This window comes from Variovorax sp. AB1(2024), assembly GCF_037482385.2.
Classification (GTDB): domain Bacteria; phylum Pseudomonadota; class Gammaproteobacteria; order Burkholderiales; family Burkholderiaceae_C; genus Variovorax.
This window is the reverse complement of record NZ_JBBHKP020000001.1, coordinates 1,695,087-1,751,804: the sequence shown is the minus strand read 5'-3', so window position 1 is coordinate 1,751,804 and position 56,718 is coordinate 1,695,087. Positions and strand designations below refer to the sequence as shown.

General features: G+C 65.9%; 51 protein-coding genes (2 of these 51 running past the window's edge). 17 read left to right on the top strand and 34 right to left on the bottom strand.

The window, feature by feature from the left end; translation table 11 throughout:
- From WIX39_RS08210 to WIX39_RS08190, 5 genes are all read left to right on the top strand, one after another.
- A protein-coding gene (locus WIX39_RS08210) for an AAA family ATPase (protein ID WP_409194852.1) crosses the window boundary here: on the top strand, positions 1–265 show its end. 776 nt of this gene lie to the left of the window's left edge; the window shows 265 of its 1,041 coding nt (coding positions 777–1,041); its start codon lies beyond the left edge, outside the window; it ends in the stop codon at positions 263–265.
- On the top strand, positions 243–2,777 hold the full coding sequence (locus tag WIX39_RS08205; RefSeq protein WP_409194851.1) for a S8 family peptidase: 2,535 nt from the start codon (positions 243–245) through the stop codon (positions 2,775–2,777). The genes WIX39_RS08210 and WIX39_RS08205 overlap by 23 nt, the downstream gene beginning before the upstream one ends.
- 446 nt (positions 2,778–3,223) lie before the next feature.
- Positions 3,224–3,787, top strand: coding sequence for a TRAP transporter small permease (locus WIX39_RS08200; protein WP_081268393.1), 564 nt, complete (start codon positions 3,224–3,226; stop codon positions 3,785–3,787).
- Positions 3,784–5,082 carry a TRAP transporter large permease gene (locus WIX39_RS08195; RefSeq protein WP_106935776.1) on the top strand — a complete coding sequence of 433 codons (1,299 nt, stop codon included), beginning with the start codon at positions 3,784–3,786 and terminating at the stop codon, positions 5,080–5,082. Before WIX39_RS08200 ends, WIX39_RS08195 begins: the two co-directional genes overlap by 4 nt.
- Before the next feature lie 332 nt (positions 5,083–5,414).
- Positions 5,415–6,452: a DctP family TRAP transporter solute-binding subunit gene (locus tag WIX39_RS08190; RefSeq protein ID WP_081268391.1), complete on the top strand. Its 1,038-nt coding sequence runs from the start codon at positions 5,415–5,417 to the stop codon at positions 6,450–6,452.
- A 37-nt stretch (positions 6,453–6,489) separates the two neighbouring features.
- On the opposite strand, the gene WIX39_RS08185 is transcribed toward WIX39_RS08190, so the two are convergent.
- Positions 6,490–7,455, bottom strand: coding sequence for a GlxA family transcriptional regulator (locus WIX39_RS08185; protein WP_409194850.1), 966 nt, complete (start codon positions 7,453–7,455; stop codon positions 6,490–6,492).
- Positions 7,456–7,535: 80 nt separating this feature from the next.
- On the opposite strand from WIX39_RS08185, the gene WIX39_RS08180 reads away from it, so the two are divergent.
- From WIX39_RS08180 to WIX39_RS08170, 3 genes are all read left to right on the top strand, one after another.
- On the top strand, positions 7,536–7,997 hold the full coding sequence (locus WIX39_RS08180) for a tautomerase family protein (protein WP_106935779.1): 462 nt from the start codon (positions 7,536–7,538) through the stop codon (positions 7,995–7,997).
- Between the two features lie 17 nt (positions 7,998–8,014).
- Positions 8,015–8,842 (top strand): dienelactone hydrolase family protein, encoded by an 828-nt coding sequence (locus tag WIX39_RS08175; RefSeq protein ID WP_409194849.1) that lies wholly within the window; start codon positions 8,015–8,017, stop codon positions 8,840–8,842.
- A 69-nt stretch (positions 8,843–8,911) separates the two neighbouring features.
- A complete protein-coding gene (locus WIX39_RS08170) occupies positions 8,912–9,889 on the top strand; it encodes a nucleoside hydrolase (protein ID WP_409194848.1) in 978 nt (325 codons plus the stop codon).
- A 6-nt stretch (positions 9,890–9,895) separates the two neighbouring features.
- Here WIX39_RS08170 and WIX39_RS08165 read toward each other — a convergent pair whose 3' ends face one another.
- The 10 genes from WIX39_RS08165 to WIX39_RS08120 form a co-directional block, all read right to left on the bottom strand.
- A complete protein-coding gene (locus WIX39_RS08165; RefSeq protein ID WP_409194847.1) occupies positions 9,896–10,870 on the bottom strand; it encodes a Bug family tripartite tricarboxylate transporter substrate binding protein in 975 nt (324 codons plus the stop codon).
- A 47-nt stretch (positions 10,871–10,917) separates the two neighbouring features.
- The gene (gene tcuB / locus WIX39_RS08160; protein WP_106935782.1) at positions 10,918–12,102 is read right to left on the bottom strand and encodes a tricarballylate utilization 4Fe-4S protein TcuB; all 1,185 of its coding nucleotides are present in this window, start codon (positions 12,100–12,102) and stop codon (positions 10,918–10,920) included.
- Positions 12,089–13,513, bottom strand: coding sequence for an FAD-dependent tricarballylate dehydrogenase TcuA (gene tcuA / locus WIX39_RS08155; protein WP_106935783.1), 1,425 nt, complete (start codon positions 13,511–13,513; stop codon positions 12,089–12,091). Before tcuA ends, tcuB begins: the two co-directional genes overlap by 14 nt.
- Positions 13,514–13,589: 76 nt before the next feature.
- Positions 13,590–14,516, bottom strand: coding sequence for a LysR substrate-binding domain-containing protein (locus tag WIX39_RS08150; RefSeq protein ID WP_285413530.1), 927 nt, complete (start codon positions 14,514–14,516; stop codon positions 13,590–13,592).
- Between the two features lie 102 nt (positions 14,517–14,618).
- Positions 14,619–15,356 (bottom strand): amino acid ABC transporter ATP-binding protein, encoded by a 738-nt coding sequence (locus WIX39_RS08145; RefSeq protein WP_081268420.1) that lies wholly within the window; start codon positions 15,354–15,356, stop codon positions 14,619–14,621.
- Positions 15,357–15,504: 148 nt separating this feature from the next.
- A complete protein-coding gene (locus WIX39_RS08140) occupies positions 15,505–16,173 on the bottom strand; it encodes an amino acid ABC transporter permease (RefSeq protein WP_172839857.1) in 669 nt (222 codons plus the stop codon).
- 1 nt (position 16,174) lies between these two features.
- Entirely contained in the window at positions 16,175–16,933 is a 759-nt protein-coding gene (locus WIX39_RS08135) for an amino acid ABC transporter permease (protein ID WP_409194846.1), read from the bottom strand.
- A gap of 99 nt (positions 16,934–17,032) precedes the next feature.
- Positions 17,033–17,929, bottom strand: a complete 897-nt coding sequence (locus tag WIX39_RS08130) for a transporter substrate-binding domain-containing protein (protein WP_081268383.1) — start codon at positions 17,927–17,929, stop codon at positions 17,033–17,035.
- A 153-nt stretch (positions 17,930–18,082) separates the two neighbouring features.
- Positions 18,083–19,555 carry an aspartate ammonia-lyase gene (locus WIX39_RS08125; protein WP_081268382.1) on the bottom strand — a complete coding sequence of 491 codons (1,473 nt, stop codon included), beginning with the start codon at positions 19,553–19,555 and terminating at the stop codon, positions 18,083–18,085.
- Between the two features lie 175 nt (positions 19,556–19,730).
- A complete protein-coding gene (locus WIX39_RS08120) occupies positions 19,731–20,717 on the bottom strand; it encodes a LysR substrate-binding domain-containing protein (protein WP_081268381.1) in 987 nt (328 codons plus the stop codon).
- A gap of 61 nt (positions 20,718–20,778) precedes the next feature.
- On the opposite strand from WIX39_RS08120, the gene WIX39_RS08115 reads away from it, so the two are divergent.
- A complete protein-coding gene (locus WIX39_RS08115) occupies positions 20,779–22,221 on the top strand; it encodes an amidase (protein WP_409194845.1) in 1,443 nt (480 codons plus the stop codon).
- Positions 22,222–22,330: 109 nt separating this feature from the next.
- Here the strand turns inward: WIX39_RS08115 and WIX39_RS08110 are convergent, their stop codons facing one another.
- Both WIX39_RS08110 and WIX39_RS08105 read right to left on the bottom strand, forming a co-directional pair.
- Positions 22,331–23,269 (bottom strand): 2-hydroxyacid dehydrogenase, encoded by a 939-nt coding sequence (locus tag WIX39_RS08110; RefSeq protein ID WP_409194844.1) that lies wholly within the window; start codon positions 23,267–23,269, stop codon positions 22,331–22,333.
- Between the two features lie 43 nt (positions 23,270–23,312).
- Positions 23,313–25,145 (bottom strand): ABCB family ABC transporter ATP-binding protein/permease, encoded by a 1,833-nt coding sequence (locus tag WIX39_RS08105; RefSeq protein ID WP_409194843.1) that lies wholly within the window; start codon positions 25,143–25,145, stop codon positions 23,313–23,315.
- 41 nt (positions 25,146–25,186) lie between these two features.
- On the opposite strand from WIX39_RS08105, the gene WIX39_RS08100 reads away from it, so the two are divergent.
- Positions 25,187–25,612, top strand: a complete 426-nt coding sequence (locus WIX39_RS08100; protein ID WP_081268377.1) for an acyl-CoA thioesterase — start codon at positions 25,187–25,189, stop codon at positions 25,610–25,612.
- A 10-nt stretch (positions 25,613–25,622) separates the two neighbouring features.
- Here WIX39_RS08100 and WIX39_RS08095 read toward each other — a convergent pair whose 3' ends face one another.
- The 12 genes from WIX39_RS08095 to WIX39_RS08040 form a co-directional block, all read right to left on the bottom strand.
- Positions 25,623–26,780, bottom strand: a complete 1,158-nt coding sequence (locus WIX39_RS08095) for an ABC transporter substrate-binding protein (RefSeq protein WP_409196332.1) — start codon at positions 26,778–26,780, stop codon at positions 25,623–25,625.
- A gap of 132 nt (positions 26,781–26,912) precedes the next feature.
- Entirely contained in the window at positions 26,913–27,677 is a 765-nt protein-coding gene (locus WIX39_RS08090; RefSeq protein WP_081268376.1) for an enoyl-CoA hydratase, read from the bottom strand.
- 34 nt (positions 27,678–27,711) lie between these two features.
- Positions 27,712–28,308, bottom strand: coding sequence for a 2-hydroxychromene-2-carboxylate isomerase (locus tag WIX39_RS08085; protein ID WP_409194842.1), 597 nt, complete (start codon positions 28,306–28,308; stop codon positions 27,712–27,714).
- Positions 28,309–28,334: 26 nt separating this feature from the next.
- A complete protein-coding gene (locus tag WIX39_RS08080; protein WP_409194841.1) occupies positions 28,335–29,084 on the bottom strand; it encodes an SDR family oxidoreductase in 750 nt (249 codons plus the stop codon).
- Positions 29,085–29,090: 6 nt separating this feature from the next.
- Positions 29,091–29,927, bottom strand: coding sequence for an acyl-CoA thioesterase (locus tag WIX39_RS08075; RefSeq protein WP_106935791.1), 837 nt, complete (start codon positions 29,925–29,927; stop codon positions 29,091–29,093).
- An 88-nt stretch (positions 29,928–30,015) separates the two neighbouring features.
- A complete protein-coding gene (locus tag WIX39_RS08070) occupies positions 30,016–31,212 on the bottom strand; it encodes an acetyl-CoA C-acyltransferase (protein ID WP_285413523.1) in 1,197 nt (398 codons plus the stop codon).
- Positions 31,209–31,625, bottom strand: a complete 417-nt coding sequence (locus tag WIX39_RS08065; RefSeq protein WP_285413522.1) for an endonuclease domain-containing protein — start codon at positions 31,623–31,625, stop codon at positions 31,209–31,211. The genes WIX39_RS08070 and WIX39_RS08065 overlap by 4 nt, the downstream gene beginning before the upstream one ends.
- A 62-nt stretch (positions 31,626–31,687) precedes the next feature.
- Positions 31,688–34,087, bottom strand: a complete 2,400-nt coding sequence (locus WIX39_RS08060) for a 3-hydroxyacyl-CoA dehydrogenase/enoyl-CoA hydratase family protein (RefSeq protein ID WP_409194840.1) — start codon at positions 34,085–34,087, stop codon at positions 31,688–31,690.
- A 121-nt stretch (positions 34,088–34,208) separates the two neighbouring features.
- Positions 34,209–34,646, bottom strand: coding sequence for a DUF2147 domain-containing protein (locus tag WIX39_RS08055; protein ID WP_106935793.1), 438 nt, complete (start codon positions 34,644–34,646; stop codon positions 34,209–34,211).
- A gap of 47 nt (positions 34,647–34,693) precedes the next feature.
- Positions 34,694–36,490 (bottom strand): acyl-CoA dehydrogenase C-terminal domain-containing protein, encoded by a 1,797-nt coding sequence (locus tag WIX39_RS08050; RefSeq protein ID WP_409194839.1) that lies wholly within the window; start codon positions 36,488–36,490, stop codon positions 34,694–34,696.
- A gap of 75 nt (positions 36,491–36,565) precedes the next feature.
- A complete protein-coding gene (locus tag WIX39_RS08045) occupies positions 36,566–37,255 on the bottom strand; it encodes a TetR/AcrR family transcriptional regulator (protein WP_081268369.1) in 690 nt (229 codons plus the stop codon).
- A 138-nt stretch (positions 37,256–37,393) separates the two neighbouring features.
- Positions 37,394–38,152 carry an SDR family oxidoreductase gene (locus WIX39_RS08040; protein ID WP_409194838.1) on the bottom strand — a complete coding sequence of 253 codons (759 nt, stop codon included), beginning with the start codon at positions 38,150–38,152 and terminating at the stop codon, positions 37,394–37,396.
- A 118-nt stretch (positions 38,153–38,270) separates the two neighbouring features.
- Here WIX39_RS08040 and WIX39_RS08035 point away from each other — a divergent pair, with 118 nt between their 5' ends.
- Positions 38,271–39,158, top strand: a complete 888-nt coding sequence (locus WIX39_RS08035) for a LysR family transcriptional regulator (RefSeq protein WP_409194837.1) — start codon at positions 38,271–38,273, stop codon at positions 39,156–39,158.
- 4 nt (positions 39,159–39,162) lie between these two features.
- Here WIX39_RS08035 and WIX39_RS08030 read toward each other — a convergent pair whose 3' ends face one another.
- A complete protein-coding gene (locus tag WIX39_RS08030; RefSeq protein ID WP_409194836.1) occupies positions 39,163–40,011 on the bottom strand; it encodes a fumarylacetoacetate hydrolase family protein in 849 nt (282 codons plus the stop codon).
- Positions 40,012–40,037: 26 nt separating this feature from the next.
- Positions 40,038–40,793 (bottom strand): SDR family NAD(P)-dependent oxidoreductase, encoded by a 756-nt coding sequence (locus WIX39_RS08025; protein WP_106935799.1) that lies wholly within the window; start codon positions 40,791–40,793, stop codon positions 40,038–40,040.
- Between the two features lie 129 nt (positions 40,794–40,922).
- Between WIX39_RS08025 and WIX39_RS08020 the strand changes: the two genes are divergently transcribed.
- The 4 genes from WIX39_RS08020 to WIX39_RS08005 are packed head-to-tail and all read left to right on the top strand — an operon-like array spanning position 40,923 to position 45,210.
- On the top strand, positions 40,923–41,630 hold the full coding sequence (locus WIX39_RS08020; RefSeq protein ID WP_409194835.1) for a FadR/GntR family transcriptional regulator: 708 nt from the start codon (positions 40,923–40,925) through the stop codon (positions 41,628–41,630).
- Between the two features lie 30 nt (positions 41,631–41,660).
- The gene (locus WIX39_RS08015; protein ID WP_409194834.1) at positions 41,661–43,187 is read left to right on the top strand and encodes a UxaA family hydrolase; all 1,527 of its coding nucleotides are present in this window, start codon (positions 41,661–41,663) and stop codon (positions 43,185–43,187) included.
- Between the two features lie 25 nt (positions 43,188–43,212).
- Positions 43,213–44,145: an SMP-30/gluconolactonase/LRE family protein gene (locus WIX39_RS08010; protein WP_409194833.1), complete on the top strand. Its 933-nt coding sequence runs from the start codon at positions 43,213–43,215 to the stop codon at positions 44,143–44,145.
- Positions 44,146–44,148: 3 nt separating this feature from the next.
- Positions 44,149–45,210, top strand: a complete 1,062-nt coding sequence (locus WIX39_RS08005; protein WP_106935802.1) for a malate/lactate/ureidoglycolate dehydrogenase — start codon at positions 44,149–44,151, stop codon at positions 45,208–45,210.
- Positions 45,211–45,237: 27 nt separating this feature from the next.
- Here the strand turns inward: WIX39_RS08005 and slmA are convergent, their stop codons facing one another.
- From slmA to WIX39_RS07990, 3 genes are all read right to left on the bottom strand, one after another.
- Complete coding sequence (slmA, locus tag WIX39_RS08000) at positions 45,238–45,888, bottom strand: nucleoid occlusion factor SlmA (RefSeq protein ID WP_081268360.1); 651 nt, start codon at positions 45,886–45,888, stop codon at positions 45,238–45,240.
- A gap of 77 nt (positions 45,889–45,965) precedes the next feature.
- Positions 45,966–46,859 (bottom strand): acetylglutamate kinase, encoded by an 894-nt coding sequence (argB, locus tag WIX39_RS07995; RefSeq protein WP_081268359.1) that lies wholly within the window; start codon positions 46,857–46,859, stop codon positions 45,966–45,968.
- Between the two features lie 107 nt (positions 46,860–46,966).
- Positions 46,967–48,064 (bottom strand): glycosyltransferase family 4 protein, encoded by a 1,098-nt coding sequence (locus tag WIX39_RS07990; protein ID WP_081268358.1) that lies wholly within the window; start codon positions 48,062–48,064, stop codon positions 46,967–46,969.
- 45 nt (positions 48,065–48,109) lie between these two features.
- Here WIX39_RS07990 and WIX39_RS07985 point away from each other — a divergent pair, with 45 nt between their 5' ends.
- A complete protein-coding gene (locus WIX39_RS07985; protein WP_409194832.1) occupies positions 48,110–48,871 on the top strand; it encodes a glycosyltransferase family 2 protein in 762 nt (253 codons plus the stop codon).
- On the opposite strand, the gene WIX39_RS07980 is transcribed toward WIX39_RS07985, so the two are convergent.
- From WIX39_RS07980 to WIX39_RS07965, 4 genes are all read right to left on the bottom strand, one after another.
- On the bottom strand, positions 48,868–50,568 hold the full coding sequence (locus tag WIX39_RS07980; RefSeq protein WP_409194831.1) for a glycosyltransferase: 1,701 nt from the start codon (positions 50,566–50,568) through the stop codon (positions 48,868–48,870). The two genes, WIX39_RS07985 and WIX39_RS07980, sit on opposite strands and share 4 nt — an antisense overlap.
- Before the next feature lie 43 nt (positions 50,569–50,611).
- Complete coding sequence (locus WIX39_RS07975) at positions 50,612–52,672, bottom strand: hypothetical protein (protein WP_409194830.1); 2,061 nt, start codon at positions 52,670–52,672, stop codon at positions 50,612–50,614.
- A gap of 330 nt (positions 52,673–53,002) precedes the next feature.
- Positions 53,003–53,986: a glycosyltransferase family 2 protein gene (locus WIX39_RS07970; RefSeq protein ID WP_409194829.1), complete on the bottom strand. Its 984-nt coding sequence runs from the start codon at positions 53,984–53,986 to the stop codon at positions 53,003–53,005.
- Positions 53,986–55,854: a glycosyltransferase family 2 protein gene (locus WIX39_RS07965; RefSeq protein WP_409194828.1), complete on the bottom strand. Its 1,869-nt coding sequence runs from the start codon at positions 55,852–55,854 to the stop codon at positions 53,986–53,988. The genes WIX39_RS07970 and WIX39_RS07965 overlap by 1 nt, the downstream gene beginning before the upstream one ends.
- 326 nt (positions 55,855–56,180) lie before the next feature.
- On the opposite strand from WIX39_RS07965, the gene WIX39_RS07960 reads away from it, so the two are divergent.
- Positions 56,181–56,718, top strand: partial view of an ABC transporter permease gene (locus tag WIX39_RS07960; RefSeq protein ID WP_106935806.1) — the 5' portion only. 266 nt of this gene lie beyond the right edge of the window; the window shows 538 of its 804 coding nt (coding positions 1–538); its start codon is at positions 56,181–56,183; the stop codon falls past the right edge of the window.

The following is a 56,718-nucleotide window of genomic DNA, read 5'->3' as shown; positions in this document are numbered from 1 at the left end:
ACTGGCACTAATTCGCTCTCGTCTCGGTTACTTCGCTCCCAAGCCCTTCAAGAAGGATGGTCTGGTTGAGCAAACCGAGGGCTTGAGCTACGCAGAGATATGTCGTGCGGTAGACGCTTCCATCAAGGACGCGATCATGCATGATCAGACGAAAGTGCAACGAGCCGAGTTGGGGCGTGCGTTAGAGGAACGCCGCCTCATCAGTACAAAGCTCGCAAAGAACAGTCTGCACGCGTCAAATCATGCCGGACCAAATACCCGATAAGCAACCGCATCTCGTACTGCAGAACACGTCCGAGGCAAAGCCCTTCAAGGCTCATTCTCCGAAGGGCGGCACGAAGGCGACATTGCCGCAGCTCGATCGAGCACAACATGGCGCTGCCCTGCGTGGCCAACTGCAGGCCTTACAGCCGCTGGCCGACACGGCACGGCAACGCCAAGAGGAGCTCGGACTCGAAGCCGGTCTCGGCCTCCAAATCCAATTTGTCTCCAGACCGGACGCCGAATTGGCGTTCGAGCGTCTGGCTGCGGAAGGCAAAGGCAAGGGCATTGAGCTTCTCAGCGTGCAGGAGCGCGAAAACAAGGCCGTACTCGCCAACGTGTTCGTGCCCCACGGCCAGCTTCAGCACTTTGAGCGCCTAGTCACAGAGTACCTCGAAGAAAAGACGGATCGCAACGGCAACCCTAGAGACAACAAAAAGCTGCTGAACACCATCGGCAGTATTCGGGCAGCAGCCATCCAAGGACTGTGGACTGACTCGCCCGACCTGCTGCCCGCCAATCACGAAGAGGCATTCTGGTGGGAAGTTTGGGTGCGGCGCGGCAGGGATGCTGACGTGTCTGCCGTGGATGACTTCCGTCGTTTGGCAGCGATGTCGCAGTGCCAAGTGAGCGATGCTGTGGTTGATTTCCCAGAGCGATCTGTAGTCGTGATGTACGGATCGCAGCAGCAGCTTTCCCAGTCTGTGATGGCGCTCAACTGCGTTGCCGAGCTACGGCGAGCCAAAGACACCGCGGAGTTCTTCGTTGGCATGGGCGGCGCCGAGCAGCAACAGTGGAGTGCCGACTTGATGGTCCGCCTTCAGCCGCCGGGGGCGGGCGACGAGGTCCCGCGCGTCTGCCTACTTGACTCTGGCGTTAATCGCAGCCACCCGCTGTTGGCGCCGTTGATGGACCCCGCCGACCTGCACACCGTCAATGCGGTGTGGGGGACGGACGACATGGCGAACCATGGCACCGGACTGGCCGGCTTAGTTGGCTACGGTGACATGCATGCAGCGCTGGCATCGAACGGTCCGATCGCTGTTTCTCATCGCATCGAGTCCGTTAAGCTGACGCCAAACCAAGGCGCAAATGTAGGTGACGACAAGCACCACGCGCGCCTGTTCCTAGACGGCGTCACCACCCCTGAAGCGCAGTTTGGTCAAAGAAGGCGCGTCTTCTCATCAGCCGTGACGGCGTCCGATTACCGGGATTTCGGCCGCCCATCGGCATGGTCATCGACTGTCGACTCGCTGGCGTCTGACGACATTGGCGAGGGAGCCTTTCCTCGCCTCTTTGTCCTGTCAGCAGGCAACACTAATGACCGAGCACACTGGGCCCAGTACCCCAACAGCCTGTCCCTTAACCTGGTCCACGACCCCGGTCAGTCCTGGAACGCACTGACGGTCGGCGCCTTCACCGAAAAGACTGCCATTACCGAGCCAGGGGCGGCGCATTTCACTCCAGTCGCGGCGAGCGGAGCGTTAAGCCCGTTCACGTCGAGTTCGTCAGGATGGAACGAGCGCGCTTGGCCTCTCAAGCCCGATGTCGTGTTCGAGGGTGGGAACGCTGCCACCGACGGCGTGAACACTGACAACTTCGCCAGCCTCGAACTGCTCACCACGAACAACCGCCCCCTGGCGCGTTTTTTCTGGACCACAAATGCCACCAGCGCCGCGTCGGCACTGTGCTCGCGAATGGCGGCCCAGATCATGGCGGCCTACCCAGCGCTGCGGCCAGAGACCGTGCGTGCCCTGATAGTGAACTCGGCCGATTGGACCGAACCGATGCTGCAGATGTACCCGCCGAGCGGTGCCCGGCGCACGAAGCAGGAGTACGCCACATTAGTTCGCCACTGCGGGTGGGGGGCACCTAGCCTGGAACGGGCACTGTGGAGCGCTGGAAACTCGCTGTCGTTAGTGGTTGAAGACGTGGTGCACCCGTACAAGAAGGAAGGGAGTGTCATCAAGTCCCGAGACATGAACTTTCACTCCTTACCTTGGCCCAAAGAGCAGTTGGAGGCGCTGCAGAACACGCAGGTCGAGATGCGGGTGACGCTGTCATACTTCGTCGAGCCCAATCCCTCTGCCCGTGGCAGCTCGTCCAAATATCATTACCCATCGCATCGCCTGCGCTTTGCTGTACGTCGGCCCCTCGAAACGGTCGAAGACTTTCAGGCGCGCATCAACGCGGCCGCAATGCGTGAGGAAGCCGGACGCGCTGCACCGCCTGCCGATTCCAACTGGGTCCTAGGCGAAAACTTTAGACATCGCGGTTCGCTACACCAGGACATCTGGCGCGGCAACGCTGCCGACCTTGCCAGCCGAGGCTTTATAGCGGTGTATCCGTCCAATGGCTGGTGGCGCACACGTCCCGCGCAAGAGCGGTACGACTTGCCGGCCAAATACAGCCTGATCATCACGATCCGCGCGCCCGAAACGATCGTGGACCTGTACACCCCAATCGCCCAACAGGTGGCGGCACAGGTTGCTGTGCCAGTGGTTGTAAACACCTGAATCACCTGTGCGAGCGCGTGTCACTGCATGGCAGCGCGGCGACACCGCGAAACGGACCTTCTTGATCCTCCGCTTCCAGTCTGACGCGAACATTGAGCGCAGTCATACCAATGTCAACCGCAGACGACGCCAGCCCTCCTGACTTCTGCTTGTCCACCGCAGCGCTCGACCCGCCAACCTCACAACCGCCCTCCCCGTGCGCAGGGCGCCGGGTGCTCCCCGCAGCGAAATAAAGGAGGAGCCCGAAGGGCGGGGGACATTCGCGGAGGGGAGTACCCGGCGGCCTGCGCACACGCCCTGAAAAGGCAAGGCAGCTAAGGAAACCCCCGATACATGAGTGGTCATCGACCACCTAGCATCGACGGCTGTTTCCCTGTCGAGGTGTACGGAACGCGTCCCGGCGTCCGCCCGGTGACATGGCTTTTGGCCTCACTGACCTTCCTGCGATGACAACTCCACCCGAGTCCGGCCCCACGCTGGACGCCGCCAGCCCCATCCCCCCCGACATCGAAGCCGCCGACGAACCCACCAAGGTGCCACTGGCCATCGAAGACTGGCTCACCGTCATCATCATGGGCGCCCTGGCGCTCATCACCTTTGCCAACGTGCTGGTGCGCTACTTCACCGATTCGTCCTTCGCGTGGACCGAAGAGTTCTCGGTGTTCCTCATGATCATGCTGGCGCTGGTGGCCGGCTCGGCCGCCGTGGCGCGCGACCGGCATATTCGCATCGAGTACTTCTCCGAAAGCGGCTCGATGGCGCGGCGCAAGCGGCTCGCGCAGTTTGGCGCGCTGATGATCGCCATTCTGTTCACCCTCATCGGCGCGCTCAGCATCCGCATGGTGTGGGACGACTACCGCTTTGAAGAGACGACGCCCGGCATCGGGCTGCCCGCGTGGTGGTATTCGATCTGGCTGCCTATCGTGTCCTTCGCCATCGCGCTGCGCGCCATCGGCCTCATGGTCCGCCGCGGCCGCAAGAAAAACTACAAGTCAGAAGACACCAAGTGATCGCTACCCTGCTCTTTGTCGCCTTCGTCGTGATGATGCTGGTGGGCGTGCCCATCGGCGCCGCACTGGGCCTGGCGGGCGCCGCCTGCATCGCGCTGGCCAACAGCGACGCCCAGTGGTTCGGCCTGCTCGCCGTGCCGCAGAACTTCTATGCCGGCCTGGGCAAGTATCCGCTGCTGGCCATTCCGATGTTCGTGCTGGTCGGCTCCATCTTCGACCGCTCCGGCGTGGCGCTGCGCCTCGTCAACTTTGCCATTGCCATCGTGGGCCGCGGCCCCGGCATGCTGCCGCTGGTGGCCATTGCCGTGGCGATGTTCCTCGGCGGCATCTCCGGCTCCGGCCCGGCCAATGCGGCGGCCGTGGGCGCGGTGATGATCGCGGCCATGTCGCGCGCCGGCTACCCGGCGGCGTTCTCCGCCAGCGTGGTGGGCGCGGCGGCGGCCACCGACATCCTGATTCCGCCTTCGGTCGCGTTCATCGTGTATTCGGTGCTGGTGCCGGGCGCCTCGGTACCGGCGCTGTTTGCGGCCGGCATGATCCCGGGCGTGATGGCCGGCCTGGCGCTGATGATTCCGGCCGTGCTGCTGGCCCGCAAGCACAAGATGGGCGCGCTCGAATCCACGCTGCCGCGCCCGCCGTTCTGGAAGAGCTTTCGCGAAGCGACCTGGGGGCTGGCGGCGCCGGTGCTCATTCTGGGCGGCATGCGCGCCGGCTGGTTCACGCCGACCGAAGCGGCGGTGGTGGCGGTGTTCTACGGCCTGTTCGTGGGCATGTGCATTCACCGGACCATCAAGGTGCGCGACCTGTTCGTGATCTTGCGCGAGTCGGGCGAACTCTCTGCGGTGATTCTGCTGGTGGTGTCGCTGGCGGGCATCTTCGCGTATTCGCTGTCGACGCTGGGCGTTATCGACCCGGTGACGCGCGCCATCGTGAACTCGGGCCTGGGCGAGTACGGCATCCTGGCGCTGCTGATATTGCTGCTGATCACTGTCGGCATGTTCCTGGACGGCGTGTCGATTTTCCTGATCTTCGTGCCGCTGCTGCTGCCGATCGTGCAGTACTACAAGTGGGACCCGGTGTGGTTCGGCGTGATCCTCACGCTGAAGGTGGCGCTGGGCCAGTTCACGCCGCCGCTCGCGGTCAACCTGATGGTGTCGTGCCGCATCGCGAATGTGCGCATGGAAGAGACGGTGCGATGGGTGGGGTGGATGCTGTTCTCGATGTTCGTGGTGATGGTGCTGGTCATCGTCTTCCCGGAGCTGGCTTTGTGGTTGCCTCGCAAGTTGGGGTACTGATGTTTGTCTTGCGTGGCGGTCGCTGTTCAGGGCGCGCTCACGCCGACGGGGTACCTTGCTCCGCGAATGTCCCCCGCCCTTCGGGCTCCTCCTTTATTTCGCTGCGCAAGGCACCCCGCCGTCGTGAGCGTTGCGAAGAGCAGTCGTTGATCGGCCATGCACAAGCAGCGTGCCCTGTGCACAGGGCGTCGGGTGCTCCCGGCAGCGAAATAAAGGAGGAGGCCGCAGGCCGGGGGACATTCGCGGAGGGGAGTACCCGATGGCCTGTGCACGCGCCCTGAACAAATAGTTTTCGGTCCCAGTAAGTGTTTCGAACAATAAGGAGAGCTCTCATGAAATTCCGCCGCACCCTGCTCGGGCTCGCCGCAGCAGCCACCGCCCTCGGCATGTTCTCGACCGGCGCAATGGCGCAGGCCGCCTACAAGCCCGAGTACAAGATGTCCCTCGTGCTCGGCCCGCCCACCCCCTGGGGCCAGGCCGGGAAAATCTGGGCCGACATGGTCAAGGAGCGCACCCAGGGCCGCATCAACATCAAGCTCTACCCCGGCGTCTCGCTCATCCAGGGCGACCAGACCCGCGAGTTCAGCGCGCTGCGCCAGGGCGTCATCGACATGGCCGTCGGCTCCACCATCAACTGGTCGCCGCAGGTCAAGCAGCTCAACCTGTTCTCCATGCCCTTCCTGATGCCCGACTACGCGGCCATCGATGCGCTCACGCAGGGCGAGGTTGGCAAGGAAATGTTCAAGACCCTCGACAAGGCCGGCGTGGTGCCGCTCGCGTGGGGCGAAAACGGCTTCCGCGAAATCACCAACTCCAAGAAGCCCATCAGGTCGCCCGCCGACATCAAGGGCATGAAGATCCGCGTGGTCGGCTCGCCCATCTACTCCGACATGTTCACCGCGCTCGGCGCCAACCCCACGCAGATGAGCTGGGCCGACGCACAGCCGGCGCTCGCGAGCGGCGCGGTCGACGGCCAGGAGAACCCGCTGTTCCTGTTCACCGTGCTCAAGATGCAGACCGTGGGCCAGAAGTTCGTCACCACCTGGGGCTACGTGGCCGACCCGCTGGTGTTCGTGGTCAACAAGGAAATCTGGGCCTCGTGGACCCCGGCCGACCAGGCCATCGTGCGGCAGGCCGCGATCGACGCCGGCAAGGAAGAGATCGCCATCGCGCGCAAGGGCCTGGTGGAGGCCGACAAGCCGGTGCTGAAAGACATCGCGGGCATGGGCGTGACCGTGACCAGCCTCACGCCGGCGGAGCGCGAAGCCTTCGTGAAGGCGACGCGGCCGGTGTACGACAAGTGGAAGTCGACCGTGGGCACGGACCTGGTGGCGAAGGCCGAGCAGGCGATTGCCGCGCGCAAGAAGTAAGCGTAAAAAAAAACGAGGGGCGGTGGCCGCGGCCGCATCAGCTGCGATAGCGGCTCGGGTTGGCCCCCGCCATCTTCTTCATCAGGCGCCGCAACGCGGTGGCGTCCTGGTAGCCCACCGCGCCGGCCACCTGCTCGACCGTCATGCGGCTGGTTTCGAGCAGCGCACGGGCGCGCCGCAGCCGCACGCTCTGCACCAGCGCCTGCGTGCTCTTGCCGGTGGCCTTGCGGATGTGGCGTGACAGCGTGCGCTCCGACATGCAGAACTCGCGCGCCAGCGCACTGACGGCCGGTGCGTCTGGCAGCGCCGACTCGACGCGCGCGGCCAGCCGCGCCACCAGGTCGTTGCCGTTGGCCAGCACTTCCGGCACCACGAACGGCGCCTGTGCCTGGCGCCCATCGATCAGCAGCATGCGCGAGACCAGGTCGGTGAGCGCGCTGCCGCAGCGCTCGCGCAGCAGGTGCAGCATCAGGTCGGTCTGCGCGAACGCTGCGCCGGCCGTGACCACCGGGCCGTCGGCGCACACCATGCGGTCGGCATCGACGGTGCAGCCGGGCGCCATGCGCGCGAGCAGCGGCGCATACCACCACGAGGTGGTCGCGCGCCGGCCCTGAAGCAGCCCGGCCGCGTTGAGCAAAAACACGGCCGAGCACGAGGCCGCGACCTGCCCGCCGGCCTTTGCGTGCCGCACCAGGCCCGCGACCGCTTTGGCTGCGTCGTCGCTCTCGAGGCAGCGGCGGATGTCGCCCGGCGTGTTGAGGCCGAGCCCCGGCACCACCCATGTCGAGCGGTCGTCGCGCGGCCGTACGGGCAGGCGCGCGGTGTCGATGGTCATGCCGGCCTGCAGCGGCACCGGGCCGCCCTGCACCGAACACAGCCGCCATCGCGGCGGCGCCACGCCGGCACGCGGAGCCAGGGCCTGCGCGGCGCCGAGGATGTCGAGCGTGACCGCGACACTCGAATTGAAGGCGCCGGGCAGCACCAGGATCGTGAAGTCGTGCATTCTTGGGGCTGTCTGATTCAGCCTCTAAACAGTCAAATTGGACACTGCCATTCTGGCGGCGCGAAGGGCCCAATACAACCATGCCCAACATCCTCGTGAAGATTCCCCAAGGCGCCTTTCCCGGCGAGAGCCGCGCCACGCTGGTTCGCAAGATCAATGAAGCGGCCGCGGCCGTCGAGCAGATGCCGGACGAGCCCCGTGCGCGTTTCATGTGCTGGGTGCTGGTGGACGAGGTCGCTGCCGGCGGCTGGACCTGCGGCGGCGCCGACGCCACCGCGCAATACCTGCCGTGCATGGCGCGGGTGCTGCTGCCGGCCGGCGTGCTCGACGACGAATCGCGCAGCCTCTATGCCGCGCGCATGCATGCCGCCTTCGCAGAAGCCATGCCGGCGGACGACCGGCGGCGCCTCATGACCTCCGTGGTGCTCGACGAAGTGCCCGACGGCGCCTGGGGCGTGGGCGGCCAGATATGGACGCTGCCCGACTTCGCTCGCAACGCGGGCTATGCCCATCTGCAGCACCTGGCGCGCAGCCCTGCATGAGCAGCAAGGAGAAGCGCATGACGACGACGACCCGCCCCATGACCGAAGACGACCCGCTCGACGATTTCACCGCGCGCCGGATCACGCTCGACGGCGTCGGGAAGAAGGTCTACGTGCTCGGCGAAGGCCCGGCCGTGATCGTGATGACCGAGATGCCCGGCATCAGTCCGCATGTGGCGCGCTTTGCACGCTGGGTGCGCGACGCGGGCTTCACCGTCTACATGCCGTCGCTGTTCGGCCGCGACGGTGCCGTGCCCGGCGCGGAGGAAGGCGTGGCCGTGTTCAGGCGCGCTTGCGTGAGCGCGGAGTTCCGCGCCTTCGCCGCCAATGAATCGAGCCCGGTCACGCAATGGCTGCGCGCGCTCGCGCGGCTGGCGCATGCAGAGTGCGGCGGCCCCGGCGTGGGCGCCATCGGCATGTGCTTCACCGGCAACTTCGCGCTGTCGATGATGCTGGAGCCCGCGATGCTGGCGCCGGTGATGTGCCAGCCTTCGCTGCCGATGGACGACCCCGCCGCCACGAACATGGCGCCGGAGGAACTGGCCGCCGTGCGCGAGCGGCTGGAGCGCGAAGACCTCACGGTCATGGCCTACCGCTTCGAGGGCGACAAGCATTGCAGGGCGCAGCGCTTCGCGGCCTTTTCCGAAGCGCTGGGCGAGCGCTTCGTGGCCCGTGTGCTGCCGGACAGCGCGGCCAACACCGACACCCCGCCCTTCTTCGCGCAGGTGGTGGCGAGCCCGCACAGCGTGGTGACGGCGCACCTGATCGACGAGGCGGGCCAGCCGACGCTCGCTGCGCGCGACGAGATCCTGGCGTTCTTCGCTGGGCGGCTGCGGCAGGGCTGAGCGGCGCCCGCGCTCTGGCAGACTGGCGCCGCAGGGGCGCGCCGTTCGCGCCCGCCAGGAGCCCTTTTCATGCCGCCGCCGAATCCAGCAGACACCGCACACACCGAGCCTCACACGCTCATCATCGACACGGACCCTGGCGCCGACGACGTGATCGCGCTGCTCTTCGCAATGGCCGCGCCCGAGCGGCTGAACATCCAGGCGCTGACCACCGTGGCCGGCAACGTGCCGCTGGCCAAGACTTCGCGCAATGCGCGCCTGGCGTGCGAATGGGCCGGGCGGCCGGACATTGCGGTCTACGCGGGCGCGCAGCAGCCGCTGAAGCGCACGCCGATCTACGCAGCCAACATCCACGGGCGCGAAGGCCTCACCGGCGTCGACGTGTACGAGCCCGCGGCGCCGCTCGCGGAAGGCGGCGCGGTCGACTACCTCGTTCGCACCTTGCGCGCCGCGCCGGAGAAAAGCGTGACGCTGGCCATGCTCGGCCCGCAGACCAACCTCGCGCTGGCGCTGGAACAGGCACCCGACATCGTGCGCGGCCTGCGCGAACTGGTGCTGATGGCGGGCGCGCATTTCAACGGCGGCAACATCACGCCCGTGGCCGAGTTCAACGTGTTCGCCGACCCGCACGCGGCCGAGGCGGTGCTCCAAAGCGGCGTGCCCATCACCATGCTGCCGCTGGACGTGACGCACAAGATCCTCACGAGCGACGAGCGCATCGCGCGGCTGCGCAAGCTGGGCAACCGCGCCGGCGCGATCGTCGCGGACATCCTCGACGCCTACGCGCCGCAGGAAATGAAGCACTACGACATGCCCGGCGGACCGGTGCACGATGCCACGGTCACGGCCTACCTGCTGCAGCCTTCGCTGTTCAGGGGCCGGCGCATCCACGTGGAGATCGACAGCCGCGAGGGCATGGGCTTCGGGCAAACGGTGGCCGACTGGCATGGCAGCCTGCGCCGGCCGGCCAACGTGAACTGGATCATCGACGGCGATGCGCAGGGCTTCTTCGACCTGCTGACGGAACACATCGCGCGGCTGCCTTGAGTCCGGTCAGTTCGCGGTGATCTTGCGGTCGCGCACGATCGCGCTCCACTTGGAATCCTCTTTCCTCATGAAGTCGGTGAGCTCGGCGCGGGTGGTCGGCTGCGGCGTCAGGCCGTGCTTGTTCAGCGCTTCCTTCACGCCAGGATCGGCCAGCACCTTGACGATGGCATGGTTCCAGCGATCCAGCAGGGCCGCGGGCGTCTTGCCGGGTGCCATGAAGGCATACCAGTTGAGGGCTTCGAAGCCGGGGTAGCCCGACTCCGCCACCGTCGGGATGTTGGGCATGTAGGCCGGGCGGGTCAGGCCCGTGCTGGCCAGCGGAACCAGATTGCCGGCCTCGATCTGCGGCAATGCAGTCGGCGGCGCCGAAAAATACGAGGCGATGCGCTGGCCCAGCAAATCTTGCAGGGCCGGGGCGCCGCCTTTGTAAGGCACATGCACCATGTCGATGCCGGCTCGCTGGTTGAACAGTTCTCCGGCCAGGTGGGATGCGGAGCCGGCACCGGTCGAGGCGAAGTCGACGCTGCCGGGTTTCTTCTTCGACAGGGCCACGAACTCGGCCAGGGTCTTCACGCCCAGGCCCTTGTGCACCACCAGCACGTTGGGAAAGTTGACGCCGCCGGAAACCGCGGCCAGGTCCTTGAACGGGTCGTAGCTCACCTTCATGACATGCGGGGCGATGGTCAGCGGCCCGACGGAGCCGAGCAGCAGCATCGACCCGTCGGCGGGCCCCGTGGCCACGTACTGGTGGGCGATGTTGCCGCCGGCGCCCGCCTTGTTGTCGACGATCACCGTCTGGCCGATGTCTTCGCCGAGCTTCCTGGCGATCAGGCGTGCGGCGGCGTCCGCCGCGCCGCCCGGTGCGAAGCCGACCACCAGGGTGACTGGCTTCTTCGGCGGAAAGTCTTGTGCCTGCGCATGCCCTGCCAGGAAGAAGGTGGCGGCCAGGGCCGCGAGGTGCAGAAGTTGTCGCTTTTTCATCGGAGTCTCCTTGGGGTTGTCGTGTTGTCGTTTTGTCGTGTTGCCCGTCAGTCCGAGCCGAGGCCGACGGGGTTTGGCAGGCGCTTCTCGACGGCATGGCGCAGCAAGGCGGCGCTGCGGAAGATGCCGTGGCCGAACTTGCCGTAGGGCATGGTGGCGAACAGCGCCATCACGGCACCCAGATGCACGCACAGCAGCAGGGCCAGGGCGGGGGTGCCGCGGCCGAGCCACAGGGCCAGGCCACTGGCGCTGGTGAGGAACAACAGCGCAATGAAGCCCAGGTCCATGGGCTTTTGAGCCGGGTCGCCGTGCAGCGGATGCCGCTTGCGGTTCAGGTGCCACAAGCCGGCGGTGCCGAGCATCAGGCTGATGCCGCCGGCAACGCCCAGCAGCTTCGGCGGGCTGGGCAAGGCGTAGGGGGCGGCCCAGCCGAAGGCGTAGTGATACAGCGTGGCCACGCCGGTGGCCGCGAAGCACAGCATGAAGCCGTAGAAGGTGAGATGGTGAAAGCGCCTGCGTGCCAGCGTGTAGGCGTCGTCTTCGTTGTGGCAACCGTCGCCGTGGCCGCCGTCCAGATACCTGAGGCGCAGTGCCGCGTCGGCGGCTTCCGCCGCGGCGGGCCCGTTCAGCGGCGCGCCGCTGGTGGCGGGCGTGATGTCGCGCCAGAAGCGCCGCACGCCCATGGCCAGCGCCAGGGTTGCGAACAGGAACACCGGGGCGAACAGGGCGACCAGCAGGTTGTGCGGAAACACGCTGTAGAAGTTTTCGCCCGGCGCCGTTCCCCACAGCCCGCCCTTCATTGCCACGGCGAGCGCCAGGAACAGCGCCAGCGCGCCGGCCAGGGCCAGCGAAAGCGTGAGCCCGTTGCGTTGGTAGAGCGCGCCGAGCGCGGGCGGCCAGGCGTAGTCCATGTAGGTCTGGCCGCGGACCTCGGCCATGGCCCTTGGCACGTTGACGGCAAACTCGTGCGGCGGCGCGTACTGGCAGGCATGCAGGCAGGCGCCGCAGTTGTGGCAGAGGTTGGCCAGGAAGTGGATGTCGGCCTTGCCGAATTCGAGCCGGCGCGTCATGGCCGGGAACACGGCACAGAAGCCCTCGCAGTAGCGGCAGGCATTGCAGATCTGCATCTGCCGGCCGACCTCGCTCTCAGCGCCCGAAAGAATGGGAATGACACGGCGCGGACCTTCCGCGAGCGACCCCGCCTCGCGTGCCAGGGCTTCAAGCGTTTGCATGGTGGATTTCTTTCTGCTTCAGGACCGCGGCCGCGGCCTGCGTGCCGGCAATGCGGCCGAAGGCGGTGCCGATGCTCATGCCGACGCCGGCGGTGTAGCCCTTGCCGAGCACGTTGCCGGCCATCATTTCGCCGGCCACGAAGAGGTTGGGGCTGGGCCGGTCGCCGAAGCGCACGGCGGCGGTGTCATCCACCTTCAGGCCCAGGTAGGTGAAGGTGATGCCCGGGCGCAGCGGGTAGGCGTGGAAGGGCGCGGTGTCGATGGGCCGCGCCCAGTGGGTCTTGGCGGGCGACAGCCCTTCGGTATGGCAGTCATCGAGGGCCGTGTGGTCGAAGCGGCCGACGCGGCAGGCGGCGTTGTAGTCGGCAATGGTGCGCAGGAAGGTCGCCTCGTCCAGGCCGAGCAGGCGTGCCAGCTCGGGCAGCGTGTCGGCGACCGCGCCCGGAAACACGGGAGGCATGAAGCGGCCCACCGCTTTCTGGTCGATGATGGAATAGCCCATCTGTCCCGGCTGCTGGGCTACCAGCCGCCCCCAGATGGCATAGCGCTTGGGCCAGAAGTCTTCGCCTTCGTCGTAGAAGCGGCGGGCCTCGCGGTTGACGACCACGCCCAGCGACACGCAATCGATGCGGGTGCAGATGCCGCCGTCGTAGAGGGGCGCGCGGGCGTCGATGGCCACCATGTGGCCCTGCGAGGGATCACCGACGGAGTCCGCGCCGGCATCGATCAACTGCCTGAGCAGCACGCCCTGGTTGAAACGGGTTCCGCGGATCAGGAAGTTGTCCGCCGGCCATTCGCCGCGTTCGTTGCGGCCCCAGGCCTCGCGCAGCCATTCACGGTTCGACTCGAACCCGCCGGCCGCGAGCACGCAGCTTCTCGCGGCGATCCGTTCACCGCCCTCGGTGCGCACCGCGGTGAAGCGCAGGCCGTCGAGCTCCACGGAAGCCACGGGCGTCTCGTAGCGGATCCGCACCCCGAGGCGCTCGGCGCTGCGGTAATAGGCATTCACCAGCGCCTTGCCGCCACCCATGAAGAAGGCGTTGGTGCGCGCCACGTGCAATGCGCCGGAGAGCGGCGGCTGGAAGTGCACGCCGTGGCTGCGCATCCAGTCGCGGCAATTCGACGAAGCACGGATGACCAGCCGGGCCAGGTGTTCGTCGGTCAGGCCGCCGGTCACCTTGAGCAGGTCCTGCCAGTATTCTTCCTCGGGGTAGGCCTCCACGAGCACGTCCTGGGGACCGTCGTGCATGCAGCGCAGGTTGCGCGTGTGCTGCGAATTGCCGCCGCGCCACGCCTTGGGCGCGGCTTCGAGCAGCAGGACGCTGGCGCCCGCCTCGCGTGCCATCAGCGCGGCGCAAAGCGCGGCATTGCCGCCGCCTACGACCAGCACATCGACCTGTTCATCGCTCACTTCTCGTCTCCTTGTGGGTCGGGAGACTGTAGGCAGGCCACCCTTCAGGCGACAGGCCGGATCGGGCAACAGGTGTTCAGTTTTCGAGAAGACTCGCGCCAGCCCAGCGGCCTTCGCGCACCAGCATGCGCGCGGTGTCGGCCATCACCACCCGGGTGGCCAGCGCGGCCGGCGACAGTTCGTCGTCCGACAGGCTGACCAGCAGGCTGCGCCGGCCCACGTGGTTGTCGGTGATCTGGCTGCTGAGCACATCGTCCGCCGGCTGCCGCGCGAGGGCGGCACCGGGCTGGATGGTGGCGCCCAGGCCGGCGCGCACGGCATCCATCAGCAGCGCCAGGCCGTCGATCTCGGCCACCACCAAGGGCTCGATGCGGGCACGGGCGAAAGCGGAAGTGAGGCTGGCGCGCAGGCCGTGGCCGGCGCTGGGCATGATGAGCGGGACGCCGGCAAGCTGGGCCAGCCGCACCTTCGGACCCGGCGGGCGCTGCGCCAGGCCGACGGCCGCGAGGACGAAGAGCTTTTCATCGAGCAGCGGCTCGATGCTCCAGCGGCGCGGCGTGGCGGTCTCGAACAGCACCGCCAGGTCGAGCTGGCGAGACTGCAGCATGCTGGCCAGGTTGCCCGACAGCGACTCCACCAGATGCAGCCGCACGTCGGGGTAGCGCGCACGCATTTCCCGGATCAGCGGCAACCCGAGCACGGAGGCGGTGGTTGGCGCCAGGCCCACGCTCACATGGCCGGAAAGGCGTGCCTGCTGCGCCGCGCGCACGGCCTCGTCGGCATGGCGGAGCGTGAGCTGGGCCTGCTGCAGGAAGGCCACGCCGGCGTCGGTGGGAATGACGCCGGTGCTGCTGCGTTGGAGCAGCCGGGTGCTGAGCTCGCCCTCCAGGCGGCTGATCTGCTGACTCAGCGCCGATGTCACCACGCCGAGCTCGATGGCCGCGCGGCCCATGCTGCGCAGTTCGCAGACTTTCACGAAATAGCGGAGTTGGCGGAGTTCCATCGCAAGGGGCCGGCAGTCGAGGGCCGGGCATCGAAGAAGTCATCGCGCAATGAAAAAAGCCACGCTGCGGAACAACGTGGCTTGTCTTTCCTGCGCGGCGGATCAGTGCTGCAGGATCTTGTTGAGGAAGTCCTTGGTGCGCGGCTGGCGGTTCTCCGGGTGTCCGAAGAACTCGTCCTTCGGGCAGTCTTCCAGGATGCGGCCGCCCACGTCGATGAAGATCACGCGGCTGGCCACCTTGCGGGCGAAGGCCATTTCATGCGTGACCACCATCATGGTCATGCCTTCCTTGGCCAGGGCCACCATCACGTCGAGCACTTCGCCGACCATCTCGGGGTCGAGCGCCGAGGTGGGTTCGTCGAACAGCATCACGATCGGGTCCATCGACAGCGCGCGGGCAATGGCCACGCGCTGCTGCTGGCCGCCCGAGAGCTGGCCCGGGAACTTGTCCTTGTGCGCCATCAGGCCCACGCGGTCGAGCATCTTCAGGCCGCGGGTCTTGGCTTCGTCGGGCGAGCGGCCCAGCACCTTGATCTGCGCGATCGTGAGGTTCTCGGTCACCGACAGGTGCGGGAACAGCTCGAAGTGCTGGAACACCATGCCGACCTTGGAGCGCAGCTTGGGCAGGTTGGTCTTGGGGTCGTGCAACGGAATGCCGTTGACGGTGATCTCGCCCTTCTGGAAGGGCTCCAGCGCGTTCACGGTCTTGATGAGCGTGGACTTGCCGGACCCCGAGGGGCCGCAGACGACGACCACGTCGCCCTTGGAGATGTTGACGGAGCAGTCGTTGAGCACCTGCACCGGGCCGTACCACTTGGATACGTTCTTGATTTCGATCATTTTTTCGGACATTTTCAAACTCCTGTGAGCAGGTTCATCGCACCGAATGCAGTCGGGGAAACGCCGTGGAACCGGCTTTGCCGGGCCACCGGCGTTGCCCCCTGGAAGGGGGTTGGCGAAGCGACACGAAGTGCGCGAAGACTGGGGGTCATCTGATGATGGCGATTTTCTTGTGCAGGCGCTTCACCAGCCAGGAAAGGGCATAGCACATGACGAAATAGACGACGGCCGCCAGCAGGTAGGCCTCTTCCGGCCGCCCGAAGTTCTTGCCGGCGGTCTCGAAGCCCTTGAGCATGTCGTACGCGCCGATGGCGTAGACCAGCGACGTATCCTGGAAAAGGATGATGGTCTGCGTGAGCAGCACCGGCAGCATGTTCCGGAACGCCTGGGGCAGGATCACCAGCTTCATGTTCTGGCCGTAGGTCATGCCCACGGCCATGCCGGCGGAGACCTGCCCGCGCGGGATCGACTGGATGCCGGCACGCATGATCTCGGAAAAATAGGCGGCCTCGAAGCAGACGAAGGTGATGACCGCCGAGGTCTCCGCCCCGATGGGCCGCCCGATGATGAACGGCACCAGCAGGAAGAAGCCCAGGATCACCATCACCAGCGGCACGGAGCGCATGCCGTTGACGTAGGCGGCCGCGGGAAAGTCCAGCCACTTCTTGCCCGACAGGCGCATGAGCGCAAGCAGGGTGCCGAAGAAGATGCCGCCCAGCGTGGCCACCACCGTCAGGATCACGCTGAAGTAGAAGCCCTTCAGCACATAGGTGCTGATCAGGCTCCAGTTGTAGAAGGAAAAGTCGAGATTCATCATGTCAGTGGCCTCCCGTGCCGCCGGCGGCAACGAAGCCCGGCACGCGCACCTTGCGCTCGATGAAAGTCAGGATGCGGTTCACCAGCATGGCGCTGATGACGTAGAGAGCGATCACGCCGATGTAGATCGGGATCTGCGCCGAGGTCTCTTCACCGGCCTGCAGGTAGAACTGCGTGAGCTCGGGAATGGACACCGCGAAGGCCACCGACGAGTTCTTGAAGATGTTCATCGACTCGCTGGTCAGCGGCGGCATGATGATCCGGTACGCCATCGGCAGCAGCACGAAGCGGTAGTACTGCGGCGTCGTGAAGCCCACGGCCATGCCCGCGTAGCGCTGGCCGCGCGGAAGCGCCTGGATGCCCGAGCGCAACTGCTCGGCGATACGCGCGGACGTGAAGAAGCCCAGCGCGCAGACCACCAGCACGAACGGCGGCAGGTCGCGCATGGGCGGAATGATCTTCGGCAGCACGAAGTACCAGATGAACACCTGGACCAGCAACGGGATGTTGCGGAACAGCTCCACCCATGCGTTGCCGAGCCGAACCAGCCAGGGACTGTCGGGCAGCGTTCGCAGCGTGCCGATGATCGAGCCCACGACGAGCGCCACGAGCAGGGCCGAGAGCGACACGCCCACGGTCCAGCCCCAGGCATTCAACATCCATTGCAGATAGGTCTGGTCCGCTCCTCGCGCAAAGCAGCTTGCGACCACTTCATTGGTGAGCGTGTCCTGGCAAAAGACCGACATGTCCAGGTTCAGCATCCATCCTCCTTCGCGGGTAAGGGCCCGCGCCCATTGCATCGAAAAGCCCGCGTCGGCAGGGTGCCGCGCGGGCTTGGCTTTTTCAGGTCTGGCGCCGCCTTACTTGGGGGCGTAGGCTTCCATGGGCTTGTCGTTCGGGTTGGCCCAGGCGGCCTTGGTACCTTCCGACACCGGCATGTTCAGGTTGACGTTGTTCGGCGGGATCGGCTGGGTGAACCACTTGTCGTACAGCTTGGCGAGCGAACCGTCCTTGATCTGGCGCACGATGCTGTCGTCGACGGCCTTCTTCAGCTTGGCGTCGCCCTTGGGCAGCATGCAGGCGATGGGCTCGACCGACAGCACTTCGCCGACGATCTTGAAGTCCTTGGGGTTCTTCGACTTGGCGGCGTTGGCGGCCAGGATGGAACCGTCCATCACGAACGCATCGGCGCGGCCCGACTCGAGCAGCAGGAAGCTGTCGGCGTGGTCCTTGCCCATGACTTCCTTGAAGTCGACGCCTTCGGCGCGCTTGTTCTTGCGCAGCGTCTGGACGGAAGTGGTGCCGGTGGTGGTGGCCACGACCTTGCCCTTCAGGTCGGCGATGCCGTTGATGCCCGAATTGGCCTTGGTGAGGATGCGCACTTCTTCCACGTAGGTGGTGTAGGCGAAGTCGACGTCCTTCTGGCGGGCCGTGTTGTTGGTGGTGGAGCCGCACTCGAAGTCGATGGTGCCGTTCTGCACCAGCGGCACGCGGTTCTGCGAGGTGATGACCTGGTAGTTGACGGTCAGCGGCTTGCCGAGGTCCTTGCTCAGGTCCTTGATGATGTTCTCGGCCATTTCAGTGTGGAAGCCGACGTACTTGCCGCCGCCCAGCGTGTAGGCCAGGCCGGACGAATCGCGAACACCCAGGTTCACTGCACCGCGCTCCTTGATCTTGGCGAGGGTATCGGTGGCCTGCGCGAAGGCGCCGGATGCCACGAATGCCGTCACGGCCAGCGCGAGCAATTGCTTTTTCATCAGAAAACTCCTTGGGAAATTGAACAGAAAGAAATACATCGAAATTCTAGACACACACTGTTGTTGGGCGCATTGGTAACCACCCCGGTGCACGGTGCACTGAACCCAGTGCTTTCGCGCAGGAGCGGGCGCCCGTCTGGTGCATGAGACCCGTCATGGCGCCGGAGGCAATTGATTAGCAGCCTCCGTGCCCGTCGGCATGGCCGCGGCGGAAACAGATGCTGACAATCTTACAGGTTGCGTCAGGTTTTCCGGCACGAGCAGCGCTTCCATCTCGGCGCGGGTCATGATGCCCAGCGACTCGGCCACCAGGTCGATCGGCCCGCCGGTGGCCAGCGCGGTCTTGGCGATGAGCGCGGCCTTCTCGTAGCCGATGAGCGGATTGAGCGCCGTGACCAGCGTGACCGACGCGCGCACCTGCCTGGCGAGGAACTCCCGGTTGGCCTCGATGCCCTCGACGCAGTTCTTCTGCAGGGTGTTGCAGGCCCGGCTCAGGTGCTGGATGCTCTTGAACAGGCTCCAGCCCATGATCGGCTCGAAGGCATTGAGCTGCAGCTGGCCCGCCTCCGAGGCCATGGTGACCGTGATGTCGTTGCCGATGACCTCGAAGGCCACCTGGTTCATGACTTCCGGGATCACCGGGTTGACCTTGCCCGGCATGATCGACGAGCCCGCCTGCCGCGCCGGCAGCCGGATCTCGCCGAAGCCGGCCTGCGGGCCGCTGGAGAGCAGGCGCAGGTCGTTGCAGGTCTTGCTGAGCTTGGTGGCCACGCGCTTGAGCACGCCCGACAGCTGCACGAAGGCGCCGGTGTCCTGCGTGGCCTCGATGAGGTTGGCGGCCTGCTTGAGCGGCACGCCGGTCTGCTCGGCCAGGTACTGGCATGCGAGGTTGGCGTAGCCGTGCGGTGCGTTGATGCCGGTGCCGATGGCGGTGGCGCCGAGGTTGATTTCCTCGATGAGGGCGCGCGCCTCGCCGAGCCGCTCCTCGTCCTCGCCGATCATGATGGCGTAGGTCAGGAACTCCTGGCCCAGCGTCATGGGCACGGCGTCCTGCAGCTGGGTGCGGCCGATCTTGAGGATGTCCTTGAACTCGAGCGCCTTGGCCTCGAACGCGCGGCGCAGCGAGGCCATCGACTCCAGCAGCCTGCCGATGGCGAACCACAGCGCCAGCCGCACGGCGGTGGGGTACACGTCGTTGGTGCTCTGCGAGGCGTTGACGTGGTCGTTCGGGTGCAGCACGTCGTAGCGCGCCTTCTCGTGGCCCAGCTTTTCCAGCGCGAGGTTGCAGATGACCTCGTTGGCGTTCATGTTGGTGGAGGTGCCGGCGCCGCCCTGGATGACGTCGACCACGAATTCGTCGAGCAGCTTGCCGTCGATGACGTCCTCGCAGGCCAGGATGATGGCGGCGGCGCGGTCGCGGTCGATGGCGCCGAGGTCGGCATTGGCGCGGGTGGCGGCCTTCTTCACGTAGGCCAGCGCGCGCACCAGGTCGGGCATGGCCGAGATGCGGGTGCCGGAGATGGCGAAGTTCTCGACGGCCCGCGCCGTGTGCACGCCCCAGTAGGCGGCGGCTGGAATCTGCTTCTCGCCGAGGAAGTCGTGTTCGGTCCTGAAATTGGTGCTCATACAGGTTCCTCGGCTAAAAAAAAGCACGCGGGTGGCGCGTGCCGTAAAGCTTGCTTGTGACAGCGGCGTTAAAAAACTGCCGCGACTGTAGTGGCCCGGGCCCCGCCGTGCCAATGCCGTTTGCGGGGACGGTCATGCGCGTCATTTATAGATTGTGCGGTGCACAAAAACGCAGTCAGCGCGGCGGCTGGGTGCCGACCAGGTAGGACCACAGCGCGTCCGCCGTGCCCTTGGGCTGCATGCTGTCGAGCGACGACGACTTGGCGGCGCGGCCGGACGCGCCCTTGACCGGCGCCGGCGCGCTCGGCCGCTCGCGGTAGGCGCGGATTTCCATCGTCGCCTCCAGGCTGTCGATCTCGGGCGGCAGCGCGCTCACCAGCTTGCGCGCCTTGATCTCCTTGCGCACCGCGCTCTGCGGCAGGAAGGCGATGCCGTGGCCCTCCAGCGCCATCACCTTCAGGCCCTCGGCCATGTCGGTTTCATAGACGCGGTCGAGGTGGATGGCCGTGCCCGACTCCTTCAGCAGCTGGTCGACGACGCGCCCCAGGTAGGCGCCCGGCGCATAGCCCAGGTACGGCAGCGGCTGGCCGGGGCGGCCCGGCAGCCGGTAGCGCGGCGCGCCGTCGGCGTCGGCCTTGACCCAGGGGGCGACGGTTTCCTCGCCCAGGCTCACCATCTCGTACTTGTTGGCGTCCAGCTGCAGCGGCTGCGAGGGGTGGTGGTAGGCGATCAGCAGGTCGCAGCTGCCCTCCACCAGCCGCAGCACCGCGTCATGCACGTTGAGCGCGATGAGCCGGCTCTTCATGGGGCCGAAGTGCTCGCGCAGCGACGTGACCCAGGCCGGGAAGAAGGTGAAGGCCAGCGTGTGCGGCACCGCGAACTCGATCACGTCCTGTCCGGCGGCCGAATGGCCGCGCAGCATGGCGCGCGTGCTCTGCAGCGACTGCAGCATCTCGATGGCCTGGCTGTAGAGCGTCTGCCCCGCGGGCGTGAGGCGCGTCGGGTACGAGCTGCGGTCGACCAGGTCGGTGCCGGCCCAGCCTTCGAGCGCCTGGATGCGGCGCGAGAACGCCGGCTGGGTTACATGCCTCAACTGGGCCGAGCGGCTGAAGCTGCGCGTTTCCGCAAGGCTGATGAAGTCTTCGAGCCACTTTGTTTCCATACGCGGCGATTATGCGAGCGCCGCGCCATACTGGGCGCCCCCTCCTTTTCCCGCACTCGCCATGCCTTCAGCCGACCTGCTCGACCTCAGCGCCACCGAACTCTCCCGCCGCATCGCCGCGCGCGACGTGTCCTGCCGCGAGCTGATGGCCGCCTCGCTGGCGCGCATCGAGGCGCTGAATCCGCGCTTCAACGCCATCGTGTCGCTGCGCGATCCGGCGCTGTCGCTGGCGGAGGCCGACGAGCGCGATGCCGAGCTGGCGCGCGGCGAACGGCGCGGCTGGATGCACGGCTTTCCGCTCGCGGTGAAGGACCTGAGCCACGCCGCCGGGCTGCCGACCTCGATGGGCTCGCCGCTGTCGCCGCGCTCGCCGGCGCGCACCGACAGCCTGCACGTGGCCCGCGCCAGGGCCGCCGGCGCCATCGTCATCGGCAAGACCAACACGCCCGAGTTCGGGCTCGGCTCGCACACCTACAACCCGGTGTTCGGCATCACGCGCAACGCCTATGCGCCCGAGCGCAGCGCGGGCGGCAGCAGCGGTGGCGCGGCCGTGGCGCTGGCCCTAGGCATGGTGCCCGTGGCCGACGGCAGCGACATGATGGGTTCCCTGCGCAACCCGGCCGCCTTCAACAACGTGATCGGCATGCGGCCCTCGCGTGGACGCGTGCCCGGCGACCCCGAGCAGGAGCTGTTCTTCCAGCAACTGGGCATCGAAGGCCCGATGGCGCGCACCGTGGAAGACGCGGCACGGCTGCTGGCGGTGCAGTCGGGCTTCGACGGCCGGGTGCCGCTGTCGTCGCCGCACGCCCTGCCCTCGCCCGACGCGCTGCAGCTCGACGGCGACGGCAAGGGCCTGCGCATCGGCTGGCTGGGCAGCATCTGGCCCGACCTGCCGCTGGCGCCCGGCGTGCGCGCACTCGGCGAAAAGGCGCTCGGCACCTTCCGCGACATCGGCTGCGAGGTCGAGCCCTGCACGCTCGACGTGCCGCGCGAGCACAACTGGAGCGCCTGGCTGCGCCTGAGGCAACTGCTGGTGGGCGGCAAGCTGGGCGCCTACCTGAGCGACCCGAAGCTGTTCGCGCAGCTCAAGCCCGAGGCGCAATGGGAAATAGAGCAGAGCCGGCACCTCGACGCGGCCTCGCTCTACCAGGCGTCGAACTACCGCTCGAACGTGTACCGCGCGTTTCTCAAGCTGTTCGAGCGCTTCGACTTCGTGCTGGCGCCGACGGCGCAGGTGTTTCCGTTCGACGCCGAGCTGCACTGGCCGGCCGAGGTGGCCGGCGTGAAGAGCGACACGTACCACCGGTGGATGGAGATCGTCACGCCTTTCACGCTGGCGGGGCTGCCGACGCTGAATGTGCGCGCGGGGTTCGGGGAAGGCGGGTTGCCGATGGGGCTGCAGCTTGCAGGGCCGATCCATGCGGATCTGGATGTGCTGCGGCTGGGGCATGCGTATGACCTGGCCTGCGGCTGGGCCGCCAAACGCCCCCCGGTATTGGCTTGACTCCCTCCCCTTCCGGGGGAGGGCTGGGGTGGGGGCAAGCGGCGCTCACCGCAGGCGCCCTGCCCGCCCCCATCCCAACCTTCCCCCAGAGGGGGAAGGAGCAAAGACATCAGACCGGGGTCAGCACGCCGCGCCCCGCGAAGTGCCCTTCGGCATTCGCAAGGAAATGGTCCACCGACTTCTGCGTCGCCTCGGGCGACCATCCGGCCATGTGCGGCGTGAGCAGCACGTTGTCCAGGCCGACCAGCTGCTCCGGCCGCTTCGGCTCGCTCTCGTACACGTCGAGGCCGGCTCCGGCGATGCGGTTCTCGCGCAGCGCCGCGGCCAGCGCGTCGGTGTCGACCACGCTGCCGCGGCCGATGTTCACCAGGTAGCCCTGCGGCCCCAGCGCGTCGAGCACTTCGGTATTGACCAGGTGCTTCGTTGCCGGCCCGCCGGGCGCGGCCAGCACCAGGAAGTCTGCCCATGCCGCCAGCGACTTCAGGTCGTCGAAGTAGCGCTGCGCCACGCCTTCCTTCGGCTTGCGGTTGTGATAGCCGACCTCCATGTCGAAGGCCGCGGCGCGCTTGGCGATCTGCTGGCCGATGGTGCCCATCCCCAGGATGCCCAGCTTCTTGCCCGACACTTTCGGCGGCTGCGGGATGGCTTCGCGCCACACGCCTTCGCGGCACAGCCGGTCGAGCTTGCGGAACTCGCGCACGATGCTGATCAGCAGGCCGAAGGCGTGGTCGGCCACGCAGTCGTCGTTGGTGCCGGCGCCGTTGGCCGTCACGATGCCGCGCGCGCGCGTCACCTCGAGCGGCAAGCCTTCGTAGCCCGCGCCCATGCAGCAGATCAGCTCCACCGCCGGCATGGCCGCAATCTCCTCGGGCGTGATGCCGATGACGCCGATCGTCAGCACCGCGCGGAATTTCTTGCCGTGCTCTGCAATGGCGGCCGCGCGCTCGGCCGCGCCGAAGGCGTAGGTCATGTCGTAGACCTCGCCGATCTGGGCCTGGTGGGCGCTCGAGAGGCTGCTGAGCACCAGCAGGGGAATCTTGGTCGACACGTATGAACTCCTGGAATCGATGGAAATGTGACGAATGATCGCGCTAGAGCATCGGAACCGCTTCGCTCTTCTGCAAAGCCCACATCTGCGCGTAGCGGCCCTGCCTGGCGAGCAGCTCGGCATGCGTGCCGCGCTCGACGATCACGCCCGACTCCAGCACCAGGATCTCGTGCGCGTCCACCACCGTCGACAGGCGGTGCGCTATGACCAGCGTGGTCTTGTCCTGCGCGGCGCTCTTGAGCTCCGACTGGATGGCGCGCTCGTTGGCCGAGTCGAGCGCCGAGGTGGCCTCGTCGAAGATCACGATCGGCGGGTTCTTCAGCAGCGTGCGCGCAATGGCCACGCGCTGCTTCTCGCCGCCGGAGAGCTTGAGGCCGCGCTCGCCCACGGTGGTGTCATAGCCCTTGGGCGTGGCCACGATGAAGTCGTGGATGCGCGCGGCGCGCGCGGCGGCTTCCACTTCTTCGCGGCTCGCGCCCGGGCGGCCGTAGGCGATGTTGTATTCGACCGTGTCGTTGAAGAGCACCGTGTCCTGCGGCACGATGCCGATGGCGCGGCGCACGCTGGACTGCGTCACTTCGCGGATGTCTTCCCCCCCGATGGTGATGCGCCCCTGCTGCACGTCGTAGAAGCGGTACAGCAGGCGCGCCAGCGTCGACTTGCCCGAGCCCGAAGGCCCGACCACCGCCACCGTCTTGCCGGCCGGGATCTCGAAGCTCACGTGCTTGAGGATGGGCCGGGCGGGCTCGTAGGCAAAGCTCACGTCCTCGAAGCGCACGGTGGCGTCGGCGCCGGCCAGCGGCTGCGCACCGGGCGCGTCGCGCACCTCGCGCTCCTTTTCCATCAGCACGAACATCTTGTCGAGGTCGGTCAGGCTCTGCTTGATCTCGCGGTAGATCACGCCCAGGAAGTTCAGCGGAATGTAGAGCTGGATCATGAAGGCGTTGACCATCACCAGGTCGCCCAGCGTCATGCGCCCCTCCACCACGCCCGAGGTGGCGCGCCACAGCATCAGCACCAGGCTCACCGCGATCAGCAGCTGCTGCCCGGTGTTGAGCATGCTCAGCGTGCGCTGGCTCTTGATGGCGGCCTTGCGGTAGCGGTCGAGGCTGGCGTCGTAGCGGCCGGCCTCGAAGTCTTCGTTGTTGAAGTACTTGACGGTTTCGTAGTTCAGCAGCGAATCGACCGCGCGGCTCTGGGCCACGGAGTCGAGCTCGTTCATGGTCTTGCGGAACTTGGTGCGCCATTCGGTCACCGTCACGGTGAAGGCGATGTACAGCACCAGCGCGGCGGCCGTGATCCAGACGAACAGCGAATCGAACTTCACGCCCAGGATGGTGAGCACCAGCACCAGCTCGATGATGGTCGGCACGATGCTGTAGAGCGACATCGAGATGAGCGAATGCACGCCGCGCGTGCCGCGCTCGATGTCGCGCGTCATGCCGCCGGTCTGGCGCTCCAGGTGAAAGCGCAGGCTCAGCGCGTGCAGGTGGCGGAACACCTCCAGCGCGATCTGCCGGGCCGTGCCCTCGGTGGCCTTGGCGAAGATCAGCTCGCGCAGCTCGCCGAACAGCGAGGTCGAGAAGCGCAGCAGGCCGTAGGCCAGCAGCAGGCCGATGGGCACGATGAGCAGCGCCTGGGCCATGTCGGGCTTGGGCGTCATGGTGTCGACCAGGTTCTTCAGCAGCACCGGCACGCCGACGTTGGCCACCTTGGCGCCCACCATGAAGGCCAGCGCGGCGGCCACCCGCCACTTGTACTGCCAGAGGTAGGGAAACAGGCGGCGCAGCGTCGCCCAGTCGGAACGGTCGCTGCGCTCCGGCGGGTGGCCGGAGACGGGGTGGGAGGGGGGAAGGGCTTCGCCGCTGCGGCGCATGGGAGACAATCGTGGTTGCTTGTTTGTTCCAGATTGTGCCCATGTCAGATACTTCCAGCGCCGCCGCTGCCGCCACCCTCAAGAGCCTGCCCACCGACATGGAGCTGGTGCTCAAGGTCATTCCGATGCCGGCCGACTGCAATGCCAACGGCGACATCTTCGGCGGCTGGGTCATGGCGCAGTGCGACCTGGCCGGCTCGGTGATCCCCGCGCGCTACGCCAAGGGCCGCCAGGCCACGGTGGCGGTGAACGAGTTCATCTTCAAGCAGCCGGTGCGGCTGGGCGACATCCTCTCGTTCTATTCGAAGCTGGTGCGCATCGGGCGCACCTCGGTCACGGTGACGGTCGAGGTGTTCGCAGAGCGCTTCCGGGCCCAGGGCGAGTACATCAAGGTGACGCAGGCGACCTTCACCTACGTGGCCATCGACGACAACGGCCGCCCGCGCCCCATCGAACAACAGCCCTGATCGGGCAGGCTCACAGGCCCGGGTCGCGCACCCGCTCGAAGCGCTCGAACTCGCGGTTGATCCAGCGCCCGTCGCGGCGCTCCACCCGGCGGATGTACACGGTCTGCACGATGTCCCTCGTATGGGCGTCGATCTCGACCGGCCCGCGCGGGCTGTCCAGCCTGAGGCCGCGAAACGCATCCACCAGCCGCTCCCCGCCCGCATTGCCGCGCGCGGCGGGCGAGCTCATGGCCGCATCCACGGCCGCGAGCGCGTCGTGGGCCGCCACGGCGAAATAGCCCGGCCGCAGGTGGCTGCCGTACTCGGTTTCGAACACGCCCGTGAAGCGGCGGTTGGCCGGCGAGTCGTGCGCGAACGAATAGTGGTGGCTGGTGACCAGGCCATCGGCCAGCTCGCCGATGCCTTCGAGGTAGTGGTCGTCGGTGGCATCGCCCGTGGCAAGCAGGCGGATGCCGGTGTCGGCCATGCCGCGGTCGCGCCAGAACTTGAGGAAGGTGGCCGGCATCTGCCCTGAGGGCAGGAAGAAGAACACCGCCTGCGGCTTGAGCTCGCGCAGCCGCAGCATGTAGGCCGAGTAGTCGAGCGTGGCCAGCGGCACCCGCAGCATCGCGCCGACCCGCCCGCCGCCCGCGGTGATGCCCGAGACGAAGGCGCTCTCGGCATCGACACCCGAGGCGTAGTCGGCCACCACCGTGCACACGTCGCGCAGCCCCTGCTGCAGCGCCCATCGCGCCAGCGGCAGCGTGACCTGGGCAATGGTGAAGGACACCCGCACCGCGAACGGGCAGCGCGACGTGATGCCCGAGGACGCGGCGTTCATCACGATGAGGGGCATCCTGGCCTGCGTGGCGACGGCGCCCACGGCGTAGGCGTTGGAGCTGAAGTCGAGCCCGCCCAGCAGGTCGACCTGTTCGCTCTCCACGAGGTCCTGCGCATGGCGCCGCGCCTGGTCGGGTGCGCTGCCGGGCACGTCGCGCCGCAGCAGCTCGACCGGCCGGCCCGCGATGTGATGGTTGTGCGCGGCCAGCCAGACCGCCATGCCCGCATCGAACTGGCGCCCGCCGCCCGCATAGGGCCCGGACCACGAGCCGATGACGCCGATGCGCAGCGGACGCACCCGCGCCAGAACCAGCGCGGGCGCCGCCAGTGCGCCCGCAAGCAAACCCAAAGTACGCCGGCGCACCGGCTGGAATGCTACTTTTTCAGTAGCATCACTCGCCCGCTGGCCGGGCGCTCGGAGAGTTCTGACCCCTTGGATTCGCACGCCGGACAGTTTAAGCGCGCAAGTCCTGAAAGCACGTCAGACCTTGGAGAAATCAGGCTTGCGCTTCTCCATGAAGGCACCGAAGGCCTCCCGCGCCGCCGGCTCGCGCAGCATGCGACCGAAGCTCGCGCCCTCCTCGCCCATGCGCTCGAGCACGGCGGGCATCTGGCCCTTCTTCAGCAGGCGCTTGGTCTCGATCAGCGCGCTCAGCGGCTTGGCCGCGAGCTTGCGGGCCTGCATCTGCGCGATGCCGTTGGCTTCGGTCGGCGGCACCACGCGGTTGACCAGGCCCACTTCGAGCGCGGCCTCGGCCATGAAAGGCTCGCCCAGCAGCAGCGCCTCGGCGGCGCGGTGGTAGCCCAGCATCTGCGGCACCAGCAGGCTCGAGGCAGCCTCGGGGCACAGGCCCAGGTTCACGAAGGGCATCGAGAAAGCCGCGTTGTCCCCTGCGTAGACCAGGTCGCAGTGGAACAGCATGGTGGTGCCGATACCCACGGCCGGGCCGCACACCGAGGCGACGATCGGCTTGGGGAACGTGGCGATGCCGCGCAGGAAGCGGAACACCGGCGACTCCTGCGTCGACGGCGGGCCGTTGAGGAAGTCACCGATGTCGTTGCCCGCGCTGAAGATGGTCGGGTCGCCCTGGATCAGCACGCAGCGCACGGCGGCTTCGCTCTCTGCGGTGGCCAGCGCGTCGGCCAATTCGGCGTACATGCTGCTGGTGATCGAGTTCTTTTTGTCGACGCGGTTGAAGGTGATGGTCATCACGCCGGCTTCGGTGTGGACGAGGATGTCGCTCATAAAAAATCCTTGAATGGAACGGGTGGTGCCGCCCTCAGGCGGCGGCAAGTGCCTCGCGAACGAAATCGAGCCGGTCCTGGCCCCAGAACATTTCGTCGCCGACGAACATGGTGGGTGCGCCGAAGACGCCGCGCTCCACCGCTTCCTGCGTGACGGCCTTCAGGCGGTCCTTGGTTTCCTGCGCACCGGCCAGCGCGAGCAGGCCCGCGGCGTCGAAGCCCGCATTTTGCAAGACGGCGCCGACGGTCGCCGGGTCGTTGAGGTTCTTCGGCTCGACCCACATGGCGTGGAAGACCGCATCGACGTAGGCGCCGAAGCGCGCCGGCTCCTTCATCTGGATGCCGGTGGCACCGCGCATCAGCAGCAGCGTGTTGATGGGGAAGTGCGGGTTGTGCGCGAAGGGCACGTCGTAGCGCCTGGCGAAGCGCTTCAGGTCGGTCGTCATGTACGGACCCTTGGGCTTGATCTCGGCCGGCGAATGGTTACCCGTGGCCTGGAACACGCCGCCGAGCAGCATGGGCTTCCACACCAGTTCGGCACCGGTGTCGGCGCAGATGTGCGGCAGCTGCGTCGCGGCCAGGTAGGCGGCGGGGCTGCCGAAGTCGAAATAGAAGTCGACGGATTTGGTCATTGGCGTTGTCTCCTTCGCGGAATTCTTCAGAACTTCTCGGACCAGGGCCGCAGGTCGAGTTCGTGCGTCCACGCATCGCGCGGCTGCGAATGGAGCATCCAGTAGCTGTCGGCAATGTGGTCGGGGTTCAGGATGCCGTCGCTTTCCTTCAGCGCATAGCGCTCGGGGAAGTTGCTGCGGATGAACTCGGTGTCGATGGCGCCGTCGACCACCACGTGCGCCACGTGAATGCCCTGAGGGCCGAGTTCGCGCGCCATCGACTGGGCCAGCGCGCGCAGCGCCATCTTGGCGCCCGAGAACGCGCCGAAGTTCGCCGCGCCGCGCAGCGACGCCGTCGCGCCGGTGAAGATGATCGTGCCGCGGTGCCCACCCTCGGGCACTTCGCGCGCCACCATCCGCTTGGCCACTTCGCGCCCGTTGAGGAAGCCCGAGAAGCACGCCATCTCCCACACCTTGAAGTACTTGCGCGCGGTCTCGCTGAGGATGCTCTCGGGCACGTTGGCGCCGATGTTGAACACCATCACCTCGATCGGCCCGACGGTCGATTCGATCTGCTCGACGAGCGCGACCACTTCTTCCTCCTTGCGCGCATCGCAGGCAAAGGCATGGGCGCGGCCGCCGTCGGCCTCGATCTGCGCGACCAGCGGCTGCAGCTTGTCGAGGCTGCGCCGGGTGACGCAGGTGGCGAAACCCTCGCGTGCGAAGCGGCGTGCGATGGCACCGCCGGTGGCGTCGCCGGCGCCGACGATGAGCGCGGCTTTCTGCAATGCGGCCATGTTTCTTTATTCCTTGTAGTAGACGATCTGGTTGGAGGTGGCCAGCAGCACGCCCTTCTCGCTCCACAGATGCGCCGTCTGGTCGAAGAAACCGTTGAAGAACTGCTGCCCCGCCGCACGGCCCAGCAGGTAGCCCGTGCCGACCTCTGCCAGTTGCGCCGGGCCGGCGTGGAAGTAGGTGGTGATCGACACCGTGCCCGCCGGCACGTGCCTGGCGCGGCGCAGCCACACGCGCGGATAGAACACGTCGCTCATCGCGGCGAGCGAGGCGAAGTCGAGCGGGCGCGCTTGGGCGTCGCGCAGCCAGATGCGGGTTTCGCTGTGTTGCAGGCTGCCGTCCCACTTCGCGGGAATGCCGCCGCTGAAGGGGCGCATCTCGTACTGGTCGATCCACGCCACGCCCGATGGGCCGATGCTCATGCGGTCGACGGTCTCCGGCCGCGGCGCCTCGGGCATCGGCATGTCGCCCTCGCCCCAGGTGTCGCGGCGCGCGGCCGTCACCACGGTGGCGGTGGTCGTCATGTTGGGCGCGCCGCCGGGGCCGGGCTGCGTGACCTGCACGGTCCAGTGCTGTGTCGAGCGGTTGGTGCGCACCGCCGTGGCCTGGATGTCGAAAGCGCCCGCCTCGAGCGCGGCGGCGTAGTTGACGGTGAGCGCGATGGGCGTGCCGAGCACGTCGGGGTGCTGCATCACCGACTGCAGCACCAGCGCCGCCGTGGTGCCGCCGAACGGCCCGACCATGTTCCAGTAGTCGGGGCTGGTGGTGCCGGTGAAGTGCCCCACGCGGATGTCGCTGTGGTGGATCCTCAGGGCTTTGTCGAAGGGGTGCGTGCTCGTCGTCATGATCGGCAGTGTGCCTCCGGTGGGTGCGCTCGCGCAGTCGTGTGCGGGACGCCCCTGGCTGCGGCGCGGCACAGCCAGGGGGTCATGCTCACACCCGCTCGAAGATCCCGGCGGCGCCCTGCCCCATGCCCACGCACATCGTGACCATGCCGTACTTCAGGTTCTCGCGGCGCAGCGCGTGCACCACGGTGGCCGAGCGGATGGCGCCCGTCGCACCGAGCGGATGGCCCAGCGCGATGGCGCCGCCCATCGGGTTCACCTTCGACGGATCGAGCCCCAGCGTGTTGATGACGGCCAGCGACTGCGCGGCGAAGGCTTCGTTCAGCTCGAACCAGTCGATGTCCTCGTGCTTCAGGCCCGCGTAGCGCAGCGCGGCGGGAATCGCCTCTATGGGGCCGATGCCCATGATGTGCGGCGGCACGCCCTTGCTGGCAAAGCTCACGAAGCGTGCGAGCGGCGTCAGGCCGTACTGCTTCACGGCCTTTTCGCTGGCCAGGATCAGCGCGCCGGCGCCGTCCGAGGTCTGCGAGCTGTTGCCGGCCGTGACGGTGCCGCGCGCGGCGAACACGGTGCGCAGCCTGGCCAGGCCTTCGATGCTGGTGTCGGGGCGCGCGCCTTCGTCGAGGCTGACGGTGCGCGTCTTCGCGATCGACTCGCCGGTCTCCAGGTCGGGCGTGCGGTCGGTCACTTCGATGGGCGTGATCTCGTCGGCGAACTTGCCGGCCTTCTGCGCGGCCAGCGCCTTCTGGTGCGAGGCGAGCGCGAACTCGTCCTGCGCCTGGCGGCTCACCTTCCACTGCTGCGCGACCTTCTCGGCGGTGAGGCCCATGCCGTAGGCGATGCCCACGTCGCCTTCGCGTTCGAAGATGGAAGGCGACAGCGAGGGCGAGTTGCCCATCATCGGCACCATGCTCATGCTCTCGACGCCGGCGGCGATCATCACGTCGGCCTCGCCCACGCGGATGCGGTCGGCCGCCATCTGCACGGCCGACAGGCCCGATGCGCAGAAGCGGTTGACGGTGATGCCGCCGACGCTGGTCGGCAGCCCGGCGAGCACCGCGCCGATGCGCGCGACGTTGAGGCCCTGCTGCGATTCGGGAATCGCGCAGCCGCAGATGATGTCTTCGATGGCCTTGGGGTCGAGGCTGGGCACGGCGGCCAATGCGGCACGCAGCGTGGTGGCCAGCAGGTCGTCGGGGCGGTAGTTGCGGAAATAGCCGCGGTGCGACTTGCCGATGGGGGTGCGGGTGGCGGAGACGATGTAGGCGTCTTGGACTTGTTTCATGGATGGCTCCTGGATTGGGCTCCTTCCCCCTCTGGGGGAAGGTTGGGATGGGGGCAAGCGGCCGTCAATTCATCCAGTCGATTGACGATGACCTGCAGCACCCCTTCAAGATTGACGAACGGCTCGTTCGAGCCGAAGCGAAGCACTTCGAATCCCTGCGCACGCAGGAAAGCGTCTCGCCGGGCGTCGTAGCCTGCCTGTGCCTGGTGTTGCGATCCGTCGAGTTCGACGATCAGCTTCGGCTCGAGGCACGCGAAATCAGCGATGTAGTTGCCAAGCGGATGCTGTCTGCGGAACTTCACTCCCAGCTGTTCGCTGCGCAGCCCACTCCAGAGCTTGCGCTCGGAGTCAGTCATCTCGCGCCGCAGGGTGCGGGCGTTCTGCTGGGCGTTGGGAGTGGATTGGTTTTGCATAGGCTGCTTGCCCCCATCCCGGCCTTCCCCCAGAGGGGGAAGGAGGAAGAGGAAGACGAGCGTCAGTTGCGCACCGGTTTGCCCGTGCTCAGCATCCCCATGATCCGCTCCTGCGTCTTCGGATGCACGATCAGCGAGCAGAACGCCTTGCGTTCCAGCGCCATCAGGTATTCCTCGGTCACGAGCGAGCCCGCGTCCACGTCGCCGCCGGTGACCACGTTGGCGATCAGGCTGGCGATGTGGAAATCGTGCGCGCTGATGAAGCCGCCGTCGCGCATGTTCACGAGCTGCCCCTTGATGGTCGCGGCGCCGCTGCGGCCCGCCACGCGGAAGCTGCGGCGCAGCGGCGGGCGGTAGCCGGCGTCGGCCATGGCCTTGGCCTGCTGCAGCGCCACGTACAGCAGCTCGTCCTTGTTCGGCACGATCACGTCGCTGTCGAGCAGGTAGCCGAGCTTCTTCGAATCGAGCGCACCGGTGCCCACCTTCGCCATCGCGGCGGCGGTGAAGCCTTCGGTCAGGAACGGCAGCAGGTCGGTGCCCGTGGAAGCCGCGGCGTTCTCGGCCGCGCGGCGGGCGATGTAGGTCAGGCCGCCGGCGCCGGGAATCAGGCCCACGCCCACCTCGACCAGGCCGATATAACTTTCCATCGCGGCCACGCGCTTCGCCGAATGCACGGCCAGCTCGCAGCCGCCTCCCAGCGCCATGCCGCGCACGGCGGAGATCACCGGCACGTTGGCATAGCGGATCTTGAGCATGACGTTCTGCAGCTCTTCCTCGGCGCCTTCGACCGCGCCGATGCCGGCGACCACGAAGGCCGGCAGCATCGCCTGCAGGTCGGCGCCGACGGAGAACACCTCGTCGGGCGACCAGATCACCAGGCCCTTGTATTCGGCCTCGGCCAGCTCGACCGCAGCGCCCAGCGCCTCGGCCACGTCGGGGCTGATGGCGTGCATCTTCGAATGGATGCTGGCGATGAGCACTTCACCATCGAGCGTCCACACGCGCACGTCGCCTTCGTCGCTGATCGTGGTGCCGGCCGTGTTGGCATCGGCGGCGTTCGCGCCGAGCACGCTCTCGGGGAACAGCTGGCGGTCATGCACCGGCAGCCTGCGCTGCGGCACGAACCTGTTCTGCGATGCGCTCCACGAGCCTTCGGGCGTGTGCACGCCGCCCGCCTCGGCCACCGGGCCTTCGAACACCCACCTGGGCAGCGGTGCGCTGCTCAGCGCCTTGCCCGCGTCGATGTCTTCCTGCACCCACCTGGCGACCTGCGCCCAGCCGGCTTCCTGCCACAGCTCGAACGGGCCCTGCTTCATGCCGAAGCCCCAGCGCATGGCGAAGTCGATGTCGCGCGCGCTCTCGGCGATGTCGGCCAGGTGCACGGCGGCGTAGTGGAAGCCGTCGCGCAGGATGGCCCACAGAAACTGCCCCTGCGGTCCTTCGCTCTCGCGCAGCAGCTTCAGGCGCTCGCCCGCGGGCTTCTTCAGCATGCGGCCGTACACCTCGTCGGCCTTGGCGCCGGCGGGCACGTACTCGCCGCTCTTCAGGTCGAAGCGCAGGATGTCGCGGCCCACCTTCTTGAAGAAGCCGGCCTTGGTCTTCTGGCCCAGGTTGCCCAGCTCCAGCAGCTTGGCGAGCACCGGCGGCGTCGCGAAGTTGGCGTAGAACGGGTCGGTCTCGGCGTTCAGGTTGTCCTGCAGCGTCTTCACGACATGGGCCATGGTGTCGAGGCCCACCACGTCGGCGGTGCGGAAGGTGCCGGAGCTGGCACGGCCCAGCTTCTTGCCGGTGAGGTCGTCCACCACGTCGGGCGTCAGGCCGAACTTCTCGACTTCCTTCAGCGTGGCCAGCATGCCCGCGATGCCGACGCGGTTGGCGATGAAGTTGGGCGTGTCGTGCGCGCGCACCACGCCCTTGCCCAGCGTGCTGGTGACGAAGGCTTCGAGGTCGTCGAGCACCTGCGGCTGCGTGGTGGGCGTGTTGATCAGCTCCACCAGGAACATGTAGCGCGGCGGGTTGAAGAAGTGGATGCCGCAGAAGCGCGGCTTCAGCGCTTCGGGCAGCGCTTCGCTGAGCTTGGTGATCGACAGGCCCGAGGTGTTCGAGGCCAGGATCGAATGCTTGGCGACGTGCGGCGCGATCTTCTTGTAGAGGTCGAGCTTCCAGTCCATGCGCTCTGCAATGGCCTCGATGACGAGGTCGCACTCGCCGAGCCTGGCCAGGTCATCTTCGTAGTTGGCCTGCTCGATCAGCACGGCGTCGGCCACGTCGCCGAGCGGCGCGGGCTTGAGCTTCTTGAGGTTGTCGATGGCGCGCGTGACGATGCCGTTCTTCGGGCCTTCTTTTGCGGCCAGATCGAACAGGACAACGGGCACGCGCACGTTGACGAGGTGGGCCGCAATCTGCGCGCCCATCACGCCGGCGCCGAGCACGGCGACCTTCTTCACTTGAAATCGGGACATAACTGGGCTTCGAAGTTTTGATTCGGTTCGGGGAACACCGCGGAACCGGCTTTGCCGGGCCGCTGGTGTTGCCCCCTTGAGGGGGAGGCTGCTACACGAAGTGAGCAGCTACGGGGGTGGGTCAAGGAACACGGTTCCAGGTTTGGGTGCGCCAGAAGGGGCCGAGATATCCGCGTACTTCGAGCTTCTTGCCGCCTTCGATGGGCGTGAAGCTCGCGCGGTATTCCTTGCCGTTCTCGGGGTCGAGGATCTTTCCGCCTTCCCAGACGTCCTTGCCCTCGGCCTTCTTGCCGCCGCGGATGATGTCGAGGCCGACCATGGGCTTGTCCTTGCGGTCGTCGCTGCATTCGCTGCAGACCGCGCCGGGCTTGGCGTCCTTGCCCAGCGCTTTCTCGATGCGCCCTGACAGGCCGCCGCCGGTCTCGGCGATGCTGATCTCGGCCTTGACCTCGCCCGTCTTGTCGTCCACGTTGCGCCACAGCCCCACCGGCGTGCTCTGGGCCATGGCCGAAGAAGCGGCGGTGGCGGCGAACAGGAGGGCTGCGAGTGTTGTCTTCATGATCGGCGGTTCCTGGAAGTTGAGGAAAGACGAGACGGTACTACCGCTCAGGCCAGTGCCGCGTCGGTGTCCATCAGCACCTTGCTGCCGGCACGCGCGGTGCGCATCAGCGTCGCGGTCTCGGGGAACAGCTTGGCGAAGTAGAAGCGCGCGGTCTGCAGCTTGGCGACGTAGAACGGGTCGGTGTTGCCGGCCGCGATCTCGCGCAGCGCGACCTGCGCCATGCGTGCGAACAGGTAGCCGAACACGAAGTGGCCGGCCACGCGCAGGTAGTCCACCGCGGCGGCGCCCACTTCGTCGGGGTTCTGGAAGCCCTTGAAGCCGATCTCGGTGGTGAACTTGGTGAGCTGGTCGCCCAGGCCCGCGATCGGGTTGATGAACTCGGCCATCTTCTCGTTCACGCCTTCTTCTTCCACCAGCTTGCCCACGAGCTTGCCGAACTTCTTGAGCGAAGCGCCGTTGTTGCCCAGCACCTTGCGGCCCAGCAGGTCCAGCGACTGGATGGTGTTGGTGCCTTCATAGATCATGTTGATGCGGTTGTCCCGCACGAACTGCTCCATGCCCCATTCCTTGATGAAGCCGTGGCCGCCGAACACCTGCATGCAGGCGTTGGTCGAGATGTGGCCGTTGTCGGTGATGAAGGCCTTGACGATGGGCGTGAGCAGCGCGACGAGTTCGCCAGAGTCCTTGCGCACCTTCTCGTCGGGATGGTTGTGCTCCTTGTCGAGCAGCAGCGTGCAGAAGATCTGCAGCGCGCGGCCGCCTTCGGCATATGCCTTGGCCGTGAGCAGCATCTTGCGCACGTCGGGGTGCACGATGATGGGGTCGGCTTCCTTGTCCTTGGCCTTCACGCCCGACAGCGAGCGCATCTGGAGGCGGTCCTTGGCGTAGGCCAGTGCGTTCTGGTAGGCCACCTCGGTCAGGCCGAGCGACTGGTTGCCCACGCCCAGGCGGGCGGCGTTCATCATCACGAACATCGCGGCCAGGCCCTTGTTGGGCTCGCCCACCAGCGTGCCGGTGGCGCCTTCGATCACGATCTGCGCGGTGGCGTTGCCGTGGATGCCCATCTTGTGCTCGAGGCCGGCGCAGAAGATCGGGTTGCGCTCGCCGAGCGAGCCGTCGGCCTTGACCTTGAACTTCGGCACCACGAACAGGCTGATGCCCTTGCTGCCCTTTGGCGCGTCGGGCAGGCGGGCCAGCACCAGGTGGATGATGTTGTCCGTCATGTCGTGCTCGCCGGCCGAGATGAAGATCTTGCTGCCGGTGATGCGGTAGGTGCCGTCGGCCTGCGGTTCGGCCTTGGTGCGCAGCAGGCCGAGGTCGGTGCCGCAATGGGGTTCGGTCAGGCACATGGTGCCGGTCCACTCGCCGCTCGTGAGCTTGGGCAGGTAGGTCTTCTTCTGCTCTTCGGTGCCGTGCGCGACCAGCGCCTCGTACGCGCCGTGCGAAAGGCCGGGGTACATGGTCCAGGCCTGGTTGGCGCTGTTGAGCATCTCGAACAGGCACTGGTTCACCACGAACGGCAGGCCCTGGCCGCCGAACGCCGGGTCGCACGACAGCGCGGGCCAGCCGCCTTCGACGTACTTGGCGTAGGCGTCCTTGAAGCCCTTGGGCGTCTTGACTTCGTGCGTGGCCTTGTCGAGCGTGCAGCCCTCTTCGTCGCCGCTGATGTTGAGCGGGAAGGTCACTTCGGCGGCGAACTTGCCGGCCTCTTCGATCACCGCGTTGATGGTGTCGGCATCGGTCTCGGCGTGGGCAGGAAGCGCCTTGAGCTCCTCGGCGACGTTGAGCACTTCGTGCAGCACGAACTGCATGTCACGCACGGGCGGGTTGTAGGTAGGCATCCGGGACTCTCCTGGTCGAAGCTAGATAGAAAAAAGAAAAGGGAAAACGAAAAGGGAACGAGCCGCGCGCCTGGGTCAGCGCACGGTCTTGAGGCGGCGGCCCGCCGGCGCGGCGGCCGCATCGGGCTTGGGCGCGTCGGGCGTGGCGGCGCGCGCGAGGATGTTGTCGAAACCGACATTGGCGCGGCCGATGGAGCCGGGCACCTGCAGGAAGCGCGCTTCGTAGTGCAGCGCGAGGATCAGGCCGTGGATCTCGAACGCCAGCTGGCGCTCGTCGGCGTCGGCGCGCAGATGGCCTTCGCTCTGCGACTGCACGATGGCGCGCAGCACGGCCGCCTGCCAGATGCTGACCGACTCGACCAGCGCGTCGCGCACCGGGCCCGGGCGGTCGTCGAATTCGGAAGCGCCGCTGATGTAGATGCAGCCCGAGTCGATCTCGGTCGAGGTGCGCTTCATCCAGTTGGCGAACATGGCGCGCAGGCGGGGCAGGCCGCGCGGCGCCTGCAGCGCGGGGAAGAACACCTCCTGCTCGAAGCGCGCGTGGTATTCGCGCACCACCGAGATCTGCAGTTCCTCGCGCGAGCCGAAGTGGGCGAAGACGCCCGACTTGCTCATCTTGGTGATTTCAGCCACCGCGCCGATCGACAGGCCCTCGAGCCCGATCTGCGCGGCCAGCGCCAGCGCTGCGTCGACGATGACGGCCTTGGTCTGCTGGCCCTTCTGGGCAGCACGGGCGGGCTTGGCGGGGGCGGCTGAAGCGGACATCGTGGAATTCCCGAATAAAACGAACGGTCGTTCTATTTTGCAGGGACTTCGCACTTTGGTCCGCCAAAGACCTTCAGCAAGAGAAGGTTAATTGATGCGCGAGGGGGCCGCAATCGGGCCCTCCCCGCATACCGCCTTTCAGAACTCCTGCGACACCGGCCGCAGCACCACTTCGTTGATGTCCACGTTCGCAGGCTGCTCCACCGCATAGACGACCGCGCGCGCCACCGAATCCGCCGGGATCTGGTTGGCGTCGTAGAACGCCTTCACGCCGGCGGCGCTCTCGGCGTCGCTGCTGCCGAACTTGAGTTCCGAGTCCACCGCGCCGGGCGACACGACGGTCACGCGCACGCCAGTGTTGCCCATTTCCACCCGCAGCCCTTCGGAGATGGCGCGCACCGCATGCTTGGTTGCGCTGTAGACGGTGCCGATGGGCGTGAACACCTTGAGCCCCGCAATCGACGCGATGTTGACGATATGCCCGCTGCCCTGCGCCTGCATGCGCGGCAGCACGGCGGCAATGCCGTACAGCACGCCCTTGATGTTGACGTCGATGGTGCGGTCCCACTCGTCGACCTTGAGCTTCTCCATGGGCGACAGCGGCATCACGCCCGCGTTGTTCACCAGCACGTCGATGCGGCCGAAGGCCTCCACCGTGGCGGTGGCGAGCCTGTCGAGGTCGGCGCGCCTGGCCACGTCGGTGGCCACCGTGATGGCCTCGCCGCCGGCTTCGCGGATTTCGGCGACGACCTTCTCGAGCCGGTCGGTGCGGCGGGCGGCGAGCACCACCTTGGCGCCGCGCGCGGCCAGGTGGCGCGCGGTCGATTCGCCGAGCCCGCTGCTCGCGCCGGTGACGATGGCGACCTTGCCCTTGATGTTGTCTTGAACGGATGTCATGGCTGCTTTCCTTTGCTGGGGTGTTGAAGAGATGCCCTCAGTGTGGAAAATCCGCCTGTTCCCGTAAATGAAACTCTGGCGACTTCAAAATTCCTGAAAAAGGAACACTCCAGCTCCCATGTCCAACCGCCTCGAAGCCCTGCGCGTGTTCTGCGCCGCCGCCGATGCCGCCAACTTCCGCGACGCGGCCGTGCGCCTGTCGGTGTCGCCGCAGGTGGTGACGCGCGCCGTTCGCGAACTCGAAGACCAGCTCGGCGAGCCCCTCTTCCACCGCAGCACGCGCGGCGTGCAGCTCACCGACTTCGGCCGGCAGCTCGCCGAGCGTGCGCGCGTGGCGGTGGGCGGCGTGGACGAGCTGTTCCACCGCACCGACCGGCGCGCGCTCTCGCAGCACGAGGGCACGGTGCGGGTCACGGCGCCGGGCATCTTCGGCCGGCGGCTGATTCCGCAGGCGCTGGCGCCGATGCTCGCCGCGCACCCCGGCCTGGTGCTTGACCTGCGCGTGTCGGAGGAGCATGCCGACGTGGTCGACCAGCAGATCGACATCGGCGTGCGCGTCGGGCCGCTGCGCGACGCGCGCTTCGTGGCGCGGCCGGTGGGCAAGATGGCGCTGCACGTGGTGGCCGCGCCATCGCTCATTGCGCGCACCGGCGTACCGAAGAAGATAGACGCGCTCGCGGGCCTGCCGCTCACCGCGCTGATCGACCGCATGTCGGGCAGGCCTTGGCCGATGCTCTTCAGCAAGGGCCGGCAACTGGCGGTGACATCGCCCGCCTTCGTCACCGACGACTTCGATGCCGAGGGCGCGGCAGTGCTCGCGGGCCTGGGCTTCGCGCAGCTGATCGGCTCGCTGGCGGAGCCGTGGCTGAAATCGGGCGCGCTGGTGCCGGTGCTGGAAGTCGACGCGCCGGAGCCGTGGCCTGTCTACGTGTACCGCCCGCAGCGCGCGCCGGTGCCGGCGCGCGTGCGGCTGGTCTACGACGAACTGGTCCGCGTGCTGCGCTGAACGCTCAAAGCTTGAACGGGACCACTTCCTGGCGCTGCTCGCCCAGGCCTTCGATGCCCAGCGTCATCACGTCGCCCTTCTTCAGGAACAGCGGCGGCTTCATGCCCATGCCCACGCCGGGCGGCGTGCCGGTGGTGATGACGTCGCCGGGCATCAGCGTCATGAACTGGCTCACGTAGCTCACGATCTTGGCCACGCTGAAGATCATGGTCCTGGTGCTGCCGGTCTGCACGCGCTGGCCGTTCAGGTCGAGCCACATCGAGAGCTTCTGCGGGTTCTCGATTTCGTCGCGCGTCACCAGCCAGGGGCCGATGGGGCCGAAGGTGTCGCAGCCCTTGCCCTTGTCCCAGGTGCCGCCGCGCTCTATCTGGTATTCGCGTTCGCTGATGTCGTTGATGGTGCAGTAGCCGGCCACGTAGTCGAGCGCGCTCTTCTGCGACACATAGCGCGCGCGCGTGCCGATGACCACGCCGAGCTCGACTTCCCAGTCGGACTTGACCGAGCCCTTGGGCAGCATCACCGGGTCGTTCGGGCCCTGGATGCAGCTGTTGGCCTTGGTGAACACCACGGGCTCCTTGGGCACCGGCAGGCCGGATTCGGCCGCGTGGTCCGCATAGTTCAGGCCGATGGCGATGAACTTGCCGACGTTGGCCACCGGTGCGCCGAAGCGCGGCTTGCCCTTGACCAGCGGCAGCTTGTCGACCTTCTGCTTGCGCAGCCTGGCAATGGCGGCATCGCCCAGTTGCTCGGTGCCGATGTCCTTGACGACGGCGCTCAGGTCGCGCAGCTTGCCGTCGCTGTCGATGAGGCCGGGCTTTTCCTTGCCGGGGTTGCCATAGCGGACGAGTTTCATGCTTTCCTTTCAGTGCATTGAATTGATCAGTACGTGGAGCGGCCACCGGAGAGGTCGAAGACCGCGCCGGTGGAGAACGAGCAATCTTCGGTGCAGAGCCAGCCGACCATCGCGGCCACCTCTTCCACCGTGCCGAAGCGGCCCATGGGAATCTTCGAGAGCATGAAGGCGATGTGCTCGGGCGTCATCTGGTCGAAGATGGCCGTCTTCACCGCCGCGGGCGTCACGCAGTTCACGCGGATGCCGGTGTCGGCCAGTTCCTTGCCGAGCGACTTGGTCAGGCCGATGACGGCCGCCTTGCTCGCGCTGTAGGCGCTGGCGTTGGGGTTGCCGTCCTTGCCGGCCACCGAGGCGATGTTGACGATGCGGCCGTAGCCCCGGTCGCCCTGCTTGCGCATCTGCGCGACCACCTCGCGGCAGCACAGGAACACGCCGGTGATGTTGACGTCCATCACCTGGCGCCAGTCGTCCACCGGGTAGTCCCACAGCTTGGCGTTGGGCCCGGTGATGCCGGCGCTGTTGACCAGCGCATCGATGTGCGGCACCTGCGCCAGCGTGGCCGCCACGGCCTTGGCGACCGATGGCTGCTGCGACACGTCGACCTTCAGCGCGAAGGCCTTGCCGCCGAGCGACTCGGCCGCCCTTTGCACCGCCTCTTCGTCGCGGTCCCACAGCGTGACGCTGCCGCCCGAGGCCAGCAGCCGCTGCGCGATGCCGAAGCCCAGGCCCGTGGCGCCGCCGGTGACGACCGCATGGCGGCCCGAGAAATCGAGCTGGTTCATGTCGTGATGCCGATGGCTCCTCGTGTCTTCGGGTTAGGCCCGATGATGGCCCGGGCGGTGTATCGTATTCTGAATTGGCCTTACCACTTGGCCAATTCAGGACAACCCTTAACCCACCTTGCCGACCTCGTGCCCCTCCAGACCCTCGAACCCCAGCGCCTCTACCGCCAGATTGCAGACCAGCTCCGCGGCCTGATCGCCGAGGGCGAGTTCGACGTCGGCGCGCGCATTCCCGCCGAACGCGACCTCGCCAAGCAGCTGGGCGTGAGCCGCCCTTCGGTGCGCGAGGCGCTGATCGCGCTGGAGGTGGAAGGCTGGGTCGAGATAAGAACCGGCTCGGGCGTGTACGTGCTGGACCGCCCGCACCGCACCGGCGCCCCCACGGCCGGCACCGAGTGGGGGCCGCTCGAGATCATCCGCGCGCGCCGCATGGTCGAGGGCGAGACCGCCGCCACCGCCGCGCAGCACGGCAAGCGCAAGGACGTGGACGCCATGCGCCGCGCGATCCGCATGATGCGCGAGACGGCCGCGCGCAACGAGGTGCCGCACGAAGGCGACCGCGCCTTCCACCTGGCCATCGTCAACGCCTGCGACAACGTGGTGCTGACCGAGACGGTGCAAGGCTTCTGGGAATCGCGGCACGGGCCGATCTTCGCGCGCATGATCGATTACTTCGAGACCATGGAATCGTGGCAGGCCGCCATCGGCGAGCACGAGGCCATCGTCGATGCCATCGCGTCGCGCGACGCGGCAGCCGCGCGCGACGCGATGCACCAGCACATGGACAAGTTCCACCAGAGATTCAGCGCGAGCTGGCGCCGCGCGAAGGCCTCCTGACAACAAACAAGCGCCGGCAGACACCCCACCATGACCCCCTACATCCGACTCCACCCCGCCGACGACGTCGTCATCGCGCGCTCCCAACTGCTCGGCGGCACCACGGTCGAGAACGTGGCCGTGCGCGGCCTCATTCCGCCGGGCCACAAGATCGCGATGCGCGACATCGCGCAGGGCGAACCGGTGCGCCGCTACAACCAGATCATCGGCTTCGCGAGCCGCCCCATCGGCGCGGGCGAGCATGTGCACACGCAGAACCTGGACATGGGCCCGGACAAGGGCGACTTCGAACGCGACTACGCCTTCGGCGCCGACGTGAAGCCCGCCCCCGCGAAGCGCGAAGCCACCTTCATGGGCATCAGGCGCGCCGACGGCCGCGTGGCCACGCGCAACTACATCGGCGTGCTGACCAGCGTGAACTGCTCGGCCACCGCCGCGCGCGCCATTGCCGACCACTTCTCGCGCAAGACCAATCCGCAGGCGCTGGCCGCGTTCCCGAACGTGGACGGCGTGGTCGCGCTCACGCACGGCACCGGCTGCGGCATGGACACGCAGGGCATGGGCATGCAGATACTGGAGCGCACGCTCACGGGCTATGCCACGCACCCGAACTTCGCGGGCGTGCTGGTGGTCGGCCTCGGCTGCGAGGCCAACCAGATCAACGCCTGGCTCGCGACCGGCCACCTGGCCGAGGGCGAGAACTTCCGCACCTTCAACATCCAGGACACGGGCGGCACGCGCAAGACGGTCGAGAAAGGCGTGGCGCTCATCGAGGAGATGCTGCCGCGCGCCAACGCGGTGAAGCGCGAGCCCTGCAGCGCGGCGCACATCACCATCGGGCTGCAGTGCGGCGGCTCCGACGGCTATTCGGGCATCAGCGCCAACCCGGCGCTGGGCGCGGCGGTCGACCTGCTGGTGGCGCATGGCGGCACGGCCATCCTGAGCGAGACGCCCGAGGTGTACGGCGCGGAGCACCTGCTCACGCGGCGCGCGGTGAAGCGCGAGGTCGGCCAGAAGCTGGTGGACCGCATCAAGTGGTGGGAGCACTACACCAAGATCAACCAGGGCGAGATGAACAACAACCCCTCGCCCGGGAACAAGGCGGGCGGGCTCACCACCATCCTCGAGAAGTCGCTGGGCGCGGTCGCCAAGGGCGGCACCAGCAACCTCGAGGCGGTGTATGAATACGCGGAGCCCGTCACCGCGCACGGCTTCGTCTACATGGACACGCCGGGCTACGACCCGGTCAGCGCCACGGGCCAGGTGGCCGGCGGCGCCAACCTCATCTGCTTCACCACGGGGCGTGGCTCTGCCTATGGCTGCGCGCCCTCGCCCTCCCTCAAGCTGGCCACCAACTCGGCGCTGTGGCAGCGGCAGGAAGAAGACATGGACATCAACTGCGGCGAGATCGTCGACGGCACCGCGTCCATCCAGGAGATGGGCCAGCGCATCTTCGAGCTGGTGCTGGCTACCGCCTCGGGCGCGCACTCCAAGAGCGAGCAGCACGGCTACGGGCAGAACGAGTTCGTTCCGTGGCAGGTCGGCGCGGTGATGTAGGCCCCCCACGAGCACAAGGAGCAGCATGGCCACCCTTCCCTTCGGCTTTCTCGAGGGTACCGGCTTCGAGCACCTGGATCCGCGCTTCAAGCCGCGCATTCCCGGCCCCGAGCGCCTGCAGCGCCTGTGGACCGGCGCGCGCTGGTGCGAAGGCCCCGCGTGGTTCGCCGCGCACCGCACGCTGGTGTGGTCGGACATTCCGAACAACCGCATGCTGCGCTACGACGAGGTCAACGGCACGGTCGGCGTGTTCCGCGAGCCGGCCAACAACACCAACGGCCACACGGTCGACCGCGAAGGCCGGCTCGTGAGCTGCGAGCACCTCACGCGGCGCGTGACGCGCACCGAGCATGACGGCTCCATCACCGTGCTGGCGTCTCACTGGCAGGGCAAGCGCCTCAATTCACCCAACGACGTGGTGGTGCATTCGGACGGCGGCGTGTGGTTCACCGACCCGAGCTACGGCATCCTCTCCGACTACGAAGGGCTGAAGGCCGACAGCGAGATCGGCGCCTGCCACGTCTACCGCATCGACCCCGCCAGCGGCGAAGTGCGGCGCATGGCCGACGACTTCGTGAAGCCCAACGGGCTGGCGTTCTCGCCAGACGAATCGCTGCTGTACATCGCCGATACCGGCGCGAGCCATGCGGCGGACGGGCCGCGCCACATCCGCCGCTTCAGGGTGGGCGCCGACGGCCGCAGCCTGAGCGGCGGCGAGGTGTTCGCCGAATGCACCAACGGCCTGTTCGACGGTTTCCGGCTCGACACCGAAGGCCGCATCTGGACCAGCGCCGCCGACGGCGTGCACGCCTACGACCCCGACGGCACGCTGCTGGGCAAGATCCTCGTGCCCGAGCGCGTGGCCAACGTGTGCTTCGGCGGCCCCAAGCGCAACCGGCTGTTCGTCTGCGCCACCACCTCCCTCTATGCCATCACGCTGAACGCGAAAGGAATCTGATCCATGTCCAGAACATTGCCGGCCGACCACCTGCAGGCCACCGTCGCCAGCATCCTGCAGGCGGCGGGCAGCGCGCCCGCGGAGGCGCAGCAGGTGGCCGCGAACCTCGTGCTCGCCAACCTGAGCGGCCACGACTCGCACGGCGTGGGCATGCTGCCGCGCTACATCGACGCAGTGGCCGAGGGCGGCCTGAAGCCGAACACGGCCGTGAAGATCAATCTCGACATCGGCACGCTGATGGGCCTGGACGGCCAGCACGGCTACGGGCAGGTCGTGGGCGTGCAGGCAATGGAGCTGGGCATTGCGCGGGCCAAGCAGCACGGCAGCTGCATCTTCACGCTCTCGCACGCGCACCACCTGGGGCGCATCGGGCACTTCGCGGAAATGGCGACGGCGCAGGGGCTGGTGTCGATGCATTTCGTCAACGTGCTGTCGCGCCCGGTGGTCGCGCCCTGGGGCGGCGGCGACGGGCGCTTCGGCACCAACCCGTGCTGCATCGGCGTGCCGCTGGCGGGCGCCGAGCCCTTCGTGCTCGACTACGCCACCAGCCGGGTGGCGCAGGGCAAGATGCGCGTGGCCCACAACAAGGGCGAGCGCGTGCCCGACGGCTACCTGATCGACGAGAACGGCGCGCCCACCAACGACCCCGGCGTGGTCGTGGTGCCGCAGGGCAACGGCCTGTTCGGCGCGCTCATGACCTTCGGCGAGCACAAGGGCTACGGCATGGCCGTGGCCTGCGAACTGCTGGGCGGCGCGCTCACGGGCGGCGGCACCTGGCACCGGCAGGCGGACACGGCGCGCACCGTGCTCAACGGCATGCTCACGGTGCTGATCGACCCCGAGAAGCTGGGCACGCAGAAGTCCTTCGACGAAGAAGCGCGCGAATTTGTCGAGTGGCTGCGCCGCAGCCCGCCGGGACAGGGCTTCGACGGGGTGCAACTGGCCGGCGAGCCGGAGCGCAAGGCACGCGCGGCGCGGCGCAAGGACGGGATCTGGGTGGACGACGCGACGTGGGGGGAAATCGTCGCGGCGGGAGCGAAGGTGGGCGTGGCCGTGGCGGCCTGATTCGCCGCACGCCGCACAGGAAGCCCGTCAGACGATCAGCGCGATCGTCGCTTCCAGGTGCTCCGACGGTGCGCGCCGGAACCCCGAACGCGCAAAGCGCTGCAGTTGCCCCACCACGAAGGCGGTGAGCGCGGCGGCGCGCACCTGGGCATCGACGCTCGGCGTGGCCGAACCGTCGGCGCTGGCGGCGCCGCGCAGCACCTGACGCAGCGTGGCCTCGATCTTGTCGAAGAACTGGTTCATGCGCTGCTGCAGGCGTTCGTTTTCGAACACCAGCGCGTCGCCCACCATCACGCGCGTCATGCCGGGATTGCGCTCGGCGAACTGCACGAGCAGCGTGAGAATGCGGCCGGCCTGCTGGGCGCCGGTGGCGCCCTCGCGCTCGAGGATCTGGTTGACGAGCGTGAAGACGCTCTGCTCGATGAAATCGATCAGGCCCTCGAACATCTGGGCCTTGCTCGCGAAGTGGCGGTACAGCGCGGCCTCGCTCACCTCGAGGCGCGCGGCCAGCGCGGCAGTGGTGACCCGCTCGGCACCCGGCTGCTCAAGCATGGAAGCAAGCGCCTGCAGGATCTGCACGCGCCGCTCGCCCGGCTTCGGGCGCTTGCGCGCCGGCGGGGTGAGCGTTTCAGCAGGGGTCTCTACGCCGGAAGCACTGGTCGTCTCTTCGTTCTGCATGGGAGCGCGTGCAAAGATGTAAACAATTGATTCTCGCACAGCGCAGTGAGCACGCGCCCACCCGGCGCATTCGGGGCTCAGCGGGCGCGGATCATCGTCCCGTAGGCCTGGTCGGTCAGGATCTCGAGCAGCATCGCGTGCGGCACGCGGCCGTCGATGATGTGCACCGCGTTCACGCCGCTCTTGGCCGCGTCGAGCGCGCCTTCGATCTTCGGCAGCATGCCGCCGGAGATGGTGCCGTCGGCGAACAGGTCGTCGATTTCGCGCGCGCTCAGGTTGGTGAGCAGCTTGCCGTCCTTGTCGAGCACGCCGGGCGTGTTGGTCAGCAGCATGAGCTTCTCGGCCTTGAGCACGGTGGCCAGCTTGCCGGCGACGACGTCGGCGTTGATGTTGTAGCTCTCGTTGTCCTCGCCGAAGCCGATCGGGCTGACCACGGGAATGAAGGCGTCGTCCTGCAGCGCCTTGACCACGCTGGGGTCGATGGAGACGATGTCGCCCACCTGGCCCACGTCGTGCTGCAGGTTGGGGTCGGCACGGTCGGCCAGCTTGAGCTTCTGCGCGCGGATCAGGCCGCCGTCGCGCCCGGTCAGGCCCACGGCCTTGCCGCCGGCCTGGTTGATGAGGCCCACGATGTCCTGCTGCACCTCGCCCGCGAGCACCCACTCGACGACTTCCATGGTCTCGGCGTCGGTCACGCGCATGCCCTGGATGAAGCTGCCCTTCTTGCCAAGCTTGTTGAGCGCCGCCTCGATCTGCGGGCCGCCGCCATGCACCACCACCGGGTTCATGCCGACCAGCTTGAGCAGCACCACGTCTTCCGCGAAGTCGGCCTGCAGGGCCGGGTCGGTCATGGCGTTGCCGCCGTACTTGATGACGATGGTCTTGCCGTGGAACTTGCGGATGTACGGCAGCGCCTGGGCCAGGATCTCGGCCTTGTCGCGCGGGGGAATGTTGAGGACGGGGTCGGTCATGGGCGGTCAGGCTCCAAAGCGGTGGACGATTAGGTGAAGCTCAAATTCTCGCGCAATCGCGGTGACAGCCAACTGACCGACGGCGCGAAGACTGGGGGTGTTCCAGTTCACGGCCGCAGCCAGCGCGGCACCTTGAAGCGCACGATCATCAGGTACGAGCCCACGTAGGTGGTGATGAACACCAGGCAGAAGAACATCAGCACGTAGGTGTTGTTCCAGAACAGCACCGCCGGCACCACCGACATGGCGGCAAACATCCACAGGTAGGGCGAAGTGCGGTTGTTGCGCGCCAGCAGCTGCCGGGCTTCGTCGTCCGCGAAGGCCACGCGCACGATGCGCCGGAAGATCAGCTGGTGGAAGTGCAGCGCGTCGGCCGTGCCGGGCGACTGGCCGCGCGCCAGCTTGCGGTAGATGGAGAACAGCGTCTCCCACACCGGGTAGATCAGCAGCAGCATGGGAAACCACGGCGACACCACGCGGTGCCGCTGCACCAGCGTCACGCAGGCCACGGCGATCACCATGCCCCAGACGTACGCGCCGCCGTCGCCGGCGAAGATCTTGCCGCGCGGGTAGTTCCACACCAGGAAACCGAAGGTGGCGCCGACCAGGCACACCACCATGGCCGCCAGCTGCCGGTCGCCGACCTGCAGCGCCACGTGCGAGATGGCCAGGCAGACCAGCACCGCCACCGTGCCCGCGAGCCCGTTGTAGCCGTCGATGATGTTGAAGGCGTGCGGCAGCCCGCCGATGGCGAGCGCCGCGAACAGCACCGTGGCAAAGGGAATCATCGCCAGCCAGCCATCGACCGTCTCGAAGCCGGTGCGCGCCACGCCCAGCCCCAGCAGCCAGCACACCAGCAGCGCCGAGCCAATGGTCAACCCGAGCCGGTAGCGCACCTTCACGCGCTGGGTGACGTCCTCCACGATGCCGCCGAGCACGGCCGGCGCAATGCACAGCAGCGTGAGCATCGAGGTGGTGACCGGCCAGGACACGTTGAACGGGTCGGTGCCGGTGATGCCGGCCGCCAGCCAGGCCACGCCCATGCCCAGCAGGATGCCCGCACCGCCCAGGCGCGGCACATGGCCCTTGTGGAAGCGTTGGGGCATGTCGGCGCCGTAGATCCGGGCATGCCTGCGCGCGCGGCGCATGAACACCTGGACCGAGAAGGCGGCGACGAAGAAACTGATGACGATCAGAGCAATCATGTGTGGGGGTTGGGGAACCCTAGAATTCCCGAGCGAAATTAGACCATGCCGACACCCCCCTCCCCCTTCCCCGCTTCGTTTGCCCCGATCACCATTTCAATCGTGAGCCACGGCCAGCTCGCGCTGGTGCTGCCGCTGCTCGACCAGCTGGACCGCCACAGCCGCGAATCGACCGCCAAGGTGGTGCTCACGCTGAACATTCCCGAGCCGGACTTGCTCGCGGGCCGGAACTGGGGCTTCGAGGTGGAAAGGATCGAGAACGCGAGCCCCAAGGGCTTCGGCGCCAATCACAACCAGGCGTTCGAGCACTGCGCCACGCCCTGGTTCCTGGTGCTGAACCCGGACATCCGCTTCGACCGCGACGTGCTGGCGCCGCTGCTCGCCCAGGCCGCCCCCGATGCCGGCCTGCTGACGCCGCGCATCCTGGAGCCGGGCAAGAACACGCCCGAGCCGCACCGGGCGCTGCTCACGCCCTTCGAGATCGTCGGGCGCAAGAAGCCCGGCTACGTGCGCCCGAAGGTCCCGGCGTGGATTCCCGGCCTGTTCATGCTGTTTCGCAGCGAGGCCTACCGGCAGGTGGGCGGCTTCGACGAGAAGTTCTTCATGTACGGGGAAGACTTCGACATCTGCGCGCGCACCCGGCTCGCGGGCTGGAAGCTGCAGGTGGGCGAAGACCTGACGGCCCGGCACGACGCCCAGCGCGACAGCCACCGGAGCAAGAAATACCTGTACTGGCACGTGACCAGCCTGCTGAAGGTGTGGCTGTCGGAGGCGTTCTGGCGCTACCGGCGGCTGCAGGACGGCTAACTTTGCCGCGTCGGCTTGGTAATACCTTCAGCGAGTTCACCATTACCTTTATTAGCTACGGCAGCGTGACTTCCCAGACAATCAAGTTTCGCAACATAAGATCTCATATCGAACCGTTCCCGCGCGATTTTCATCGTTGCAGTTTTTGTTGATTCCAACAGTTCTCTATTTAAAGCCAATTTCGCCAATACTCCTGCGGCAGAACTCACATCGAGATATGGCACAACTAAAAAATTGAGATCGTTCTGCGTTTTCAACAATTCTGCAATCCCGGACGCTTCATCGAAGCAAACAACTGGGATTCCAAGTGTCATCGCGTCAATTGCAACATTAGGCAGTGGATCAAGTCTTGAACTTAACAAAAAAGCGTTTGCGTTCTCATAAAAGCCACGGAGATCTGCCGTTTCGGGTAGAAAGACTACTGTGTCTGCCACATTGGCACGCTTGATCTGCTCCGCTAAGTAACCCGCAATCTCTTCATAGTTTGGAAGTCGCCCGCCCACCCATGCAAACTGTGCGCGTACATTCGGATACTGCGCCTTCAAGATCGCGGCAACCCCGACAAAAAGGTCGACGCCTTTTCGCCAGCCGACAGCACCGATTCCAATAACGTTGAAATCAGCTGGCACTGAACGCCAACGCAGTAGCTCGCCTGCACTTGATAAACCTGGCGCAACTAAGCGCGACGCATGCCCGTCCGGTGGGACTAAAGAAACTCCCTGAGGAATGATCAGCACGCGCTCGCGGGTCTTAAGGATTGGAAATTTTTCAGCCGATGACTTTCGCACCAAATCGGCTGAGAAGACAACAGCATCCACATCAGAATAGAAACGCTCGAAGTCATTTGCGGGGCTGAAATAGGTCGCAAATTCATGAATCAACGCTACGACTGGCACTCCCATACTTTTGAGCGAGGTCCCGAATGAATGAGCCTCAGCGCAATTTACGATTGCATATTTTGGCTGCGCAACCTGAGCAATAATCGCCGACATCCATTCAATCTGATCTGCCTGCATGAGCTCCGTAGAGTTCGGGGCAACAAAAAAGCTCGCGTCACCTCGAAACAAATTCTCTAAGTCGCCGCCGCCTCGCAGTGAAATTACAACAACGTTATAGGACAGATCCCGCCTCAAGTGCGTGCAAATATTCCATCCCAGAATCGGGGCACCACTCCTTGAAGTCTCATGCAGAACCAGAACTACCGTCTCGCGCTTCGGATCTAACTTTCGTAGTCCTTCCACAACACCAGGGAACGGATGGGCTTTGCGCCCTTCATGGTGCCCATGATTCACGTAGTGCAAAAAGAGATTATCTACGTGAACAAGATCTTCATTGCGCGCCAAATAGTAAGCGGCATCAAAGTCAAAACTTGCCTTAAGCCCTGCTCGTTCGCCATGCTCCAGGTAGTGAAGGACAGCTTCTTCAGGGCCGAGAGGCGTATCGAGCTGATTGCAATAAAGGACATGATCAAACTTGCCGCTCTTCAAGAGCTGTTCAACTTGCTCAAGCTGCCGATCGCCATTGATATGAGCATCCGTCAAAGAAGCAGGCTCTTCTGCAGGAAGTGCCTCCTCTAAATCAACAGAGACACCCTTCTCCGTCCTACTGCCTGCAGCCTTCAGTGAACGAAACAAGTCGGCGAGACCCATATGCAATTCTCCAAAATTTTTTGCCAATCCTGCCTGTGGAGCACGCAAGCGATCCGGCGCGGAAGTTTAGTCGTAGCAACAGTTTGAATCCTCAATTTGCAAGCGTCACGGAAACTAGATCGCACCATGCATTCGCTCGCTTCGAGACCGTTAGTTCATAGTTGATCGTCAGGTTTGTGGTCGGCAGCGTTACCGTTTCCCCAGGCTCGACCACCAGGTGCACTAGGTCGTGTCCATCTGAACGCAGGAGAACATCAACGCCATCAGAACCTGGGCACGCTGGAGCCACTGACAGGCTCAGTTTCTTTGACATGCCCGTAAATGAAGCGATAGTTGGCTTGGTCTCTCCAGGGTGAATCGAAATAAGGCCTTTCGGTTCAAACTCGAACTTGCCCCATTGATCTCCAACCTTGGTTGTCGCCGTCATCGCGAGCTTAAATATCTCATTTTCGTAAACGGCCCTCCACTCTGGATATCGCGCAAAAAACTCGGCCAGCATTTCATCAACTTCTACACGAGTAAATGGCCTAGTCTTCTCGTAGACGAGAGCTTTTACACTGTCGGTAATTTGAAAAATGGGCCCGACCCGCTTGTACGCCGCCCCAATTCCCTTACCCTCTAATATCGACCGTGCAGGGATAGTGATTACAGTTTGTGTGCCTTGTGGGAGATGCGTAAGGACTGGATCAGAAACTACTGCATAGCGAGCCATGAACGGCGCGACGCTCAGCATCTGAATCAAGTCAACATGCGACGTATCTACAGCACGATCAGCAAGAAGTTCATTTGATACGCTTAGCAAAACATCTCGATTGAGGATTACATCAGAAGCAAATGCAGTCCACTTCTCGTCAGGTTTGACGAGTTTATCCAATTGCAGGGCCAGACTACGATACGCGACCTCATCACCAATTTTATTGTTATACACGACGCTTGGGAGCACGGCCCCACCCATCGCCGCCCCAATTCCGCTTCGATAGAAAGTCGCAGCAAGAATCAAGAGACTCGCTACTGTAACCACACTAATTTTCCAGCCAAAAGGGGCGCTGAACAGCAAAAGAACACTCCAAAGCCCAACACACATCAAAAGATAAATCCAAAATGCGAGTGGCAAATAGTGGTGCATCCCAAACCCCTGTGTGCGTGTAAAAAGCACAAAGAGGAGAATTGCGTTTGCGGCTATAAAGGATACATCAATGCGCTTCGAAGGCGTTTTCCATAGAAAATTTAGTCCGGCAACAGCAAGCAGCAAGTAAAGCCCACCGAAGCTTCTCCATAGATCCATGAAATGATCGAAAGTTGAACGTTGGTACGCGACATATATCGACGAGTAGCTTGTTTGCAGAATAGTCTTAACTAGGCCGCCCTGTGCAAGCAGACAAGCTCCAACAGAAAAAATACCAGCAATGGCAAAATTGATCGTTGTATTGCGGGTGGCACGCGTCCAACGCACATGACTGTCAATACATGCCCTCACAATGCAGTAGATCGGAGCGGTCAATACAAACGCAACGACTGAAAAAGCGTACCAGCGGCGAAAGAGAAATGGCATCCAGATCGCCAACCCCAGCAATATTGCCAAGCCCGGCCGAATTCTTAGACCGAATCCGGCTGTTCTGACCAAGATGAAGGCAAGCGCAAATGGGATCAAGCCTACAATATCAACATATCCTCTAAGTGTGGGTACCCAAAAAGGAACAAAACAGGCAGCTGCAATGGCGAATATATAAAAGGGCCGAGTATCGCTTACGCTGTCTCGTACAACCAGCGAAGCTGCTTTACCGGAAAGAACAACAACAGGGATCAAATACGTCAGCGCAGCACCTAAAATATAACCATACCGCTCGTAGCCCATTGCCAGACTAAAAGGAAGGAGAAGTGCAGCGGGCAGTGAGTTGTAATCACTCGCCCAAATTCCCTCTCGCAGCGCTCGAGCCCACTCCCATGCACTCTGCTTAAATTGAAGTCCGGATTTCCAGTATGCAATCCAGTAATTACGATAATCATTCACATACAGGTGATGCTCGCCATTCAGATAAAAAGTTACATGAATAGTAGCCAGCACCACGAGAATGAGAATGAAAAAGAAAAAGCTCCGGCGGCCTGGTGATATTTGGGACGGCATCAAAAAGGAAAAAGAGTCAAAGTTCATGGACGGACTGAGAAGCAGCCGGAATCATCAATTATCGACCTTGTCATCCGCCGATCGAGTAGGGCCAGAAAGCGCTTGCCGGCTTCTTCCCGGCATTTTGCGAACGCCTTCACGTCGTCTTCTCCATGGATCGGCCAACTTGAGGAGCAGGTGAGCATCGCTACCATGCTGGCTTGGCGATGCAAATCTGTGCTTGACTGCACCTACGCCTGAGTCAGGAGAACATTGGAAGCATCTTTCAGTGAAGCGACTCCGCGAATAGTGCCCCTGCGACTAGCGTACTAAACAGATATCTCCAAGACTATGTGGCCAGCCTGACAGAACTTGCTGTCAGCCCCGCTCGAAGACATCTTGCACGATGGCGTGCACACCGCGCCCGAAGCGCGCATAGCGGCCGTTCGTAGCCTCAACGAGGATTGGCAGCAGGCGCAAAGCTCGCGCAGCCGGCAGCCCCGCCCTGACACGCTGGTGCGCGACCTTGTCATGCTGCGCATTTAGATAGCCCGGTCGCACCCGGTCGCCGAGCTGAAGCAGGCGCTGCAGCAGCGCATCGGCGCGATGCAGCCGCGCCACGTGCTTGTCGCCGCGCTCGGCAAAGGCCTTGGCGATCTTCTCGGACAGCGTGAGCCGCCGCGCGCCGATCTGGTTGCTGGCGTGCTGGCGGTAGTCGATGGTCGGCTCGGGCAGCACGTCCATGCGGCCCGTGGCCGCGGCGATGGCGGCCAGCCACTCGTCATGCACCCACTCGGGCGCGAACGGAAGCGCCGCGTCGAGCAAAGTCCTGCGGAACATGGTGGTCGCGCCCGTCACCAGGTTGCGCCGCAGCAGCACGCTGAAGGCGTCTCCGCGCGAAATGGCCTCCAGCTCGGCGGGCTGCACTTCGAGCGCATGGAAGAGCGTGGAGCCCAGGGGCTGCAGGTCGGCATCGACGAGGCGCGCGTCGGTATGCAGCAGCAGCAGGTCGGGACGGGCCTCGAATTGCGCCGCCATGCGGGCGAGGCGGCCGGGGTGCCAGACATCGTCCTGGTCGCACAGCACGATGAGTTCGTGGCTGCAGGCGCGCACGGCCTGCTCGAAATTGCGCGTCACGCCCAGCGGCGGCATGTTGCTGAACACCCGCAGCGCGATCCGGTCAGCCACGCCGCACAGGGCGATCGTGTCGCGAACGACGGCCAGCGTGTCGTCGGACGAGCCGTCGTCGGACACGATGATCTCGCGCGGCAAGGGCTCCTGCGTGCAGATGCTGCGGATCTGCGCAGGCAGGTAGCGCGCGCCGTTGCGGGTGCAGAGGGCGACGGAAATGTCTTGCGTCATCAGGCCGGAGGCACGCGAGGGGGCCAGGCGTAGCTGAAGTCTTCGCGGGCGAGCATGAGGTTGGGGCTGTAGGCGGGGTCGTTCTGCAGGAGCGACCCCCATCGGCGCTTCATGTAGGCCACGTCTTCCATATAGGGGCTGCTGGCTGGCTCCCCTCCTTTTCTTTCGCGTGCGGCGGGCTTGTGATCGAGCAACTCGGCGTATGGCGTCCAGAGGGTTCGCAGACCGGCCTCCCCCAGCCGAAGGCAGAAGTCGACATCCGCAAACGCCTCCTTGAGATGGCTTCCGTCGAAACCACCCACTTCGAGATAGCGGTCTTTGCGAACCACCAGGCATTCCGAAGCGACGGCCGACAGCGATTGGATCAACGCGGCGCGGCCGCCGTAGCCTTCGCGCCCCGCGGGCATCCCACGATGCGAGCGGCCAGCCACGGCATCCACCCCAAGGCCCAGGATGATGCCGGCGTGCGTCAGGATCCGGCGCCGGTCCATCAGGCGTGCGCCCACCGCGCCGACGCCGGGCTGCAGCGCCAGGCTCACCATTTCAGACAGCCATTCCGGCGAAATGACCTCGATGCTGTCGTCGACCAGCGCGATCACCTCTCCAGCCGCGGCACTGACCGCTTCGTTCCGCAGTTCGGCAGTTCCCAGCTTTTGCGTATGCCTCATCACCCGCACGTTCCGCATCTTGGCGACAGACTCGAGGCAGACCTGCGAAGCCGAATCATCCGAAGCGTTGTCGACCACGATGATCTCGTAGTGCGGGTACGTCGTCTTCGCGGCGATCGACTCCACACACCGGCGCAGCGATGCAGCGGCATTTCTCGTCGGGATGACCAAGGAGACCAGAGGCGGCGTGTCAGGCAATGCGTAGCGCACCCGGTAGCCGAACCCGATGTGCTCGGCGCTCGCGCGGGTCTGGGTCCGCTCGAAATGCTCGTTGAGCGCCCGCTCGCCGGCCACCACGGCGTAGGGCTTCGCGTCCATCGACTTCGCGGTGCTCTCGGCGTGAACGCGCCAGTGATAGAGCACCCTTGGGATATGGCGGACCTGCCCAGGTTCGATGCGCTCCATGCATCGGATCACGAGATCCCAGTCTTGCGAACCTTCCAGGCCCAGCCGGAAGCCACCCACGGCGCGAACCAGATCCGTCGAAAGCACGCCCAGGTGGCTGAACATGTTCTGCGACCGGAAAAGGTCGGGGTTCCAGTCGCACTTGAAGTACGGGCCGGAGCGGATCAACGCTTCGTCGATCTTGTCCTCGTCGGAATAGATCAGCCGGACATCAGGATGGCTGGCAATGCAGTCGGCCACCCAGAACAGCGCGTCTGCCGGCAGCAGGTCGTCATGGTCCATCAACGCGATCCACGAACCAGTGACCAATTCGAGTGCGCTGTTGGACGCGGCGGAGATATGGCCATTCTTGGGCCGGAATGCCACCTTGATGCGCGGATCGCTGTCGGCGTACGACTTCAGGATTGCCCGGACCTCCTGCGACGGAGACGCATCGTCCGCGATGCACAGCTCCCAGTTCGGGTAGATCTGCTCGCGCACCGACTCGATGGCTTCGCGCAGCCAGGCCGGATTGGGGTTGTACGAAGGCATGAGCACGGAGATCAGGGGGCGCTCGGGCAGGGAGGTCACGCGCTCGGCCAGCCGGGTCCTGGCCGCAGGCGTGAGCGTGTCGTGCTCTCGAACCCAACGCGCATAGTCGTTGAACCCCGTGACGCGCCGCCCGAGTTCCCACTGAATGCCTCGCCAGCCCGCCTTGCGGAACATCCGCCATGCACGCTGGAGCCGTCCCCCGACACCAGGGGTTCTCCAGAGCACGGTCAGAAAGAAGTCGAAGAGCCGGGATACAGATTTCATAGACAACCTGCCGGCAGATGCGGCAAGGAGGAACTTTTTCGTGGAATACGCGCCGTACTGGCGGCTCGAGGGAGGAGTCAGGGCTCGATGTCAGCCAGCGGGCGATTATCTTCGCTTCCCGTTTCTGCCCCGTGCGGGGGCCTGCCGCAGGTATATCGGAATGGCCTGTTCACCTCGCCCGGTAAAATCGCTCGGTTCACACAAAGGATAAAGATGAGGCGGCCCTCCAGCGCCCCCGGCAAGACGCTCTCGCTTGGCCAGGAGGGATCCGGAGTTGTTCGGGCGAAGACGCCACAGTCCGCGCACGCAGTCTCGTATCGACGCACATGAGTCAAGTTCACTCCAACCTTCACCGCAGCGCATGGGCCGACTGGTGGGAAGGGACACGCCGCACGGACATCTGGTGGACCCTCGCCTGGTTCGACATCGTCCTGCGCTACCGGCGCTCCATGCTCGGCCCCCTTTGGCTCACGCTGAGCATGGGCGTCATGATCGGCGGCATGGGCCCGCTGTATGCCTCGCTCTTCGGCACACACCTCGACAAGTTCTTTCCCCATCTGGCGCTCGGCGTGATCTTCTGGGGCCTGTTCTCCACGATAGTCACCGATGCCTGCAACGCCTTCGTCGGATCGTCCAACTATCTCAAGCAGGGTTACTTCCCGATCAGCCTGTTCGTATGGCGAGGCCTGTCGCGCAACCTGATCCAGTTCGCCCACCAGATCGTGCTGTACATCCCCGTGGCGCTCTGGGCTGGCATCTCCTTGTCATGGTCGGCGCTGCTGGTCATTCCCGCTTTCCTGATCCTCATCGTCAACGCGCATGCGCTTGGCCTGCTGCTTGGCCTCGTCTGCACCCGCTACCGCG

Coding starts and splice junctions, on each gene's coding strand:
- WIX39_RS08205 (WP_409194851.1), top strand. CDS start 243: ATGCCGGACCAAATACCCGATAAGCAACCGCATCTCGTACTGCAGAAC.
- WIX39_RS08200 (WP_081268393.1), top strand. CDS start 3,224: ATGACAACTCCACCCGAGTCCGGCCCCACGCTGGACGCCGCCAGCCCC.
- WIX39_RS08190 (WP_081268391.1), top strand. CDS start 5,415: ATGAAATTCCGCCGCACCCTGCTCGGGCTCGCCGCAGCAGCCACCGCC.
- WIX39_RS08185 (WP_409194850.1), bottom strand. CDS start 7,455: ATGCACGACTTCACGATCCTGGTGCTGCCCGGCGCCTTCAATTCGAGT.
- WIX39_RS08180 (WP_106935779.1), top strand. CDS start 7,536: ATGCCCAACATCCTCGTGAAGATTCCCCAAGGCGCCTTTCCCGGCGAG.
- WIX39_RS08175 (WP_409194849.1), top strand. CDS start 8,015: ATGACGACGACGACCCGCCCCATGACCGAAGACGACCCGCTCGACGAT.
- WIX39_RS08170 (WP_409194848.1), top strand. CDS start 8,912: ATGCCGCCGCCGAATCCAGCAGACACCGCACACACCGAGCCTCACACG.
- WIX39_RS08165 (WP_409194847.1), bottom strand. CDS start 10,870: ATGAAAAAGCGACAACTTCTGCACCTCGCGGCCCTGGCCGCCACCTTC.
- tcuB (WP_106935782.1), bottom strand. CDS start 12,102: ATGCAAACGCTTGAAGCCCTGGCACGCGAGGCGGGGTCGCTCGCGGAA.
- WIX39_RS08150 (WP_285413530.1), bottom strand. CDS start 14,516: ATGGAACTCCGCCAACTCCGCTATTTCGTGAAAGTCTGCGAACTGCGC.
- WIX39_RS08145 (WP_081268420.1), bottom strand. CDS start 15,356: ATGATCGAAATCAAGAACGTATCCAAGTGGTACGGCCCGGTGCAGGTG.
- WIX39_RS08140 (WP_172839857.1), bottom strand. CDS start 16,173: ATGATGAATCTCGACTTTTCCTTCTACAACTGGAGCCTGATCAGCACC.
- WIX39_RS08135 (WP_409194846.1), bottom strand. CDS start 16,933: ATGCTGAACCTGGACATGTCGGTCTTTTGCCAGGACACGCTCACCAAT.
- WIX39_RS08130 (WP_081268383.1), bottom strand. CDS start 17,929: ATGAAAAAGCAATTGCTCGCGCTGGCCGTGACGGCATTCGTGGCATCC.
- WIX39_RS08125 (WP_081268382.1), bottom strand. CDS start 19,555: ATGAGCACCAATTTCAGGACCGAACACGACTTCCTCGGCGAGAAGCAG.
- WIX39_RS08120 (WP_081268381.1), bottom strand. CDS start 20,717: ATGGAAACAAAGTGGCTCGAAGACTTCATCAGCCTTGCGGAAACGCGC.
- WIX39_RS08115 (WP_409194845.1), top strand. CDS start 20,779: ATGCCTTCAGCCGACCTGCTCGACCTCAGCGCCACCGAACTCTCCCGC.
- WIX39_RS08105 (WP_409194843.1), bottom strand. CDS start 25,145: ATGCGCCGCAGCGGCGAAGCCCTTCCCCCCTCCCACCCCGTCTCCGGC.
- WIX39_RS08100 (WP_081268377.1), top strand. CDS start 25,187: ATGTCAGATACTTCCAGCGCCGCCGCTGCCGCCACCCTCAAGAGCCTG.
- WIX39_RS08090 (WP_081268376.1), bottom strand. CDS start 27,677: ATGAGCGACATCCTCGTCCACACCGAAGCCGGCGTGATGACCATCACC.
- WIX39_RS08085 (WP_409194842.1), bottom strand. CDS start 28,308: ATGACCAAATCCGTCGACTTCTATTTCGACTTCGGCAGCCCCGCCGCC.
- WIX39_RS08080 (WP_409194841.1), bottom strand. CDS start 29,084: ATGGCCGCATTGCAGAAAGCCGCGCTCATCGTCGGCGCCGGCGACGCC.
- WIX39_RS08075 (WP_106935791.1), bottom strand. CDS start 29,927: ATGACGACGAGCACGCACCCCTTCGACAAAGCCCTGAGGATCCACCAC.
- WIX39_RS08070 (WP_285413523.1), bottom strand. CDS start 31,212: ATGAAACAAGTCCAAGACGCCTACATCGTCTCCGCCACCCGCACCCCC.
- WIX39_RS08065 (WP_285413522.1), bottom strand. CDS start 31,625: ATGCAAAACCAATCCACTCCCAACGCCCAGCAGAACGCCCGCACCCTG.
- WIX39_RS08060 (WP_409194840.1), bottom strand. CDS start 34,087: ATGTCCCGATTTCAAGTGAAGAAGGTCGCCGTGCTCGGCGCCGGCGTG.
- WIX39_RS08055 (WP_106935793.1), bottom strand. CDS start 34,646: ATGAAGACAACACTCGCAGCCCTCCTGTTCGCCGCCACCGCCGCTTCT.
- WIX39_RS08050 (WP_409194839.1), bottom strand. CDS start 36,490: ATGCCTACCTACAACCCGCCCGTGCGTGACATGCAGTTCGTGCTGCAC.
- WIX39_RS08045 (WP_081268369.1), bottom strand. CDS start 37,255: ATGTCCGCTTCAGCCGCCCCCGCCAAGCCCGCCCGTGCTGCCCAGAAG.
- WIX39_RS08040 (WP_409194838.1), bottom strand. CDS start 38,152: ATGACATCCGTTCAAGACAACATCAAGGGCAAGGTCGCCATCGTCACC.
- WIX39_RS08035 (WP_409194837.1), top strand. CDS start 38,271: ATGTCCAACCGCCTCGAAGCCCTGCGCGTGTTCTGCGCCGCCGCCGAT.
- WIX39_RS08030 (WP_409194836.1), bottom strand. CDS start 40,011: ATGAAACTCGTCCGCTATGGCAACCCCGGCAAGGAAAAGCCCGGCCTC.
- WIX39_RS08025 (WP_106935799.1), bottom strand. CDS start 40,793: ATGAACCAGCTCGATTTCTCGGGCCGCCATGCGGTCGTCACCGGCGGC.
- WIX39_RS08015 (WP_409194834.1), top strand. CDS start 41,661: ATGACCCCCTACATCCGACTCCACCCCGCCGACGACGTCGTCATCGCG.
- WIX39_RS08010 (WP_409194833.1), top strand. CDS start 43,213: ATGGCCACCCTTCCCTTCGGCTTTCTCGAGGGTACCGGCTTCGAGCAC.
- WIX39_RS08005 (WP_106935802.1), top strand. CDS start 44,149: ATGTCCAGAACATTGCCGGCCGACCACCTGCAGGCCACCGTCGCCAGC.
- slmA (WP_081268360.1), bottom strand. CDS start 45,888: ATGCAGAACGAAGAGACGACCAGTGCTTCCGGCGTAGAGACCCCTGCT.
- argB (WP_081268359.1), bottom strand. CDS start 46,859: ATGACCGACCCCGTCCTCAACATTCCCCCGCGCGACAAGGCCGAGATC.
- WIX39_RS07990 (WP_081268358.1), bottom strand. CDS start 48,064: ATGATTGCTCTGATCGTCATCAGTTTCTTCGTCGCCGCCTTCTCGGTC.
- WIX39_RS07985 (WP_409194832.1), top strand. CDS start 48,110: ATGCCGACACCCCCCTCCCCCTTCCCCGCTTCGTTTGCCCCGATCACC.
- WIX39_RS07975 (WP_409194830.1), bottom strand. CDS start 52,672: ATGAACTTTGACTCTTTTTCCTTTTTGATGCCGTCCCAAATATCACCA.
- WIX39_RS07970 (WP_409194829.1), bottom strand. CDS start 53,986: ATGACGCAAGACATTTCCGTCGCCCTCTGCACCCGCAACGGCGCGCGC.
- WIX39_RS07965 (WP_409194828.1), bottom strand. CDS start 55,854: ATGAAATCTGTATCCCGGCTCTTCGACTTCTTTCTGACCGTGCTCTGG.